General features: G+C 64.5%; 56 protein-coding genes, 2 tRNA genes and 1 pseudogene (2 of these 59 only partly in view). 22 read left to right on the plus strand and 37 right to left on the minus strand.

From position 1 onward, the window contains the following. A protein-coding gene (locus RM190_RS06855; RefSeq protein ID WP_311758666.1) for a CoA-acylating methylmalonate-semialdehyde dehydrogenase crosses the window boundary here: on the minus strand, positions 1-679 show its 5' portion. The gene continues 821 nt to the left of window position 1, outside the view; only the first 679 of its 1,500 coding nucleotides appear in the window; the start codon lies at positions 677-679; its stop codon lies beyond the left edge, outside the window. A 109-nt stretch (positions 680-788) separates the two neighbouring features. On the opposite strand from RM190_RS06855, the gene RM190_RS06860 reads away from it, so the two are divergent. The 3 genes from RM190_RS06860 (at position 789) to coaD (ending at position 2,802) form a co-directional block, all read left to right on the plus strand. Next, on the plus strand, positions 789-1,694 hold the full coding sequence (locus tag RM190_RS06860; protein ID WP_311758667.1) for a LysR family transcriptional regulator: 906 nt from the start codon (positions 789-791) through the stop codon (positions 1,692-1,694). Positions 1,695-1,768: 74 nt separating this feature from the next. Next, entirely contained in the window at positions 1,769-2,206 is a 438-nt protein-coding gene (locus RM190_RS06865; protein WP_311758668.1) for a CBS domain-containing protein, read from the plus strand. 101 nt (positions 2,207-2,307) lie between these two features. Next, a complete protein-coding gene (coaD, locus tag RM190_RS06870) occupies positions 2,308-2,802 on the plus strand; it encodes a pantetheine-phosphate adenylyltransferase (protein ID WP_311758669.1) in 495 nt (164 codons plus the stop codon). 219 nt (positions 2,803-3,021) lie between these two features. Here the strand turns inward: coaD and RM190_RS06875 are convergent, their stop codons facing one another. The 8 genes and pseudogenes from RM190_RS06875 to pyrC all read right to left on the minus strand — a co-directional run bounded on the left by RM190_RS06875 (position 3,022) and on the right by pyrC (position 11,697). Then, complete coding sequence (locus RM190_RS06875; RefSeq protein ID WP_311758670.1) at positions 3,022-3,528, minus strand: bactofilin family protein; 507 nt, start codon at positions 3,526-3,528, stop codon at positions 3,022-3,024. Beyond that, on the minus strand, positions 3,518-4,801 hold the full coding sequence (locus RM190_RS06880; protein WP_311758671.1) for a DUF5930 domain-containing protein: 1,284 nt from the start codon (positions 4,799-4,801) through the stop codon (positions 3,518-3,520). Before RM190_RS06880 ends, RM190_RS06875 begins: the two co-directional genes overlap by 11 nt. Positions 4,802-5,227: 426 nt before the next feature. Beyond that, positions 5,228-6,622: a helix-turn-helix domain-containing protein gene (locus RM190_RS06885; RefSeq protein ID WP_311758672.1), complete on the minus strand. Its 1,395-nt coding sequence runs from the start codon at positions 6,620-6,622 to the stop codon at positions 5,228-5,230. 58 nt (positions 6,623-6,680) lie between these two features. Further along, positions 6,681-7,889, minus strand: coding sequence for a multidrug effflux MFS transporter (locus RM190_RS06890; RefSeq protein ID WP_311758673.1), 1,209 nt, complete (start codon positions 7,887-7,889; stop codon positions 6,681-6,683). Between the two features lie 81 nt (positions 7,890-7,970). Beyond that, positions 7,971-8,315, minus strand: a pseudogene (locus tag RM190_RS06895) (DMT family protein); the annotation flags it as partial. Continuing rightward, complete coding sequence (locus RM190_RS06900) at positions 8,312-9,811, minus strand: replicative DNA helicase (RefSeq protein ID WP_311758674.1); 1,500 nt, start codon at positions 9,809-9,811, stop codon at positions 8,312-8,314. The gene RM190_RS06900 and the pseudogene RM190_RS06895, both read right to left, overlap by 4 nt. A 174-nt stretch (positions 9,812-9,985) precedes the next feature. Next, on the minus strand, positions 9,986-10,657 hold the full coding sequence (locus RM190_RS06905; protein WP_311758675.1) for an orotate phosphoribosyltransferase: 672 nt from the start codon (positions 10,655-10,657) through the stop codon (positions 9,986-9,988). After that, complete coding sequence (pyrC, locus tag RM190_RS06910) at positions 10,654-11,697, minus strand: dihydroorotase (protein WP_311758676.1); 1,044 nt, start codon at positions 11,695-11,697, stop codon at positions 10,654-10,656. Before pyrC ends, RM190_RS06905 begins: the two co-directional genes overlap by 4 nt. 126 nt (positions 11,698-11,823) lie before the next feature. Here pyrC and RM190_RS06915 point away from each other — a divergent pair, with 126 nt between their 5' ends. Continuing rightward, positions 11,824-12,138 (plus strand): antibiotic ABC transporter, encoded by a 315-nt coding sequence (locus tag RM190_RS06915; protein ID WP_311758677.1) that lies wholly within the window; start codon positions 11,824-11,826, stop codon positions 12,136-12,138. Positions 12,139-12,218: 80 nt separating this feature from the next. On the opposite strand, the gene gap is transcribed toward RM190_RS06915, so the two are convergent. From gap to purB, 4 genes are all read right to left on the minus strand, one after another. Beyond that, on the minus strand, positions 12,219-13,220 hold the full coding sequence (gene gap / locus RM190_RS06920; RefSeq protein ID WP_311758678.1) for a type I glyceraldehyde-3-phosphate dehydrogenase: 1,002 nt from the start codon (positions 13,218-13,220) through the stop codon (positions 12,219-12,221). 153 nt (positions 13,221-13,373) lie between these two features. Further along, a complete protein-coding gene (locus RM190_RS06925) occupies positions 13,374-13,517 on the minus strand; it encodes a hypothetical protein (RefSeq protein ID WP_311758679.1) in 144 nt (47 codons plus the stop codon). Between the two features lie 95 nt (positions 13,518-13,612). Further along, positions 13,613-14,644: a FliG C-terminal domain-containing protein gene (locus RM190_RS06930; protein ID WP_311758680.1), complete on the minus strand. Its 1,032-nt coding sequence runs from the start codon at positions 14,642-14,644 to the stop codon at positions 13,613-13,615. A gap of 56 nt (positions 14,645-14,700) precedes the next feature. Then, positions 14,701-16,017, minus strand: coding sequence for an adenylosuccinate lyase (purB, locus tag RM190_RS06935; protein ID WP_311758681.1), 1,317 nt, complete (start codon positions 16,015-16,017; stop codon positions 14,701-14,703). Positions 16,018-16,299: 282 nt separating this feature from the next. Here purB and RM190_RS06940 point away from each other — a divergent pair, with 282 nt between their 5' ends. After that, positions 16,300-17,361 (plus strand): alkene reductase, encoded by a 1,062-nt coding sequence (locus RM190_RS06940; protein WP_311758682.1) that lies wholly within the window; start codon positions 16,300-16,302, stop codon positions 17,359-17,361. Positions 17,362-17,459: 98 nt separating this feature from the next. Here the strand turns inward: RM190_RS06940 and glnA are convergent, their stop codons facing one another. After that, positions 17,460-18,866 carry a type I glutamate--ammonia ligase gene (gene glnA / locus RM190_RS06945; protein WP_311758683.1) on the minus strand — a complete coding sequence of 469 codons (1,407 nt, stop codon included), beginning with the start codon at positions 18,864-18,866 and terminating at the stop codon, positions 17,460-17,462. An 83-nt stretch (positions 18,867-18,949) separates the two neighbouring features. Continuing rightward, positions 18,950-19,288, minus strand: a complete 339-nt coding sequence (locus RM190_RS06950; protein ID WP_311758684.1) for a P-II family nitrogen regulator — start codon at positions 19,286-19,288, stop codon at positions 18,950-18,952. A 171-nt stretch (positions 19,289-19,459) separates the two neighbouring features. Here RM190_RS06950 and RM190_RS06955 point away from each other — a divergent pair, with 171 nt between their 5' ends. The 3 genes from RM190_RS06955 (at position 19,460) to RM190_RS06965 (ending at position 21,899) form a co-directional block, all read left to right on the plus strand. After that, complete coding sequence (locus RM190_RS06955) at positions 19,460-20,962, plus strand: NAD(P)H-hydrate dehydratase (RefSeq protein WP_311758685.1); 1,503 nt, start codon at positions 19,460-19,462, stop codon at positions 20,960-20,962. Between the two features lie 86 nt (positions 20,963-21,048). Further along, positions 21,049-21,133: transfer RNA gene (locus RM190_RS06960), tRNA-Leu, on the plus strand. Between the two features lie 193 nt (positions 21,134-21,326). Continuing rightward, a complete protein-coding gene (locus RM190_RS06965) occupies positions 21,327-21,899 on the plus strand; it encodes an outer membrane protein (protein ID WP_311758686.1) in 573 nt (190 codons plus the stop codon). Between the two features lie 175 nt (positions 21,900-22,074). On the opposite strand, the gene tig is transcribed toward RM190_RS06965, so the two are convergent. Continuing rightward, a complete protein-coding gene (tig, locus tag RM190_RS06970; RefSeq protein WP_311758687.1) occupies positions 22,075-23,409 on the minus strand; it encodes a trigger factor in 1,335 nt (444 codons plus the stop codon). 375 nt (positions 23,410-23,784) lie between these two features. Between tig and RM190_RS06975 the strand changes: the two genes are divergently transcribed. Further along, positions 23,785-23,860: transfer RNA gene (locus RM190_RS06975), tRNA-Ala, on the plus strand. A 96-nt stretch (positions 23,861-23,956) separates the two neighbouring features. Here the strand turns inward: RM190_RS06975 and RM190_RS06980 are convergent. From RM190_RS06980 to rpsF, 4 genes are all read right to left on the minus strand, one after another. Beyond that, on the minus strand, positions 23,957-24,655 hold the full coding sequence (locus RM190_RS06980) for a hypothetical protein (RefSeq protein ID WP_311758688.1): 699 nt from the start codon (positions 24,653-24,655) through the stop codon (positions 23,957-23,959). Positions 24,656-24,807: 152 nt separating this feature from the next. Then, positions 24,808-25,392 carry a 50S ribosomal protein L9 gene (rplI, locus tag RM190_RS06985; protein WP_311758689.1) on the minus strand — a complete coding sequence of 195 codons (585 nt, stop codon included), beginning with the start codon at positions 25,390-25,392 and terminating at the stop codon, positions 24,808-24,810. Between the two features lie 12 nt (positions 25,393-25,404). Then, complete coding sequence (rpsR, locus tag RM190_RS06990; RefSeq protein ID WP_022704737.1) at positions 25,405-25,632, minus strand: 30S ribosomal protein S18; 228 nt, start codon at positions 25,630-25,632, stop codon at positions 25,405-25,407. Positions 25,633-25,650: 18 nt separating this feature from the next. Next, complete coding sequence (gene rpsF, locus RM190_RS06995) at positions 25,651-26,076, minus strand: 30S ribosomal protein S6 (RefSeq protein ID WP_311758690.1); 426 nt, start codon at positions 26,074-26,076, stop codon at positions 25,651-25,653. Positions 26,077-26,370: 294 nt separating this feature from the next. Here rpsF and RM190_RS07000 point away from each other — a divergent pair, with 294 nt between their 5' ends. Next, complete coding sequence (locus RM190_RS07000; RefSeq protein ID WP_311758691.1) at positions 26,371-26,952, plus strand: YceI family protein; 582 nt, start codon at positions 26,371-26,373, stop codon at positions 26,950-26,952. A 75-nt stretch (positions 26,953-27,027) separates the two neighbouring features. Here the strand turns inward: RM190_RS07000 and RM190_RS07005 are convergent, their stop codons facing one another. After that, complete coding sequence (locus tag RM190_RS07005; protein ID WP_311758692.1) at positions 27,028-27,366, minus strand: hypothetical protein; 339 nt, start codon at positions 27,364-27,366, stop codon at positions 27,028-27,030. Positions 27,367-27,377: 11 nt separating this feature from the next. Continuing rightward, complete coding sequence (locus RM190_RS07010; RefSeq protein ID WP_311758693.1) at positions 27,378-27,605, minus strand: glycine zipper 2TM domain-containing protein; 228 nt, start codon at positions 27,603-27,605, stop codon at positions 27,378-27,380. A gap of 248 nt (positions 27,606-27,853) precedes the next feature. Between RM190_RS07010 and prfA the strand changes: the two genes are divergently transcribed. The 3 genes from prfA (at position 27,854) to RM190_RS07025 (ending at position 30,960) form a co-directional block, all read left to right on the plus strand. Beyond that, the gene (prfA, locus tag RM190_RS07015) at positions 27,854-28,909 is read left to right on the plus strand and encodes a peptide chain release factor 1 (RefSeq protein ID WP_311758694.1); all 1,056 of its coding nucleotides are present in this window, start codon (positions 27,854-27,856) and stop codon (positions 28,907-28,909) included. Further along, complete coding sequence (prmC, locus tag RM190_RS07020; protein ID WP_311758695.1) at positions 28,906-29,793, plus strand: peptide chain release factor N(5)-glutamine methyltransferase; 888 nt, start codon at positions 28,906-28,908, stop codon at positions 29,791-29,793. The genes prfA and prmC overlap by 4 nt, the downstream gene beginning before the upstream one ends. 228 nt (positions 29,794-30,021) lie before the next feature. Continuing rightward, positions 30,022-30,960 carry a DUF4167 domain-containing protein gene (locus RM190_RS07025; RefSeq protein ID WP_311758696.1) on the plus strand — a complete coding sequence of 313 codons (939 nt, stop codon included), beginning with the start codon at positions 30,022-30,024 and terminating at the stop codon, positions 30,958-30,960. A 12-nt stretch (positions 30,961-30,972) separates the two neighbouring features. Here RM190_RS07025 and rsmA read toward each other — a convergent pair whose 3' ends face one another. The 6 genes from rsmA to lptF are packed head-to-tail and all read right to left on the minus strand — an operon-like array spanning position 30,973 to position 38,831. Continuing rightward, positions 30,973-31,821: a 16S rRNA (adenine(1518)-N(6)/adenine(1519)-N(6))-dimethyltransferase RsmA gene (rsmA, locus tag RM190_RS07030; RefSeq protein WP_311758697.1), complete on the minus strand. Its 849-nt coding sequence runs from the start codon at positions 31,819-31,821 to the stop codon at positions 30,973-30,975. Beyond that, positions 31,818-32,786: a 4-hydroxythreonine-4-phosphate dehydrogenase PdxA gene (gene pdxA, locus RM190_RS07035; RefSeq protein ID WP_311758698.1), complete on the minus strand. Its 969-nt coding sequence runs from the start codon at positions 32,784-32,786 to the stop codon at positions 31,818-31,820. Before pdxA ends, rsmA begins: the two co-directional genes overlap by 4 nt. 58 nt (positions 32,787-32,844) lie before the next feature. After that, complete coding sequence (locus RM190_RS07040; protein WP_311758699.1) at positions 32,845-34,131, minus strand: peptidylprolyl isomerase; 1,287 nt, start codon at positions 34,129-34,131, stop codon at positions 32,845-32,847. A 31-nt stretch (positions 34,132-34,162) separates the two neighbouring features. Beyond that, on the minus strand, positions 34,163-36,577 hold the full coding sequence (locus tag RM190_RS07045; protein ID WP_311758700.1) for an LPS-assembly protein LptD: 2,415 nt from the start codon (positions 36,575-36,577) through the stop codon (positions 34,163-34,165). Beyond that, positions 36,577-37,698: an LPS export ABC transporter permease LptG gene (gene lptG, locus RM190_RS07050; protein ID WP_311758762.1), complete on the minus strand. Its 1,122-nt coding sequence runs from the start codon at positions 37,696-37,698 to the stop codon at positions 36,577-36,579. Before lptG ends, RM190_RS07045 begins: the two co-directional genes overlap by 1 nt. Further along, positions 37,695-38,831, minus strand: a complete 1,137-nt coding sequence (gene lptF, locus RM190_RS07055) for an LPS export ABC transporter permease LptF (RefSeq protein ID WP_311758701.1) — start codon at positions 38,829-38,831, stop codon at positions 37,695-37,697. Before lptF ends, lptG begins: the two co-directional genes overlap by 4 nt. A gap of 129 nt (positions 38,832-38,960) precedes the next feature. On the opposite strand from lptF, the gene RM190_RS07060 reads away from it, so the two are divergent. After that, positions 38,961-40,487: a leucyl aminopeptidase gene (locus tag RM190_RS07060; protein WP_311758702.1), complete on the plus strand. Its 1,527-nt coding sequence runs from the start codon at positions 38,961-38,963 to the stop codon at positions 40,485-40,487. Continuing rightward, a complete protein-coding gene (locus RM190_RS07065; RefSeq protein WP_311758703.1) occupies positions 40,487-40,936 on the plus strand; it encodes a DNA polymerase III subunit chi in 450 nt (149 codons plus the stop codon). Before RM190_RS07060 ends, RM190_RS07065 begins: the two co-directional genes overlap by 1 nt. A gap of 15 nt (positions 40,937-40,951) precedes the next feature. Here RM190_RS07065 and RM190_RS07070 read toward each other — a convergent pair whose 3' ends face one another. Both RM190_RS07070 and RM190_RS07075 read right to left on the minus strand, forming a co-directional pair. After that, positions 40,952-41,527, minus strand: a complete 576-nt coding sequence (locus tag RM190_RS07070; RefSeq protein ID WP_311758704.1) for a retropepsin-like aspartic protease family protein — start codon at positions 41,525-41,527, stop codon at positions 40,952-40,954. Next, positions 41,527-42,153, minus strand: a complete 627-nt coding sequence (locus RM190_RS07075; RefSeq protein WP_311758705.1) for a MarC family protein — start codon at positions 42,151-42,153, stop codon at positions 41,527-41,529. Before RM190_RS07075 ends, RM190_RS07070 begins: the two co-directional genes overlap by 1 nt. Positions 42,154-42,313: 160 nt before the next feature. Between RM190_RS07075 and RM190_RS07080 the strand changes: the two genes are divergently transcribed. From RM190_RS07080 to RM190_RS07100, 5 genes are all read left to right on the plus strand, one after another. Continuing rightward, complete coding sequence (locus RM190_RS07080; protein ID WP_311758706.1) at positions 42,314-42,625, plus strand: twin-arginine translocase TatA/TatE family subunit; 312 nt, start codon at positions 42,314-42,316, stop codon at positions 42,623-42,625. Between the two features lie 21 nt (positions 42,626-42,646). Then, positions 42,647-43,165: a Sec-independent protein translocase protein TatB gene (gene tatB / locus RM190_RS07085; protein ID WP_311758707.1), complete on the plus strand. Its 519-nt coding sequence runs from the start codon at positions 42,647-42,649 to the stop codon at positions 43,163-43,165. Positions 43,166-43,181: 16 nt separating this feature from the next. Continuing rightward, positions 43,182-44,057 (plus strand): twin-arginine translocase subunit TatC, encoded by an 876-nt coding sequence (gene tatC, locus RM190_RS07090; RefSeq protein WP_311758708.1) that lies wholly within the window; start codon positions 43,182-43,184, stop codon positions 44,055-44,057. Then, on the plus strand, positions 44,047-44,889 hold the full coding sequence (locus RM190_RS07095; protein WP_311758709.1) for an ATP-binding protein: 843 nt from the start codon (positions 44,047-44,049) through the stop codon (positions 44,887-44,889). Before tatC ends, RM190_RS07095 begins: the two co-directional genes overlap by 11 nt. 557 nt (positions 44,890-45,446) lie before the next feature. Then, positions 45,447-46,772: a hypothetical protein gene (locus tag RM190_RS07100; RefSeq protein ID WP_311758710.1), complete on the plus strand. Its 1,326-nt coding sequence runs from the start codon at positions 45,447-45,449 to the stop codon at positions 46,770-46,772. A gap of 46 nt (positions 46,773-46,818) precedes the next feature. Here the strand turns inward: RM190_RS07100 and ileS are convergent, their stop codons facing one another. After that, positions 46,819-49,719 (minus strand): isoleucine--tRNA ligase, encoded by a 2,901-nt coding sequence (gene ileS, locus RM190_RS07105; protein WP_311758711.1) that lies wholly within the window; start codon positions 49,717-49,719, stop codon positions 46,819-46,821. Positions 49,720-49,929: 210 nt separating this feature from the next. Between ileS and RM190_RS07110 the strand changes: the two genes are divergently transcribed. Beyond that, positions 49,930-50,331 (plus strand): group III truncated hemoglobin, encoded by a 402-nt coding sequence (locus RM190_RS07110; protein WP_311758712.1) that lies wholly within the window; start codon positions 49,930-49,932, stop codon positions 50,329-50,331. Positions 50,332-50,378: 47 nt separating this feature from the next. Next, entirely contained in the window at positions 50,379-50,702 is a 324-nt protein-coding gene (locus RM190_RS07115) for a VOC family protein (RefSeq protein WP_311758713.1), read from the plus strand. Here RM190_RS07115 and RM190_RS07120 read toward each other — a convergent pair. The 6 genes from RM190_RS07120 to RM190_RS07145 all read right to left on the minus strand — a co-directional run. Next, complete coding sequence (locus tag RM190_RS07120; protein ID WP_311758714.1) at positions 50,699-51,331, minus strand: trimeric intracellular cation channel family protein; 633 nt, start codon at positions 51,329-51,331, stop codon at positions 50,699-50,701. The genes RM190_RS07115 and RM190_RS07120 overlap by 4 nt on opposite strands. Beyond that, positions 51,328-51,795 carry a ribonuclease HI gene (rnhA, locus tag RM190_RS07125; protein WP_311758715.1) on the minus strand — a complete coding sequence of 156 codons (468 nt, stop codon included), beginning with the start codon at positions 51,793-51,795 and terminating at the stop codon, positions 51,328-51,330. Before rnhA ends, RM190_RS07120 begins: the two co-directional genes overlap by 4 nt. Next, on the minus strand, positions 51,792-52,394 hold the full coding sequence (locus RM190_RS07130; protein WP_311758716.1) for a LysE family translocator: 603 nt from the start codon (positions 52,392-52,394) through the stop codon (positions 51,792-51,794). The genes rnhA and RM190_RS07130 overlap by 4 nt, the downstream gene beginning before the upstream one ends. Beyond that, complete coding sequence (locus tag RM190_RS07135; protein WP_311758717.1) at positions 52,391-52,996, minus strand: glutathione S-transferase family protein; 606 nt, start codon at positions 52,994-52,996, stop codon at positions 52,391-52,393. The genes RM190_RS07130 and RM190_RS07135 overlap by 4 nt, the downstream gene beginning before the upstream one ends. Before the next feature lie 127 nt (positions 52,997-53,123). Then, a complete protein-coding gene (locus RM190_RS07140; RefSeq protein WP_311758718.1) occupies positions 53,124-53,453 on the minus strand; it encodes a DUF1330 domain-containing protein in 330 nt (109 codons plus the stop codon). Positions 53,454-53,563: 110 nt separating this feature from the next. After that, positions 53,564-53,595: the final stretch of a DUF1330 domain-containing protein gene (locus RM190_RS07145; RefSeq protein WP_311758719.1), read on the minus strand. Its footprint extends 304 nt past the window's final position; 32 of the gene's 336 nt are visible here — the last part of the coding sequence; its start codon lies off the right edge, out of view; its stop codon occupies positions 53,564-53,566.

Genomic DNA, 53,595 nt, shown 5'->3' on the forward strand with positions numbered 1-53,595 from the left:
TCGAGCCGACAAAGCCCACCGCCTGAATGGTCGGATGGTCAAGGATCGCGTCGACGATTTCCTTGTCGCCGTTCACAACCTGCAGCACGCCGTCGGGCAACCCGGCCTCTTGCGCGAGCTTGGCCAGCGCGATCGAGGTCGAGGGCACGCGCTCGGACGGCTTCAGGATCATCGCGTTGCCGGAAGCAAGGGCAGGGCCCATCTTCCACAGCGGAATCATCGCGGGGAAGTTGAAGGGCGTGATACCCGCAACAACGCCCAGCGGCTGGCGCATCGAATAAAGGTCGATACCGGGGCCGCCATTGTCGGTGAATTCACCCTTGAGAAGCGCGGGCGCACCCATGCAGACCTCGATCACCTCAAGCCCGCGCTGCACATCACCGCGCGCGTCGGGCAGGGTCTTGCCATGCTCTCGGCTGACAAGCTCGGCCAGCTTGTCCATGTTGTCGTTGATGAGTTGGCCGAACTTCATCATCACGCGGGCGCGACGCTGCGGGTTGGTGGCAGCCCAGACCAGCTGGGCGCGCGCGGCGCTGGCAACGGCTGCGTCAAGTTCGGATGGCGTGGCCAGCGGCACGCGCGCCTGCACTTCGCCGGTCGCCGGATTATAGACATCGCTGAAGCGGCCCGAGGTTCCCCTGACCTCTTTGCCGTCGATCCAGTGGCACAGTTCTTCCATCTTGGCCTCCCTTGGGATTCGCGTTTCCCGGATCATAGGGTTGCAGCATTGCTGTCAAAAGCGAAAGTATGGCAAAAGGGTTTTGCATATTTGCAAAGGTGGCGATGCGATGGAATGGGATGACCTGCGCATCTTCCTGGCAGTGGCGCGATCGGAAAGCCTGTCCGGCGCGGGGCGTCGGCTTGCGATCGACGCCTCGACCGTGGGGCGCAGGATCGCCCGGCTTGAGGCCGCGCTGGGTGCCAAGCTGTTCGTGAAGACGCCGCAAGGCTATGCCCTTGCCCCCGAGGGAGAGCGGCTTTTGCCCCATGCCGAGGCGGCCGAGGCCGCGCTTGCCGGCGCGCGCGAAGCGCTGTCCGGCCCCGGCGACCTGACGGGACAATTGCGCATCGGCGCGCCCGATGGCTGCGCGAACTATCTGCTGCCGCAGATCTGCGCCCGGCTTTGCCAGGACCATCCGGGGCTGGAGATTCAGATCGTCGCCTTGCCCCGCGTCTTCAACCTGTCGCGGCGCGAGGCGGACATGGCCATCGCCGTGTCGCAACCTCAGGCGGGGCGGCTGATCGTGCAGCGGCTGACCGATTACCAACTGCATCTGGCTGGCCATGACGATTATCTGGACGCGCATCCCCCCATTCGCTCGCGCGAGGAACTGCGCGGTCACCGGATGATCGGATATATTCCCGACATGATCTTCGACCGCGAGCTGGACTATCTGACCGAGACGGGGGCGGAATGGGCGCAGCTTGCCTCGAACTCGGTCTCGGTCCAGATGCAGGCGATCCGCGCGGGGGCGGGGCTGGGCATCGTCCATGACTTCGCGATTCCCTTTTGCCCGGGCGTTCGCAGGCTGCTGAGCGACCAGATCTCGTTGGTGCGAAGCTTCTGGTTGATCCGCCATGCCGACGACCGCCGGTCCGAGCGGATGAACCGGCTGGCCGATGCGCTGGGGCAGGGCATTCGTGCCGAGGTTGCAAGACTGCAAGCCCTTTTGCCCGAAGATGCATCCACATAACAGCGTACTTGACGGAACCCAGGCTTGGGGCAACGCTTGAGTTACGAGGCCTTTCGCAAGCAGGAGGAACCGCAATGCTCGTGAACCAGATCCTGTCGATGAAATCTGTTGGCGATGTGATCACCATCGCCCCCAGCGCCACCGTGGCCGATGCCGCGAAGCTGCTGTCGGAAAAACGCATCGGGGCGATCGTGGTGTCCGAGGACGGAATGACGCCGCTCGGCATCCTGTCAGAGCGTGACATCGTGCGTGAATTGGGCAGGCGGGGCGCGTCGGTGCTGGACCTGACCATCAGCGAACTGATGACGCGCAAGCTGATGACCTGCCGCACCGGTGACGACGCGCTGGACATCCTGAACCGCATGACGCAGGGGCGGTTTCGTCACCTGCCGGTCGTGGACGAAAGCGGCGTGATGATCGGCCTTGTGTCGATCGGGGACGCCGTCTCTGCCCGGCTGAAGGAGTTGAACGCCGAGAAGGAAGCCCTGACCGGCATGATCATGGGAAACTGAGCGTTTCCCTTGGTCCCGGATTCCGCAACGACGCGGAACCCCTTGCAATCGGCGGGCAAAAACTGTTCGTTGTGCCCGTCCGTTGAAGAGTAGGGCAAGCCATGCGCATCGGGTTGTACCCCGGAACTTTCGACCCGATCACGCTGGGTCATCTTGATATCATCCAGCGCGCCCTTGCCCTGGTGGATCGTCTTGTCATCGGTGTCGCGATCAACCGCGACAAGGGGCCGCTATTCTCGCTGGACGACCGCGTCAGCATGGTCCGCCAGGAATGCGCCGAGATCACCTCGCGCATCGGGGGCGAGATCCTGGTCCATCCGTTCGAGAACCTGCTGATCGACTGTGCCCGTGACGTCGGCGCGACCGTGATCGTGCGGGGCCTGCGCGCGGTGGCGGATTTCGAATATGAATTCCAGATGGTCGGCATGAACCGTGCACTGGATTCCAGCATCGAGACGGTGTTCCTGATGGCGGATGCCCGGCGGCAGGCGATTGCCTCGAAGCTGGTCAAGGAAATTGCCCGGCTGGGGGGCGATGTGACCAAGTTCGTGCCCCCCGCCGTGAACGAGGCGCTGCTGGCCCGCTATCCGCGCTGAGGCCGCGTTCCGCAGCCAAGGGCGGGGGCGCTGCCGGATCTGACCGAAAGGAGCATCCGCATGACCCTGCCTGCCCGCGAACCGCAGCCCATCCCCGATCCCGATCGTCCACCGTTGCCCGATCCCGAGCCTGATCCGGCCCCCGGTGAAAACGACATCCCCGGAAACTGAAAAGCGGCCCCAAAAGGGCCGCTTTCCATTCCGGCATGATCAGTCCGGTTATTCTGCCTCGGGGCTTTTCGTTGCCACGGGGGGCGCAAGCTTCGGGGTCGGGCCGTTCGCCAGCGGGTCTTCCTGACGCTGCACCGAGCCCTCAAAATGCGCGCCGGATTCAATGGCGATGGTCTTGTGGATGATGTCGCCTTCGACACGCGCGGTCGCGGTCAGGCGGACTTTCAGGCCACGGACGCGGCCGATGACGCGGCCATTCACGACCACTTCCTCGGCAACGATCTCGCCGCGGATGGTGGCGCTTTCGCCGACGATCAGTTGATGCGCGCGGATATCACCTTCGACCGTGCCCTCGATCTGGATATCGCCCTGCGTCTTGATATTGCCGGTGACGGTCAGATCCGAGGACATGACCGACGGCGCGGTGCGGGTCCGCGGCGCGGCCGGAGAGGCGGGCACGTCATAGGTCGTGTCAAAGCTGCGCGGGGCTTCGGTGGGCTCGGGCGTCGGTTGGGTCCGGGGGCCAGGTTCGGTCACACGCGTCTTAGAAAACATTTTGGGCTGCCTTGATGAAGGTCATGGGGTTCACAGCATTGCCGTTCACGCGGACTTCATAGTGAAGGTGCGGACCGGTCGACCTGCCGGTATTGCCCATAGCACCGATCAGGCTGCCGCGCGACACTTTTTGCCCGACCTTGACCTTAATCTTGGACAGGTGGCCATAGCGGGTTTCGGTGCCCAGCTCGTGCTGGATCTTGATCAGGTTGCCGTAACCGCGCTGCCAGCCGGCATAGGTGATGGTGCCGTCGCCCGTCGCAAAGACCGAAGTTCCGATCGGCGCGGCCATGTCGATGCCTTCGTGACCGCGACCCCAGCGGCGACCAAAGGGCGAGGTATAGCGGAAGGCCGCCTTGACCGGCATCGCCAGCGGCATCTTTTCCGCCGCGATGCGATAGCTGTTCACCTTGTCCAGCGTGATCATGATCTCTTGCGCCTTGGCTTCGCCCTGGCCGATCTGCGCATTACCGCTGGAGGAATAGCTGACCGGGTTCAGCGGCCCGCCCTCGCCGGAATAGCCCTCGCGGATGGTGCTGAGAACCTTGTCCGGATTCATGCCGACACTGCGGAACATGTCGTCGAAGGGCTTGACCGAGATGGTGACCGCATCCTCGATCTGCGTCAGGATCTCGTCGTTGCGGGCGATGACCTGGTCGCGTTCAAGCGTCGCGGCATCAGCAGTGCGGCGGGCGTCGGCCGCCACCTTGACCGCGTCGGCGCGATCGTCGGCGGATTTCTTCAATTCGTCCGAGAGGATATCGAAAGCGACCTGCAAGTCTGCGCCCTGCGCGTCCGGGGTGCCCGCGCTTGCGCTGCGGGTGTCGTCGGCGCGGTCCTTGATCTCGGTCTGCAGGCGGGCCTGGACGGCGCCGATGCCGGTTTCCAGCTCGCGCCGGCGGGCCTCGGACTCCAGCAGTTGCGATTGCATCTGCGAGACCTGGTCCAGCGCGACGGAATAGCGGTTCTGGGCAGCCAACGCTTCGGTCGCGCGGTTGTCGCGCTCGGTGGACAGATCGGCCAGACGCTCTTCGAAGGCGTCCTGCGAACGGCGGGCCTGATCGCGCGAACCGTGGGCGCTGATGGCATCGATGGCAAGGATCGAGCTTGCAATGATTGCCCATCCGAAGACAAAGGCCGTGCCGCTGAGCGCGACAAGCTGCGTCGACGGACTGAGCCGGACAAAGCGGGTCGAACAGTCGGATTTCAGAAAGAGACGCTGCTCTGGCAGCCAGCGCTCAAGCACCGAATTCAGACCCTGTGTGATGCCCAATGTCCCTGTTCCATTCTGTTGCTGTTGCGGCCCCGCCGAGCAGAGGTGGGCCGTTGCTTGGCACTCATAAATCCGACATGTGCCCAAAGCGCAACATTCGCGGAATTTGTGCATCCATTATGGGCGGATTGACGCCGACAGGTTTGACCGGAACTGGTGGATATTCGCTGTCGACATGATGCGGCGTCGCATCGTCGATTGCAGGGCCGAACTTCAAGTCCCGGTCGGAAATTCCTGAGGAGAAACGCTAATCCGACGCCCTGTTACGAAAGAGCCGCGATTTTCGGGGGCGTTCGGCTGCTTGCGGCGGCTGCTGCCAAAATTGCCTGTCAGACAGGCAGATGAGCCAGAACTGGCGGTTCCACGTTGTGTATCCGCAACTCCTGGTATGGAACCGAAGTCGCGCGAGTGCGTTCTTCGCACCTTTCACGCGATTTCATAGGGCAGAGGGCCCGGCCGGTCGCGCGGGATGCGGATATGGCCATCCATTGGCGGGACCGAACGCTGGTGACAGGACGGGCGCGGACAGATCCGGCAGGAGACGCCGATCGGCTCGAACAGCTGCGGATTGCCAAGATCCAGCCCGTCCGAATAGACCAGATCGCGCGCATGGCTGATCTCGCATCCAAGGCCGATGGCAAAGCGGCGGACCGGCGCACCGAACGCGCCCGCTGCCTTGCTTACGTCGCGGGCCAGCAGCAGATAGCGCTTGCCGTCCGGCGTCTCGGCCAATTGGCGCAGGAAGCGGCCCGGCGCCTCGAACGCCTGGTGCACGTTCCACAGCGGACAGGCGCCGCCAAAGCGCGCGAATTGCATGCGCGTGGCCGAATGCCGCTTGGTGATTGTCCCGGCCTGATCGACGCGCACGAAGAAGAACGGCACGCCCCGGTCGCCGCCGCGCTGAAGCGTGGACAGCCGATGCGCGACCTGTTCCAGCGAGGCATGAAACAGATGCGCCAGCCGCTCAAGGTCGTGACGCTCGGTCCGGGCGGCGGCAAGGAAGGGGCCATAGGGCATCATCGCCGCGCCCGCGAAATAGTTCGCAAGCCCCAGCCTTGCGATGTCGCGCGCGGTCTGGCTGCGAAACCGCGCAAGCTCCAGCGTTGCATCCAGCAATTCGCCCCGGCTTTCCAGCGCCAGCAGATGCAGCAGCTGAAAGGCCTGGGTTGCCGGCTCGGCGGCGGCGTTCACCGTCACGCGGTTGCCATCTCGCAGATAGACCGAGCCGCTGCCCAGCTCAGCCAGTTCGACCGTGATCCCGCGCTCCTTCAGCGCAAAGATGGCGCGGGCCAGTGGATCCGGCTGGGGATGGGTGCGGGCAAAATGTTCGGCGGCACGATCGACCGCATCAATGTAATTGTCGCAATAGTGGAAGAAGTCGCGGACCTCCTCCCACGGAGAGGGGGTGGCATTCTGGGCGCCGGCGCCGATCGCCTCGTCCAGCGCGCCCAGCCGTTCCTGGCCTTCGCGATGCGCGCGATAGAGGTCCAGAAAGGCGCGCACCAGCGCCGGGGCATTGGTGGCCGCCAGCCGCAGATCTGCCTGGGGCGGCGTCGCGTCGAAAAGCGGGTCGGCAAAGGCCTCGACCATGTCGATGACCATGCGTTCGGCATCGCCCACCGTCATCGTGCCCAGATCGACCGAGAATTCCGAGGCCAGCCGCAGCAGGACCCCTGCCGAAACCGGGCGATGGTTGTTCTCCATCTGCGACAGATAGGGCAGCGAGACGCCCAACCGGTCGGCAAAGGCGCGCTGTGTCAGCCCGGCCCGGCTGCGGGTTTCACGCAGGGCAACCCCGGCATAGATCTTCTGCAATCCCATCCGGACCCCCTTTTGCAAAGACACAGTATGCTTTGCAAAAGTTCCGGCGCAAGCGGGATCAGCCCTGCGCGAGAAGCCGCCTTTCGCGGGCCATGACCCACAGCGCCGACAGGATCGAACCGGCCGAGACGATGACCATGATGACAAGCAGCGGCGCGGCCCCCGTGTCCTCGTGCAGGAAGGCCCCGGCAAGCGCGGCAAGGCCGGCGCCGCCGGCGACGGCCATCGCGCCACCAAGTCCGCTCGCGGTGCCCGCCAATTCAGGGCGCACGCTCATCATCCCGGCATTGGCGTTGGGCAGTAGCATCCCGTTTCCCAAGCCCATGAAGGCGACCGAGCCGAAGAAGATCAGCGGTGTCTGGCCGTCCAGCATGTCGATCACCAGCGCCACACCCAGCGGCAAGGTGCAGATGATTGCGCCGGTCAGGATCATGCGGTTCATCCCGAAGCGCGTCGAATAGCGGGCCGAGATGAAATTTCCCATCGCATAGCCGATCGAGGGCGCGGCGAACCAGTATCCGACCTCGGCCGGGCGCAGGTGCAGGATCGTCTGCCCGACAAAGGGGGCACCCCCGAGATAGGCGTAAAAGGCCCCCGCGCTTAGCGTCGCGGCCAGCGCATAGCCCCAGAACCGTTGCGACCGTGCCAGCAGAGGATAGGTCGCGATCTGTTGCCTCAGCGGGACGCCCCCGCCGCGCGAGGTTTCGCGAAGGTCGAACCAGCACAGCACGAAGACGACACTGGCAAGCACGCCCATTGTCACGAAGCTGGCGCGCCAGCCGAAATTCTCGTCCAGGATGCCGCCGATGGTGGGGGCGATCATCGGCACCAGCGACATGCCCATGGTCACATAGCCGATCATGCTGGCGGCACGCTCGGCCGGGACCATGTCGCGCACGACCGCGCGGCTCAGCACGAAGCCCGAGGTGACGATGGCCTGGATCATGCGGAAGAACAGGAACCAGCCCGCGGTCGGGGCCAGCAGCGTTCCCACCGTCGCCAGCAGGAAGACGGCGAATGAAACCAGGATGACCGGCCTGCGCCCGAAGCTGTCGCTGATCGGCCCGCAAAGCAGTTGCACACAGGCGCTGACCGCCAGAAACGCCGACACGGACAATTGCATCAGCGCGTAATCGACGCCGAAATCCCTGGCCATGCCGGGCAGCGACGGCAGGAAGATGTTCATTGACAGCGCGCCGGCGCCGGTGATCGACACCAGCGTGAACAGCTTGGGACGTCTGGTGGCCGGAACCGGGTTTGCAGTCATCCCTGCCTATTCGCGCGTGTCGGCGGGAATGGCAACGGGCTGATTGTATGGAAGTGTTTCCTGTGGCTTTGAGGCATGGCCGAAATTCGAAAAGATCATGAACGCGCCAAGGCAGATCAGGCCAAAGCCCAGCATGACGTTCCAGGTGATCTTCTCGCCCAGATAGGCCCAGGAAAAGATGACGAAGACCGAAAGGCTGATGACCTCCTGAATGGTCTTCAGCTGGGCCGCGTTGAAATGGCCATAGCCGATGCGGTTCGCGGGAACCTGCAGCAGGTATTCAAAAAAGGCGATGCCCCAGCTGACCAGGACCACGATCATCAGTGGCGCGGCCTTGAACTTTAGGTGCCCATACCAGGCGAAGGTCATGAAGACGTTCGAGGCCAGGAGCAGCCCGATCGTCATTACGGGAACAGGCAGGTTCATTCGGTACGATCCCAGCTGCGGTGCTTCTCAAGGTTGCCGAAGCGCGTGAAGCGGCCTTCGAAGCTTAGCTCGACGGTGCCGATGGGGCCGTGACGCTGCTTGCCGATGATGACCTCGGCCTTGCCGTGACAGGCCTCCATGATCTGCTGCCAGTTGGCCATCTTGTCGAGTTCGTGGTCGGCGGGCTTTTCGCGTTCGCGGTAATATTCCTCGCGGAAGACGAACATCACGATATCTGCGTCCTGCTCGATCGAGCCGGATTCGCGCAGGTCGGACAGTTGCGGGCGCTTGTCCTCGCGGCTTTCGACGGCGCGGGACAGCTGCGACAGCGCAATGACCGGGATGTCGAGTTCCTTGGCGACTGCCTTCAGCCCTTGGGTGATCTCGGAAACTTCGTTCACCCGGCTGTCCTTGGCAGATGCGGCGCGCAGAAGCTGAAGATAGTCGACGATCAGCACGTCGAGGCCCATCGTCCGCTTCAGCTTGCGCGCGCGCGCTGCCAGCTGGTTGATCGGCAAAGCCGGGGTGTCGTCGATGTAAAGCGGGCAGTTCTGCAGGTCATGGGCCGCCTTGACGAAACGGCGGAACTCATCCTCGGTCATATCGCCGCGACGGATGGATTCGCTGGGCACCTCGGCCGCTTCGGACAGGATCCGCGCGGCAAGCTGCTCGGCCGACATTTCCAAACTGAAGAAGCCGACGACGCCGCCGGCGACGGTGCCGTGGGTGCCGTCGGGCATCTCGCCCATGCGGTGCACCTTGGCCACGTTGAAGGCGATGTTGGTCGCCAGCGAGGTTTTGCCCATCGAGGGGCGACCCGCGAGGATGATCAGGTCCGAGCGGTTCAGGCCGCCCATCTTGCCATCAAGGTCGATCAGGCCCGTCGATACGCCCGACAGCCCGCCGCCCCGGCTGAATGCCGCGTTCGCGGCAGTCAGCGCGCCACTGACGGCGGACAGGAAGCTTTGAAACCCCCGTTCGGCCACGCCCTGTTCGCCCAGCTTGTAAAGCGTCTGTTCGGCTTCCTTGATCTGGTCCTCGGCCGAGTCGCTGACGGACACGGTCGTGGCGCGCGCGGCGATATCCTGCCCCAGCGAGATCAGGTCGCGCCGCAGCGCGAATTCGCGGATCATCTGGGCATAGTCGCGCGCAGCATGGGACGAGATTGCCGCCCCCGCCAGCCGCGCAAGATAGGCCGGGCCGCCAAGTTCCTTCAGTCCCGCGTCGTTTTCCATGAAAGCCTTGATCGTCACCGGGCTGGCCAGCGCGTTCTTGGCGATGCGCTCGATGCAGATCTCATAGATGCGGCGATGGACCGGATCATAGAAATGGCGCGGCTGGATGATGCGCGAAACGTGGTCATAGACCTCGTTATTGGTCAGGAGCGCGCCCAGAAGCTGCTGCTCGGCCTCGATCGAGAAGGGCACGGCCTGACTGGCTGCGGCCTCGGCGATTTCGCTGGGGTTCCTGATTTCGACGGCGCGTAGCTCGCTCATCCCTGATGACTCCGGATGTTCGACTGGGGGTGTGGGTTCTTATCCACCTTATGACGGCGGGGGTCCATCTGGATATGCTGTGGATAAGCTGGGGACAAAATGCTGCCCTCGCAGGTGGCGGGGGCAGCATGCGTATTTGCAAAACGATGAAGCAGGGCGCTTGCGCCCCGCCGTTCAGGGATGGGCGGCCTGCCAGGCGCGCGGATCGGTCAGGAAGCTTTCGACTTCGGCCAGCGTTTCCTGGTCATAGAAGCCCTGCTGGCGTGCCTCGGCCAGCACGTCCCACCAGGTGCACAGGTGGTGAAGCTGGACACCGTGATCGGCCAGGCGCTGGGTCGTTTCCGGGAAGATGCCGTAATAGAAGATCACCGCAGTGTGGCCGCAGCTGGCGCCCGTTTCGCGGATCGCGTCGACGAAGCTCAGCTTCGAGCCGCCATCGGTGGTCAGATCCTCGACCAGCAGGACGCGCTGTCCTTCGGTCATGGCGCCTTCGATGCGGGCGTTGCGGCCGTAACCCTTGGGCTTCTTGCGCACATAGGTCATGGGCAGTTGCAGGCGCTCAGCGATGAAGGCGGCAAAGGGAATGCCCGCCGTCTCGCCGCCCGCGATATTGTCGAAAGCGTCGAAGCCCGCGTCGCGCAGCACCGTCGCAGCCAGGAAATCCATCAGGGTCGAGCGGATGCGCGGATACGAGATCAGCTTGCGGCAGTCGATATAGGTCGGCCCCTTCAGGCCCGATGCATAGGTGAAGGGCTCGGCCGCGTTGAAGTGAACGGCCTTGATTTCCAGAAGCATCCGGGCGGTCAGCCGGGCGATTTCCTCGCGCGGGGGGAAGGGCAGGGTCATGCGGGATCCTCGACATGCCAATACAGCGGGAAGCCGGGGTCGAACACGGTCACGGTCTCGTCTCCGGCAGAGATATGGGTCGGGTATGAGGCCGGCTGGTCGCGCTTGACAAGACGGATCCGGTCCTCGTTCGGGGGCAACCCATAGAAAGCTGGTCCGTGAAGCGAGGCAAACCCCTCAAGCCGGTCCAGCGCGCCATCCTGTTCGAAGACCTGCGCAAGGATCGACATGGTGTTCGGCGCCGTGAAGCAGCCAGCGCAGCCACAGGCCGATTCCTTGGCGCGGTCGGGATGGGGCGCCGAGTCGGTCCCAAGGAAGAACCGCGCATCCCCCGAGGTTGCCGCCTTGCGCAGTGCCAGCCGGTGGCTTTCGCGTTTGGCGACCGGCAGGCAATAGTAATGCGGCCGGATTCCGCCCACCAGGATGTGGTTGCGGTTGATGACCAGATGATGGGTCGTGATGGTCGCGCCGATATTGTCGTTCGCGCTGACGTAATCCACCCCGTCCGAGGTGGTGATATGTTCCATCACCACGCGCAGGCCGGGGGTCGCGCGGCGGATGGGATCCAGCACCCGGTCGATGAACACGGCCTCGCGGTCGAAGATGTCGATGGCGGGATCGGTGACTTCGCCATGCGTGCAAAGCGGGATGCCCGCTTCGGCCATCGCCTCCAGCACGGGACGCACCTTGTCAAAGTCGCGCACGCCCGAGGCCGAGTTCGTGGTCGCGCCGGCCGGGTAAAGCTTAACCGCCGTAATGATTCCCTGCGCGTGCGCCGCGACCAGATCAGCCGGATCTGTGGCTTCGGTCAGGTACAGCGTCATCAGCGGACGCAGCGTCACATTTTGCGGCAATGCAGCAAGAATGCGATCGCGATAGGCGGCGGCCTGCGCCCCGGTCACGACGGGGGGCACAAGATTCGGCATGATGATGGCCCGGCCGAAATGGCTGGAATATGCTGCAACTGCAGCAAGCATCTCGCCATCACGCAGGTGCAGATGCCAGTCGTCGGGGCGTCGGAGCGTCACGGAATTTGTCATGGGGTTCCTGTATACCGGGCGGGTTGCCATGAAAATAGCCTGCAGACCCTGTCGGAAAGAATGACTTGGCAAGCGGGGATCAAGGGCGCAAATTTCTTGGCCTGTGACTAAAGATCGGAGATCGAGATGGCGAATGGCAAGCCGGATCCGTTCGCGATGGGCAATCCTTTTCTGCTGTGGCAGCAGATGACGCGGATCGCCTGGGAATCGCAGATGGTGATCGCGATGCGCACGGCGGGGATGATGGGGCTGGTGCCCCAGGACGTGGGTGAGCCCGCGCGCATGGTCGTGGAAAAGGCTGATGCGGCGTCCGAGGCGATGCTGGCGGCGCTGCGTGCCGCAGGGCGTGGCGAGCGAGCGGACAAGGTCATGGCGGCGGCGTTGCGCCCCTATCGCCGGCGGACCAAGGCCAATGTGAAACGACTGTCGCGCAAGTCCTGACCTGCGCTTCTGTCCCCTGAATGCGAAACGCGCCCCATATCGGGGCGCGTTCGTTTTTCATTGCAATCCTGCGGACCGGATCAGATCAGCTTGCCCATCGCGACAGCGGTATCCGACATGCGGTTCGAGAAGCCCCATTCGTTGTCGTACCAGGTCAGGATACGGCAAAGCTTGCCTTCCATTACCTTGGTCTGGTCCATGTGGAAGACCGAGCTGTGCGGGTCGTGGTTGAAGTCCGACGAAACCAGCGGCTCATCGGTATAGCCCAGGATGCCCTTCAACTGGCCATCCGCTGCGGCGCGGATCGCGTCATTGATCTCGGCGACCGAGGTTTCGCGGGCGGCTTCGAAGACCAGGTCGACGACCGACACGTTCGGCGTCGGCACGCGGATCGACACGCCGTCCAGGCGGCCTTTCAGCTCGGGCAGCACCAGGCCCACGGCTTTGGCTGCACCGGTCGAGGTCGGGATCATCGACAGCGCGGCGGCGCGGGCGCGGTACAGATCCTTGTGCATCGTGTCCAGCGTCGGCTGGTCGCCGGTATAGCTGTGGATGGTCGTCATGAAGCCGCGTGCGATGCCGATCGAGTCGTTCAGCACCTTGGCGACGGGCGACAGGCAGTTGGTGGTGCAGCTGGCGTTCGACACGACCAAGTCATCCTTGGTCAGCGTGTTGTCGTTCACGCCGAAGACGATGGTCTTGTCCGCATTGTCGCCGGGGGCCGAGATCAGCACGCGCTTCGCGCCGGTGGACAGGTGCGGCTGCACCTTTTCCTTGGACGTGAAGATGCCGGTGCATTCCATGATGACGTCGATGTCGCCCCAGGGCAGATCGGCAGGATTGCGGACCGCGGTGACCTTGATCGGCCCACGGCCGACATCGATCGAGTCGCCCGACACGGTGACCTTGGCCGGGAAGCGGCCATGCACCGAATCGTAGCGCAGCAGGTGCGCGTTCGTCTCGACCGGGCCAAGATCGTTGATCGCCACGACCTCGATATCGGTGCGTCCCGATTCGATGATTGCGCGCAGCACGTTCCGGCCGATCCGGCCGAAGCCGTTGATTGCCACCTTAACAGCCATGGGCTTTCCTCCGCCGCTGATGATGTTCGGCTGGCAGATAGCCCGCATTTATCTGGAAATGCAAATGGCTGGGGCGCGATCGGGGACGAAAACTCCCCGAAATTTCCATGTTAGCGCCTTGAGTTCGCGCGGCAATCCGCCAAGGCCGTGCCGTTAGCGCCAGAAGCTGAGATACTCGATCAGCGCCGCGAACTCCTTGCCAAGGAAAAGCGGCAGGTTTCCCTGAAGGAAGATCGCATCCCCAAGGAAGACTGCGAGAATCACGAGCCCCAGTCCAAGGGCGATGGCGTTGGTCATCGGGGTCTCCGTCACCGGGCCCGCGCGGGCCGTCGGGGGATAGAGCTAGGCCAGTCGGCGGGGCTGGGCAAGGGGCGGGCCAAGGCGCGCGCAGCTCAGGAAAGTTCGCCGTCCTGATCTTCGCTGGCCAATGGGGCGATCAGGAAAAGATCGCCCGCCGCCTCCATCCTGCGGATCGTGGCCACCACCGCGTCCATCGCCTCTTCCGCGTCGCGCGCGGCGACATTGCCAAGAACCTCGACCTCGTCGCGCATGGATTCCGCAAGCCGTGTCGACAGACCGCGCAGGAAGAAGTCCATGGTCGCCCGATACTCTGCCTTCGCACCGGCAAAGGCCCTGACCAGCACGGCGGGATCCATCTCGCGGATGATGCGGGGCAGGTCGCGACTGTCCACGCGGTTGGGGATATTGAGCCAGGTGAAGATGGTCTTTCGCACTTCGCCCGCGAATTCCGGCTCTTCGTTCTCAAGCCGGGACAGGACGTCGTCGCGGGTCTGGGCTGAGGACACGTTCAGGATCGCGCCGATCTTTTCGGCGGCCTTGCCCTCGATCGCGGGACGGGGGATGGCATCGGCCGCGCGGATCAGCGCCAGCCCGATCCGGTTCAGCGCCGGGGATTCGATGGTCCCGGTCAGGGACATCGCATAGGCAATCTGGCGCGAGCGGTCGGGCTCGATCAGGCCAAAGACCTCGGCCGCGCGCGGCACCGGCAGTTTGGAGAACATTACGGCGGCGATTTCGACCGCCTCGGTCCGGGCAAGTTCGGCGAGAAGAACGGGAGAGAGCATCGCGATCCGGTCCCAGGGATCGCCGGTGCCGTTCAGGGCCGCCAGTCGGCGCAGCCGGTCGCTGGTCTCGGCCGACAGATGGCCGTCCAACAGATTCAGCGTGCCGTCGATATCGCCGGGAAAGCTAAGCCCGATCGCCTCAAGCCGGTCGCAGAATTCGGCAACCACCGCATTGCGGGTCTCGCGGTCCACCAGACCCATCAGGGCCATTTCCTGCGCCAGGTCGGTCTGGGCCGCGGCAGGCAGGCCGGACAGGTCCAGGTCATCGCCTTCGGCCAGAGCAAGGCGCACGATGATCGCCGCCTTCTGCCTTGCGCTCAGCGCCGGATTTGCCGTCATGGACTGCCCCCGTTTTCCGTTCGGGGGCAGTCTTGCATCAAATGCCGAACGGGCGGTTAATGCGCGCCGTTTTCGCCGAAGACACGAGCGAAGATCGTGTCGACATGCTTGGTGTGATAGCCAAGATCGAACTTCTCTTCGATTTCGGCAGGTGACAGCGCGGCCGTTACTTCGGCATCACCCAGCAGCTCGGTCTTGAAGTCGGCGCCCTGTTCCCAGACCTTCATCGCGTTGCGCTGGACCAGGCGGTAAGCATCTTCGCGGCTGACACCGGCTTGCGTCAGCGCCAGAAGAACCCGCTGCGACATGACCAGGCCTTTGAACTTGTTCATGTTCTTCAACATGTTCTCGGGATAGATGACCAGCTTTTCAATGACGCCGGCCAGACGGTTCAGCGCGAAATCCAGCGTGATCGTCGCATCCGGGCCAATGGCGCGCTCGACCGAGGAATGGCTGATGTCCCGCTCGTGCCACAGCGCGACGTTTTCCATCGCGGGAACTACGGCCATGCGGACCAGACGGGCAAGACCGGTCAGGTTTTCGGTCAGCACCGGGTTGCGCTTGTGCGGCATGGCCGAGCTGCCCTTCTGGCCGGGGCTGAAGAACTCCTCGGCCTCAAGCACTTCGGTGCGCTGCATGTGACGGATCTCGATCGCCACGTTTTCCATCGACGAGGCGATGACGCCCAGCGTGGCAAAGAACATCGCGTGCCGGTCGCGGGGAATGACCTGCGTGCTGATCGGCTCGGGCTTCAGACCCAGTTTCGCGCAGACGTGCTCTTCGACGCGCGGGTCGATATTGGCGAAGGTGCCGACAGCGCCCGAGATCGCGCCGGTCGCAATTTCCTCGCGCGCGGCGACAAGACGTGCGCGGCCGCGGTCCATCTCGGCATAGAAGCGGGCGAAGGTCAGGCCCATCGTCGTGGGTTCCGCATGGATGCCGTGGCTGCGGCCGATGCGAACGGTATCCTTGTGCTCGAACGCGCGTTTTTTCAGCGCGGCCAGAACGCGGTCCATGTCGGCCAGCAGGATGTCCGCGGCGCGGACCAGCTGGACATTCAGAGTGGTGTCCAGCACATCGGACGAGGTCATGCCCTGATGGACGAAGCGGGCCTCGTCGCTGCCGATATGTTCGGCCAGATGGGTCAGGAAGGCGATGACATCATGCTTGGTGACGGCTTCGATCTCGTCGATGCGGGCGACGTCGAATTCGACATCCTTCGCTTTCCAGACCGCTTCGGCGTTTTCGCGCGGGATCACGCCCAGATCCGCCTGGGCGTCGCAGGCATGTGCCTCGATCTCGTACCAGATGCGGAACTTGGTTTCGGGCGACCAGATGGAGACCATTTCGGGGCGGGAATAGCGCGGGATCATCGGATTCTCCTGTATTTGCGGGGGTTCTAGCGGCTTGCCCCCTTGCCCGCAACAGCGCCGCGACAGGGGCGGGCGATCATGGAGATCGCAAGGTCGAGAATTTGGCGGCAAACAACTGGAAAGGCAGCGAAAGACCGGGGCTTCGGCACCGGCTTACCGCATCCTTGCTGTCGCGCATTCAGCCATGCGCCGGGCGGGATACTGGATTGCATCTGGTGCGATTGCGGCAGGTCGGGGGCGCGCACAACTAGAAACGACATGCAATTAGCAAGAGGGCACATGATGCCGACGCTTTTCGACCCCCTGAAGCTGGGCGCGCTGACGCTGAAGAACCGTATCGTCATGGCACCGCTGACGCGCAGCCGCGCTGTCGACAACCGCGTCCCGAATGCCCTGATGGCCAAGTATTATGGGCAGCGTGCGCAAGCCGGCATGATCCTGTCCGAGGCGACCAGCGTTACCCCGATGGGGGTTGGCTATGCGGATACCCCCGGCATCTGGAGCGACGAACAGGTCGAAGGCTGGAAACAGACCATCAAAGCCGTGCATGACAAGGGCGGCGTGATCTTCCTGCAGCTTTGGCATGTCGGGCGCATCTCGGATCCGGAGTTCCTGGATGGCGAAACCCCGGTTGCCCCCAGCGCGATCCAGCCCGAGGGCACCGTCAGCCTGGTGCGGCCGAAGCGTCCCTATGTCACACCCCGTGCGCTGGAAACGGACGAGATCCCGGCGATTGTCGAAGCCTATCGCCTGGGTGCCGAGAACGCGAAGCGCGCGGGTTTTGACGGCGTGCAGATCCATGCCGCGAACGGCTATCTGATCGACCAGTTCCTGCAGGATGGCACCAATCACCGCACCGACCAGTATGGCGGCTCGATCGAGAACCGCACCCGCCTGCTGGAAGAGATCGCCGATGCCGTGATCGGCGTCTGGGGCGCGGACCGTGTGGGCGTTCACCTGGCCCCGCGCGGCGACAGCCATGACATGAGCGACAGCGATCCGAAAGCCCTGTTCACCCATGTCGCGCGCCAGTTGGGCCAGCGCAAGATCGCCTTCCTGGGCGTGCGCGAGCACTTGGCCGAAGACAGCCTTCTGCCCGACATCAAGGCGGCTTTCGGCGGCGTCGTCATCGCGAACGAGGGGCTGACCCAAGAATCCGCCGAGAAGCTGGTCGAGGCGGGCCGCGCCGATGCGGTGGCCTTTGGCAAGGACTTCATCGCGACGCCCGACCTGCCGCACCGCTTCCGCGAACGGCTTGCGCTGAACGAGATCGACTTTGCGACCTTCTACGGAGGCGGAGCCAAGGGCTATACCGACTATCCGCTGGCCGAAGAACTGGCCTGATCAGGTTGGCGCCCGGTTCAGGGCGCCCGACCGCAATGGCAACGAAAAAGGGCGCCGTTCGGCGCCCTTTCCCAATTCTCCCTGTCGAACCTTGCCGATCAGCAGCTGTAATACATCGCGTATTCGATCGGGTGGGGGGTATGCTCGTAGGCGTACACTTCTTCCCACTTCAGCTTGATATAGGCCTCAAGCTGGTCGCGGGTGAACACGTCACCGGCCAGCAGGAAGTCCATGTCCTTCTCAAGCTCTTCCAGCGCTTCGCGCAGCGAACCGCAGACGGTCGGGATCTCGGCCAGTTCTTCCGGCGGCAGATCATACAGATCCTTGTCCGAAGCCGGGCCCGGATCGATCTTGTTCTTGATCCCGTCAAGGCCGGCCATCAGCAGCGCGGCAAAGGCGAGATAGGGGTTCGCGGCCGGATCGGGGAAACGGGCCTCGACGCGTTTGGCTTTCGGCGATTCCGTCCACGGAATACGGACGCAGCCCGAGCGGTTGCGGGCCGAATAGGCGCGAAGGACCGGGGCTTCGAAGCCGGGGATCAGGCGCTTGTAGCTGTTGGTCGACGGGTTGGTCAGCGCATTCAGCGCCTTCGCATGCTTCAGGATGCCGCCGATGAAATACAGCGCTTCCTGCGACAGGTCGGCATATTTGTCGCCGGCGAACAGCGGCTTGCCGTCCTTCCAGATCGACATGTTGACGTGCATCCCCGAGCCGTTGTCGCCCTTCATCGGCTTCGGCATGAAGGTCGCGGACTTGCCATAGGCGGCAGCGACGTTGTGGATGACGTATTTGTACTTCTGGATGTTGTCGGCCTGCTGGACCAACCCGCCGAAGATCATGCCAAGCTCGTGCTGGCCCGAGGCGACCTCGTGGTGGTGCTTGTCGACCTTGATGCCCATGCGCTTCATCGTGCTGAGCATCTCGCCGCGCAGATCCTGGGCCGCGTCGATCGGGTTCACCGGGAAATAGCCGCCCTTGTGAGGCGCGCGGTGGCCAAGGTTGCCGTCCTCATAATGGGTGTCGGTGTTCCAGGCAGCGTCGACCGAGTCGATCTCGAACGAGACCTTTTGGGGGCTGATCTGGTATTTCACGTCGTCGAACAGGAAGAATTCGGCTTCCGGCCCGAAATAGGCCGTATCGCCGACCCCCGAGGATTTCAGATAGGCCTCGGCCTTGACGGCAGTGCCGCGTGGGTCGCGGGAATAGGCTTCGCCGGTGTCGGGCTCGGCCACGTTGCAATGCACGCAAAGCGTCTTTTCGGCATAGAACGGGTCGATATAGACCGAGGAGGGGTCCGGGAACAGTTTCATGTCGGACTGGTCGATGGATTTCCAGCCGGCGATCGAAGAACCGTCGAACATGAAGCCTTCTTCGAAGAAGTCCTCGTCAACCAGGTCCGCAACCAGCGTCACGTGCTGCAGCTTGCCCTTGGGATCGGTGAAGCGGATGTCGACATATTCGACCTCCTCGTCCTTCATCAGATCCAGAACGTCTTTGACTTGCATTGGATTCCTTCCTCCATTCAGTCGGACCGGCCGCCGCGGCCGGTTGGAAAAACTTGGTAAGGCCGCTGGGCCGGTCAGGCAGGTCAGACGGCGTCGTCGCCGGTTTCACCCGTGCGGATGCGGATCGCCTGCTCGACAGGGATGATGAAGATCTTGCCGTCGCCGATCTTTTCGGTGCGAGCGGCCGAGATGATCGCGTCCACCGCGACTTCGACCAGATCGTCGGGCAGCACCATCTCGATCTTCACCTTGGGCAGGAAGTCGACGACGTATTCGGCACCACGATAAAGTTCGGTATGGCCTTTCTGACGGCCGAAGCCCTTGACTTCGGTGACCGAGAGACCCTGGACGCCCACTTCCTGAAGCGCTTCTTTCACATCATCCAGTTTGAAGGGCTTGATGATGGCTTCGACTTTCTTCATCGCCTGATCCTTCCTCGCGACTTGCCTGCGACCTGATTGGCGGGTTTGATGCAGATCGTCCATGCGGCATGATGGGGAAAGCGGCATGGAAACGCTTAATCAGAATGAACTGCGCTTTTATTGTGCAGCAAGCCTAAGAGGTATGCAACGATCATGGGCGCGACATCGCCGATGCTGACGACTCGCCAGATGCGCGCGGTCGAAATGGCCGCGATTGCGTCCGGCGTCGAGACGGGCGGCAGCCTGATGGAGCGTGCGGGTGCTGCCGCGGCGCAGGTTCTGGCAGTACGCTGGCCGGGATTCGCGGCCTCGGGGCAGGTGGCGCTGATCCTGTGCGGTCCGGGCAATAATGGCGGCGACGGCTATGTCATTGCGCGGCACCTGGCGGGGCGTGGTTGGTCGGTCCGGGTCGCAGCACTGGCGCCGCCCACCACGTCCGAGGCACAGGGCGCTGCCCAGTTGTGGCGTGGCGACGTGTCCGAGATCGGGGCAGTTTCGGCCATGCCCGAACAGCGGATCGGGCTGTGCATCGATGCGCTGTTCGGGACAGGAATCTCGCGCCCACTGGATGCTGAGCTGGCCGGCCTTTTGCGGGGCATCGCAGCCTCGGGCTGCCCGATCGTGGCGGTCGATATCCTCAGCGGCATCTGTGCGGACAGCGGCCGGGTCCTGGGCGATCGCGTCTTGCCCGCGGCGGAACTGACCGTGACCTTTCACCGGCGCAAACTGGGCCATGTGCTGGCCGAGGGGGGTGAACTTGGCGGCAGCGTAACCTGCTGCGACATCGGGCTGGAGCCCTGGCGCGACGCCGCGGGGCAGGCCATCCTTTCCGCGGGGCCGGACCCAAGGCTGGCCAAGCGCGCGGGGCATAAATACAGCCACGGCCACGCCCTGATCCTTGGCGGCGGTCCGGGACGGGGCGGGGCCGCGCGCCTTGCCGCGCGTGCCGCGCTGCGGATCGGGGCGGGGCTGGTCAGCCTGGCCGTCCCGGCCGAGGCTGTGCCCGAGTACGCGGCCCGGCTTGACGCGATCATGCTTGAACCCCTGGCGGAAGAGGAAGACCTTGCCCGCCGCCTGCGTGATCCGCGCATCACCGCGCTTTGCCTTGGCCCGGGGCTGGGGCTTGACCGTGCCGCCCGGCTTGTTCCCACCGCACTGGCGGCAAAGCGGGCCACCGTACTTGATGCCGACGTGCTCACCGCTTTTACCGAGGCGCCCGAGCGCCTGTTCGGCCAGCTACACGACCGGGTGTTGCTGACGCCGCATGATGGAGAGTTTGCGCGGCTGTTTCCCGATCTTGCGCGGCGACTGCAGGATGCCCCGGCTCGCGGCCCGGCCTATTCACGCCTGGATGCGGCGCGGCAAGCTGCGGCGCGGACGGGCGCGACGGTGCTGCTGAAGGGGCCGGATACGATCATCGCCGCGCCGGATGGGCAGGCGGCGATCGCGGCGGCGACGGGTGATGAAGCCGCGCCCTGGCTGGCGACCGCAGGATCGGGGGATGTGCTGGCCGGTCTGGTCGCGGGGCTGATGGCACGGGGCTTTCCCGTGCCCGACGCCGCCCGGACCGGAGCCTGGCTTCACGCCGAGGCCGCGCGCCGTTTCGGACCCGGCCTGATCGCCGAGGATCTGCCCGAAACCCTGCCCGCAGTACTGCGCGACCTTGGGGCATAGGGACTGCATTTTCCCTCTCGCCTCTGCCAGACTGCTTTGCTAATAGACCCGAGCCCTGCGCGCCGAAGCGGCGCGGTGGGACGGATGCGGGTGTGGCGAAATTGGCAGACGCACCAGATTTAGGTTCTGGCGCCGCAAGGCGTGGGGGTTCAAGTCCCTCCACCCGCACCATCTGAAATCAGTCGTTTCGTGATCGCTGCCCGACCCCAGCAGGGGCCGGGTATTTGTCGTATATGCATGCGATGGAAATCTGCGTGCGGTTGTAGTTCCACACTATTCATACAACTTTCCATCACAATTAATTGGCTTTTGTCTCAATCCCATAGTTGATAGCCGGTGTCTCCTTTACTACAGGAGATACAACATGAAATTGGCATGTTACGCGATCCTCGCCGGTCTGACTGCGACCGCGGCGTCCGCGGGCGGCTATGTTGCACCGGTCGTCGAGACGCCGGTTGTTGCACCGGTCGAGCCTGTCGCTCCGGGTGTTGACTGGACCGGCTGGTACGCCGGTGTTCAGTACGGCCAAGGTAGCGCCGACAGCAACTATGCCGGCGACAGCGACATGGACGGCTACGGCCTTCATGGTGGCTACATGCACGACTTCGGGAACTTCGTTCTCGGTGGCGAACTGGACTACAACCGCATCAGCCTCGACGAAACCGACGAGGACGGCGATCTGTGGCGTCTGCGTGGCCGCGCTGGCTACGACATGGGCAAGTTCCTGCCCTACGCCACGCTGGGCGTCGCTCAGCTGGAAGCCGGTGATCTGTCGGAAACCGGGATCACCTACGGCCTCGGCGCTGACTACATGATCAACGACAAGTTCACCGTGGGTGCGGAATACACCCGCAACGACTTCAAAGACGTTGCTGATGTCGACAACGCGGACCTCGACACGGATCTGTTCCAGATCCGCGCGTCCTACCGCTTCTGATAGAACCTCTGGTTCAGTCGAAAACGCCCCCTTCCGAGGGGGCGTTTTTTTATGCGCTGATGCCCGATTGGGAAGGCGGCAGGGAAGGGGCGGTTGCCACCTCAACGCCCGTCCACTGCAAAGAAAAAGGCCGCCCCGAAGGGCGGCCCTGATGCCGGTCGCGGCGGGTGCCGGATCAGAACTGATCCAGCGCCTCGATGGCTTTTTCCAGCTCTTCCTTGGTCACGGATTTGTCTGCAACCTTGGCGCCTTCGACGATGTGGTCGACGACCTTGTCTTCGAAGATCGGGGCGCGCAGCTGCTGCTGGGCCTGCTGGTTCTGCTGGATGAATTCCAGGAAAGCACGCTCCTGGCCCGGATATTGGCGGGCCTGGCGCAGCACGGCCTGGGTCATTTCCTGATCCGAGACGGTGATCTCGGCTTTCTGACCGATTTCGGCCAGCAGCAGGCCCAGACGGACACGGCGCTCGGCCAGAGCCTTGTGCTCGTCCGTCAGCTCGATCTCGCCATGGTTATGGCCGTGCTCTTCCGGATGCTCTTCGTGCCACAGCTGGTGTGCGATCTGCTGTGCTTCGGCTTCGACCAGCGATTCCGGCAGCTCGAACTTGACCAGTGCGTCCAGCTTGTCCAGCAGCGCGCGCTTGAGGATCTGGCGCGACGCACCCTTGTATTCCGACTCAAGACGCTCGCGGATCTGACCCTTCAGGGCTTCCAGGTCTTCGGCACCGAATTTCTTCGCCAGCTCGTCGTCAAGCTCGGCCGCCTTGGGAGCCTTGACGGCCTTGACGGTGGTTTCGAAGATCGCGTCTTTGCCAGCCAGGGTCGGGTGGCCGTAATCCTCGGGGAACTTGACCTCGACCTTGACTTCTTCACCGGCCTTGGCGCCGACAAGCTGCGCTTCGAAGCCGGGGATGAAGCTGTTCGAGCCCAGCACCAGCGGATAATCCTCGGCAGTGCCGCCTTCGAAGGCTTCGCCGTCGACCATGCCCTTGAAGTCGATCACGACCTGGTCGCCGTCCTTGGCCTTGGTGCCTTTCTTGCGGTCCTCGAAGGACTGCGCATTCTTGGCAAGGTTCTCCAGCGCTTCGGTCACTTGCTCGTCACCGGCTTCGACAACCAGACGCTCAAGCTCGACGCCCGAAAGATCGGCTTCCGGGATCGCGGGCAGGGCTTCATAGGAAACGGTGACGACCACGTCGTCGCCTTCCTTCCAGCTTTCACCGTTGACCATCTCGACCTTCGGCTGCAGCGCCGGGCGGTCGCCCGAGGTCTCCAGATGGCCGCGCAGCGCGGTGTCGATCGCTTCCTGCATGGCGTCGCCCATGACGCGCTGGCCGAACTGCTTTTTCAGCAGCGCCATCGGCACCTTGCCCTTGCGGAAGCCCTTCATTTCGACCTCGGGCTGGGCCTCTTTCAGCTTCGCTTCGACCTGTGCCGCAAGATCCGATGCGGGCAGGGTGAATTGATAGCCGCGCTTCAGCCCTTCGTTCTGGGTTTCCTTGACCTGCATTTGACTTCCTTCATCCAACCTGAGCGCGGGAGAGGCAATCATAGCCCTTGTGGCGCAGTGGCCCAAAAGGCCGCGCCCCCGCCGTGTTTCAGCGCGCTAGCTAGGGGATTTTGCGTCCCATAGCAAGAACCAAGGCGGTTTTGAGAGGGCTTGTCGGGCCATCCGCGACGTCCCCCGCGCCGCATTGTGCCACGGCTGCCAAGCCAGCCGCACCTGGAGTGCTGTGGGACAGGTGAGGTTCTCGATGTTTAGTGATTAAATTCAAGGTGTTGGAAAAAACTTTCGCGAAAGATGTTTTTTCCGCTTGCGCCTATCCGGCACCCCCCATATACGACGCCCCACGCAGACGGCGGAAACGTCATCTGGACCTCCGGTGGGGCCATAGCTCAGTTGGTAGAGCGCTTGAATGGCATTCAAGAGGTCAGGGGTTCGACTCCCCTTGGCTCCACCAAATATCTTTCCAATTCAGTGAATTGACGGACGCTTGACAGAAAGCGTCGACGCGCCGCGGCCGCCTTGAGCGGCCTTGCGGCGTTTGGGTATGGCGCTAAAGCCTGTGGGTGCGCGGGTCGTGATCGGCAGGGCCGGTTTCGGCATTGGCTTCGCGTGTGGCGTCGCCTTCAGGTTCGCGCCGGTCCAGAATGTCGCGCACCAGATCGGCGGCATCCCCGAACTCACGCATGATCGCGCTGGCTTGTGAAGCGACGCCGTGGAAACCCGCGACGGCGGCGGTCACGCTTTTGACCACATTGTCGACGCTGCTGGTCAGCGTGGCGGTATTCGCTTCGATTTCCTCCATCAGGTTCCGCCGTGCGGGCTGGGGCTGCGCAGGGCGGGGCCGGGGGGCCTGCGGCTCCTGCGCAGGGGGCGCGGCAAAGCGCGGCGCAGGCGGCTGGAGGTCGCGCCGGTGGCGCGTGGGACGCGGCGGGCGCGGGCGGTCATCGCCCTTGCCCGAGATCAGGTCGGTCAGGTGGCGCGCGGCGATCACGGTGCCGGCAGTCAGAGCGGCCGCTGCGATCCCCGTGCCCCCCCAGACCACCCATTTCGCCAAGCGCGACGGCCGGGGATAGGCGCGCAACCCGTCGGGTGAGACATCTCCATGCGGGGGGATGCGCCGGGGCTCGGGGCGCTCCGAAGGGTGGTGGTGACCCTCGGGAACCGGGCGCGGGCCAAAGCGTGTCTGGCTGGTCACGTCCGCTTCGGTGCGGGGGGTGTCCAGTTCGTCAAAGGGCGGCTCTTGGCTCATCTTCGGATCCTTGTGCGAAACGCGCGTCGCAGCCTCAACCCCGCAATGCGGCGAATGTTCCGTGACCGAGTTCCCTGCTTGCCAGCCAGCAGGCATGAAAAAACGCGCCGGTTCGCGGCGCGTTTTTCCTTGTCTTCGTGGTGAAGCGGCGATCAGTTCGCGGCTTCGTCCTCGTCGCGGCCGGCCGAGCCGATCTCGTCGAAGAGTTCCGCGATTTCGAAATCGGCGGCGGCATCTTCTTCCGCGGCCAGTTCCTGGATCGACTTGCCCGAAGCTTGCAGTTCGGCTTCTTCGGCCGAACGGGCGACGTTCAGGTGGATCGTCGCGTCGACTTCCGGGTGCAGGTGCACGCGAACGTCGTGCAGGCCCAGCTCCTTGATCGGGGCGGTCAGGACAACCTGACGGCGCTCGATCGAGAAGCCTTCGGCATTGGCGACTTCGGCGGCGTCACGCGGGGTGACCGAGCCGTAAAGCGCGCCGGCGTCCGAGGCCGAGCGGATGATGACGAAGGTCTGGCCGTCGATTTTCTCGGCGACTTTCTGAGCTTCGGCGCGGGTCTCGTCGTTGCGAACGGCCAGGTCGGCCTTGCGCTCTTCGAATGCCTTGACGTTGGCGTCCGAGGCACGCATCGCCTTGCCTTGCGGCAGAAGGAAGTTACGCGCGAAGCCGTCTTTGACTTTCACGACTTCGCCCATTTGGCCAAGCCGGGCCACACGTTCCAGCAGGATGACTTGCATGATCGTCTCTCCTTACTTCACGGCATAGGGGAGCAGGGCGAGGAAGCGGGCGCGCTTGATGGCGCGGGCCAGCTCACGCTGCTTCTTTGCCGAGACGGCGGTGATGCGCGAGGGCACGATCTTGCCGCGTTCCGAAACGTAACGCTGCAGAAGGCGCGTGTCCTTGTAGTCGATCGCGGGAGCGTTGTCGCCCGAGAACGGGCAGACTTTGCGGCGGCGGAAGAAGGGTTTGTTAGCCATTTCTCTGGTTCCTATCCCTTAGTTCCGGTCGTCGCGGTCACGACGCTCGCGGCGTTCGCCACCACGGTCGCCACGATCACCGCGGTCGCCACGATCGCCGCGATCACCACGCTCGCGCTCGTCGCGCTTCTGCATCTGGATCGAGGGGCCTTCCTTGTGCTCGTCGACGCGGACGGTCAGCACGCGCATGACGTCGTCATGCAGGCGGGCAAGGCGCTCCATTTCCTGCACGGCGGCCGAGGGCGCGTCCGAACGCAGGAAGGCATAGTGGCCCTTGCGGTTCTTGTTGATCTTGTAGGCGAGGGTGCGGACACCCCAGTATTCGTTTTCGACGACCTTGCCACCGTTATCGGCAAGCACGGTCGAGAAATGTTCGATCAGCCCTTCGGCCTGCGTGTTCGACAGGTCCTGGCGGGCGATCAGCACATGCTCGTAAAGCGGCATGACTGCTACCTTTATATCAGGGCGCATTTCAACGGCGGGACAATCCCTCCGCGCCCCGCCACGAGAGGCTGCGCCGGTTTCGCATTTGCGGAAGGATGCGGCTTTATAGCGGCGAAATCCGGGGGAGCAAGGGAAAACCGCCGGTTTGCTGGGAAAATCGCCGTGGCGGCGACACTGTTTCCACGCTGCGCGGCAACACGAAATTGTCAGGAAGATGTGGTCAAACCCTTGTTGCGATTGACGCATTTCATCAGCACATAGCCAAACATGACGAATTCAATCAGGAGTCTCCGCATGAAGTCCCTTGTCGCCCCCGTCGCCGTTCTCACTGTTCTTGGTGCTTCGGCTGCCCTGGCCGAGCCTGTTGCCTATGACTTCGATCCCTCGCACAGCCAGGTCGTGTTCGAATATGGCCACATGGGCTTTTCGACCAGCACCGGCATCGTCAATGGCGTGACCGGCAAGCTGCTTCTGGACAGCGAGAATCCCGCGAATTCCAGTGTCGAGGCGACGATCCCGCTGGCCGGGCTGCGGACAGTCTCGCCCGAACTGGACAAGCACCTGTTCGGCGCCGATTTCTTCAACACCGACCAGGGCGAAGCGGTCGCGACCTTCAAGTCGACCAAGGTCGAGCAGGACGGCGATGACGAAGCGAAGGTCACCGGCGATTTCACGCTGAACGGCGTGACGAAACCCGTCGTGCTTGAAGTTGACCTGAACAAGATCGGCGCGCACCCGATGACCGGCAAGGACGCCGCCGGCTTCGACGCCGAAACCCGGATTGCGCGTTCGGAATTCAACCTCGGGAAATTTGCCCCGGCGGTCGATGACGAGGTTGCGGTCATGATCACTGTCGAGGCCGTGAAGACCGAGTAAGCTCAGCCTGCGGATCGACACAAAAAAGGGCCCCGTCGGGCCCTTTTTCCTGTTTCTGTCCGGCGGCGCGCAAGATCAGTTCAGCGCGCCGTTCTTGTCCAGATCCGAGGCGGCGAAGTCGGCCTTGGCCGCGGCAGCGAACTCGGACTTGCTGAGGCTGCCATTCCGGTTCGTGTCGACCGCGGTGAACTGCTCCGCAGAAACGGTGGTGCCGGCTTCCGCCTGCGACAGCGCGCCGTTCTTGTCCGCGTCCAGCGTCGTGAAGACCTTGTCGGTGAACGCCGCGAATTCGTTGGCGTCGACCGACATGTCCCCGTTGGTGTCCATGGCCGCAAGATAATTGCCCGAAACCTGGGCGAAGGTCGGGGTGCCGGCAAGCAGGAAGACGGCGACGGCAGAAAATGTTCTGTTCATGGCTTTCCTCCTCAGCCGCAAGAATAACGCTGACCAGCGTAGCCGCCAGCGACCGAGCCTGCCGCGATGGCGACATCGCGACCGACACCGCCGCCGATCAGGCTGCCCGCTGCGCCGCCCAGCACCGCGCCCATGAAGCTGCCCGATATGCAGGCGACCTCGTGCTGTTGCTCGGGGGTCTGGTTGGCGCAGGCACTTGCAACAAGTACCATTGCGCCGAGGATAAGAGGTGATTTCACGATCGTGCTCCTGTGCTGTTCCAGTGGTCGGCTCTGCAGTCAGTTGCATTCGGGCGGTTAAGTCATCCCGCATCAGAACGTCGACGGGCTGTGTTCGTTCCCGTAACCCTCTGTCTTCGTAAGATTAGGTGTAGACCGGCAAACGCCGTCTGCCAATCACGGATTTTCTGCGGCCGCTTGCCGTGTTCGCTTTGGCGGCCAAGCGATCGGCCTTGCGGCAAGGCAGCGCAGCGGATAATCCCGCTGACATGCTGCCCCAGGACAGACTTTCCCAGATCGTTCAGCGTTTCGAGTTTCTCGAGGCGAAGCTGAACGCCGGACCCGCCCCTGACGAAATCGCGCGCATCAGCCGCGAATATGCCGAGCTGAAGCCGGTCGTCACCCAGATCGCCGAATGGCGCGCAGCCCAGGACGGCATCCGAGAGGCGCAGGCCATGCTTGCCGATCCCGAGATGCGCGAGCTGGCCGAGGATGAGCTGTCGCGCCTGCGCGCGCAGTTGCCCGACCTGGAGCACCGTCTGCGCATCGCGCTTTTGCCCAAGGATGCCGCGGACGCGCGGCCCGCGATCCTGGAAATCCGGCCCGGCACCGGTGGCGACGAGGCCGCGCTGTTCGCGGGCGACCTGCTGAACATGTATCGCCGGTTCTCGGAATCGCAGGGCTGGAACTTCCAGCTGCTCGAGCTTTCCGAATCCGAGCTGGGCGGCGTGCGCGAGGCCGTGGCGAGAATCGAGGGCGAGGGGGTCTTTGCCCGGTTGAAATATGAATCCGGCGTCCATCGCGTCCAGCGCGTGCCCGAAACCGAGTCCGGCGGGCGGATCCACACCAGCGCTGCCACCGTCGCCGTTCTTCCCGAGGCGGAAGAGGTGGATATCGATATTCCGGCCGGCGACATCCGCATCGACACGATGCGTGCCAGCGGCGCAGGCGGGCAGCACGTCAACACCACCGACTCGGCCGTGCGGATCACGCACCTGCCCACCGGGATCATCGTCACCAGTTCTGAAAAGTCGCAGCACCAGAACCGCGCCAATGCGATGGCGGTCCTGCGCGCGCGGCTTTACGATCTGGAGCGCAGCCGGGCCGATGCAGAGCGGGCCGCAGATCGCAGGTCGCAGGTCGGATCGGGCGATCGGTCCGAGCGTATCCGCACCTATAACTTCCCGCAGGGTCGGATGACGGACCACCGCATCGGGCTGACGCTTTACGCGCTGGATCGAATCATTGCGGGTGATCTGGGCGAGACCACCGATGCGTTGATCGCCCATGACCAGGCGGCGCGGCTGGCGGCGGAACTGGAATGACCGCCCCCGAGGGTCGGCCGGACCATCCGACGGGCAGCGTGCTTTGTTCGGCTGCCGAAAAGCGCCTGCAATCCGTTGGCATCGAGGGGGCGGCCGGCGATGTCCGCGCGCTGTTTCTGCATGCGCTGACAACCGCGCTGGGTCGGCCGGTGCCGCGCCACGCCCTGCGTGATCACTTGGCTGCGCCTGTTCCCCAGGCGGTTGTGGACGCCTTTGCCCGGATGGTCGCCGCGCGTGAGGCGCGCCAGCCCGTCAGCCAGATCACCGGGCGGCGCGCCTTCTGGAAGCATGACTTCCGCGTCACGCCCGACACATTGGATCCGCGCCCGGAAACCGAACTGCTGGTCGAACTTGCACTGACCGAGGGATTCCGCTCGGTCCTCGACTTGGGGACGGGGACGGGGGCAATCCTGATCTCGGTTCTGGCCGAACGTCCGGGGGTTGCCGGGCTCGGAGTGGATCTTTCGCCCGCCGCCCTTGATGTGGCGCGCCAGAACGCCCAGATGATCGGAGTACAAGCGGATTTCGTTCTTTCCGACTGGTTCGCGGTGATTTCGGGCGATTTCGACCTGATCCTGTCCAACCCGCCCTATATCGCCGAAAGCGAGATGCCGGAACTGGCCCCCGAAGTTCGGGAGTGGGAACCGCGCATGGCGCTGACGGATGAGGGCGACGGGCTGGCCGCCTATCGCGCCATCTGTGCCGCCGCGCCCGCCCATCTTCGGCCCCAAGGCCGGCTGATGGTCGAGATCGGGCCCAGCCAAGGCAACGCGGTGGCAGAGCTGATGCGCCGGGCGGGGTTGGCGGATGTTACCGTCTGTCGCGACCTTGACGGGCGCGATCGCGTCGTCTGGGGCCGGAAAGCCGGATTGCAGAGCACTTAATCGCCAAAAACCCTGCATCCTGTGAAATTTTTGCTTGTCAGCACCGTTGCGGGATGCTTAGTGGCGTTTGTGACGGGGGCGTAGCGCCCACGCACGGGTCAGTTGCACTCCCAGCCTCAAACTGGTCACACAGGAAAAGCCTCAGGGCCAATCCTGAACTGGCAACCGCTGCAAGAGATGACCCTAACCTGAGCCGGCCATTGCCGGTCCACGAATGACAGCAAGCTGATGAGATCATCCAAATCCCGTTCGCGTAACAAGTCGAACCGCCAGCGCACGACGCTGGGAAACATCGTCAACCGCGTTTTTGACAGCTCGGGCCCCGAGGGCAAGGTGCGCGGCACGCCGCAGCAGATCATCGAGAAATATCTGACGCTTGCGCGCGACGCTCAGCTTTCGAACGATCGCGTGGCCGAGCAGAGCTTCCTGCAGCACGCCGAGCATTATACCCGCATGCTGGGCGAGGCGCAGCGCGAGCAGGCCGAACGTCAGCAGCATCAGAACGGTGGTCGCGACGACGACCGCGACGATGCGTCGGGCGATTACGGCCAGTCTCAGAATGGCAATGGCCAGGGCGGCAACAACCGCGGCGACGACAATCGTCGGGACGATAACCGCCGGGAAGACAACCGTCGTGACGACAACCGTCGCGACGATAGCCGACGGGACGAACAGCGCGGTGAAAGCCGCCAGGAGAACCGCCGCGACAACCGCCGTGATGATCGCCGCGACGAAAACCGTCGGGATGATCGCAAGGACGACCGCAAGGATGACCGTCGCGAGGAGCGTCCGGCCCCTGCCGCCGAAGCCTCCGAGGAACGCGGCCTGCCGCTTGCGATTTCCGCCGAGGAAGAGCGCGGCCCGGTCGATACGCCCGAAACCAACCGTGCCAAGCCCGCGACCGAAGCTGCCGTGGAAACCGCGCCCGTGGCCGAAGCCCCGGCCGCTGTTGAGCCTGCGGTCCCCGCTGCGGCCGCCCCGGCGGAAGAGGCGCCCGTCGCAGCTCCGCGTCGTCGCCGCAGCACCACGGCCGCGTCCGGCGCAGCCGCCGCGCCGGCTGCAGCCGGCACGACGCCGACGCGTTCGCGCCGCCGCACGACCAGCGAGCCCAAGGCAGAAAACGGGGCCGATACCCCGGCAGTTGCAGAAAAGGCCTCGGGCGAGTAATCGCCCGGCCATTCAGCGCGGCGCGGCGGCCAGACCCCGCGCCAGCGCGCAGAATTGCTCCAGCCCGATTTCCTCGGCCCGCGCGGTGGGCGCGATACCTGCCTCAAGCAGGATGTCCTCAATGGCCGGATGCAGCCCTTTCAGCGAAGCCCGCAGCATCTTGCGCCGTTGGTTGAAGCCAGCGGCGACCACGCGGTTCAACACCTTGGGATCGGCGGGATAACGGGGGCCGGGCAGAGCGGTCAGATGCACGACCGCCGAGTGGATCTTGGGCGCCGGCACGAAAGCCTCGGGCGGCAGCGTCATCACGATCTTCGCGTCCGAACGCCATTGCGCCAACACTGCAAGACGGCCATAGGCCTTGCCGCCGGGCTTCGCGACGATCCGCTCGGCCACTTCTTTCTGAAACATCAGGGTCAGGGACTGCCAGAAGGGCGGCCATTCGGCAGGCGTCAGCCAGCGGATCAGAAGCTCGGTCCCGACATTATAGGGAAGGTTCGCGACGATGCGGACCGGCGGCGTCAGATATTGCAGCGGGTCTATTTCCAGCGCGTCGCCATTGATGACCTCAAGCCGGCCCGGATAAGCCTCGGCGATCTCGGCCAAAGCGGGCATGGCGCGGGCGTCCTTTTCGATCGCCAGCACGCGGCGCGCGCCTTCGGCCAGCAGGCCGCGGGTCAGGCCGCCGGGGCCGGGACCAACCTCGATCACGTCGCAGCCGGCAAGGTCGCCCGCCGCGCGCGCGATCTTGGCCGTCAGGTTCAGATCCAGAAGGAAGTTCTGGCCCAGCTGCTTCTTGGCCTTCAACTCGTGCCGCGCGATCACTTCGCGCAGCGGGGGCAAACCGTCAATCGCGCTCATCTTTTTCCTGCCATGTCATGGGCCATGCGCAAGGCGGCGATCACGCTGCCTGCGTCGGCGATGCCGCGGCCTGCAATATCGAATGCCGTGCCGTGATCGGGCGAGGTCCGCACGAAGGGCAATCCCAGCGTGAAGTTGACGCCGCCCGCGAAATCCAGCGTCTTGATCGGGATCAACGCCTGATCGTGATAAGCGCAGATCGCCGCATCATAGCGCGCCCGCGCCGGGGCATGGAACATGGTATCGGCGGGCAGCGGCCCGGAAAGATCCAGCCCCTCGGCGCGCAGATGTTCCAGCAGAGGGGCGATCCAGGCGGTCTCCTCGGTTCCCATCACGCCATTCTCACCCGCATGGGGATTCAGCCCGGCCACGGCGATGCGCGGCGCGGCGATAGCGAAGTCGCGGCGCAGGGCGGCATCGGTGATGCGGATCGCCTGCTCCATCGCGACCGGGTTCAGGGCGCGGGGAACCTCGCTCAGCGCGATATGGATGGTGACGGGCACCACGCGGCAGGGCGGCGAAACCGTGGTTGAGGCCAGCATCATCACAACCGGCACGTCGCCCGCCAGATGCGCGAGAAACTCGGTATGACCGGGGAAGGGGAAACCGGCGCCGGTCTTCAGCGCCTCCTTGTTGATCGGCAGGGTGCAGATGCCACCTGCCGCGCCGCTTTGCGCCAGGTGGACGGCACGGGCAATGACTTCGATCACCGCGGCGGCATTGGCAGGGTCGGGACGACCCGGCACGGCGGGGGCGGGAAAGTCATGACGCAGGACCGCCAGCACGCCATCCTCGACCCTGTCGGCAGGCGTCGCCACCTCGGCCCAACGGGTGCCGGGCGGCAGGTGACGCGGATCGCCCAGAAAGACGAAGGGGACGCCGGCGGCCAGCGCTTTCGGCGCAAGCTCTGGACCGACGCCAGCGGGCTCGCCGCAGGTCAGGATGATGGGGCGAGTTCCGGTCATGTTCGTATCCTTGGCAGACGGTGGCGCGACGGGCGGCCGAACCGCCCGTCAGGCCCGTTCAGGGCCGGCGAATGATCGCGTTCGCGCGCAGATCGGCCAGATAGGTTTCCGCCGCCTCGCCGACCTTGCGGTTGAAGATCTGGTTGCGCACCTCATCACGACCGGGCAGCGCGTCAGGGGCGCGCGTCTGGTCACCCTCGTTGCTGGTCGCGACCGGGGCTTCGCCTGCATTTGCGGCCAGCGCCGGGCTGCGCTTGCACAGCATCAGCAGGTCGATCCCGCCGCCATAGTTCACGATCGTCGACTCGTTGTCGTCCAGGACTGCAAGGCGAACCCCCTCTCCGGTCGGGATCTGGCCTTCGGGGACCGTCTGACGCATCCACTGGCTGGCGGGATAGCGGCCCGACTGGACCTCAAGATCGTTGCAGGTTCGGGACACGGCGGCGATGCGCGCGGCTTCCTCGGCCGTGGCAAGGCGCAGGCGGGCATATTCGATGACCTGCTGGGTCGCACCGGGCCGCAGGGTGCCCCGCGTTTCGCGCAGGAAGAACAGGACGACCGCGCCCTTGACCTGCAGAGGCTGCGTGGTCTGGCCCGGTTGCAGCTGCATCAGGATCGGGCGCAGCGTCGGCGGCAGATTCGCCAGCGGCGTCAACGGCAGCCGTCCGCCGTTTTCGGCCGAGGGCGTCGCCGAATACTGGCGCGCGAACGAGGCGAAATCGGCTTCGGAATGGGTCTGCGAGACGATGCGTTCGGCCAGCGCCATCGCCTCGTCCTCCCGCCCCTCGGGGGCGGGGATGATCAGTTCGGACAGCCCGACATGCGAGGTCTGGGGCGTCTCGATGATCTTCTTCATTTCCTCGTCGATCTCGGCATCGGTGACGCGGACCTGTCCGACCAGGCGTTGGCGCACGTAATCGCGCCAGACAATGCCCGCGACCACGAAGTCCTCGAAGGTTTGCCGGTCGACGCCGTTCTGGCGCAGCAGCTGCACGAACTGGTCGACGCTGAGGTTGCCGCGGCTGGCAAATTCCTCAAGCCCCTTGTTGACGTCTTCTTCCTTGGGACGGATATCAGCCTGCTTGGCGGCGAACGAACGCAGGCGTTCATCGATCAGCGCCTTTTCGGCCGCGGCGGGCTCAGCGTCCGGCGCACGCAGAAGCTGCATGAATCTCACGCGCTGGTCGATCTCGTAGCGGGTGACGGCCGAGTCGTTGACATAGACAACCGGCTTGAACAGACCGCTGCCCGACTGGGCCGAAGCCGGATGCGTGCCGAAGCCGGGCACGAAGACCGTTCCCGCCAGCATTGCGGCCACGGAGGCCCCCAGAAGAATTCGCCGCATCAGCTCCCTCGCCGTTTGGTTTCGCCGGACCTTATCGCAGGCAGGCGCGACGCGCCACCGTTCCCGGACCGGACTGTTGTTTGCCGAAGCCACCCAGCCGGACGCCAAGGTCAAGGCTGGTATCCTCGCGCAGCGTTTCGGACGAGCTGAAGCGGCGCTTCACCGACATTTCGACCGTGACGCATTCGTTGCGGTATTCCAGCCCCAGCTCGGCCTTCTGGGCGCGGTTCTCGGCAAAATCATATCGCGTTTCCGCGCTGGCCCACCAGCCATCCCGAATCTGCCAGCCCGCGACGGCCGTCAGTTCCGAGACATCTTCCATCCGGTCCTCGCGCGGGTCGGAATCCATCCACAGATACCCGGCTGAAACCTGCAGCCCCGGTTTCAGCCAACCCAGCCGCAATTCGTTCCTGCTCATCGTGAAGCTGTCGTCGAACAGCGCGCGGTTCACCAGCGCCAGCCCGTTCGTGCCGGAATAGTTGGCCGAAAGCAGCCAGTCCGAGCGTTTCCCGCCCAGCGGCCCCGTGCCGTCGAAGGCGCTGTCGGGTTGCGAACGCAGGACGCGTCCCGCCGTCACCCCAAGCTGCCAGCCCGTCGGATCGATCCGCGTCCAGCTGACGCCAAGGTTCGCGCGAAGGCCGGATTCGCGGGCGTCCCAGCCGGGGAAACGGTCCAGCGAATAAAGGTTGCCTTCATCGAACTCGATCAGGCGGCTGTCTTCGTTCGGAACCTCGTCCTCGGCATCGCGCTCGGGCGACCAGATAAGCTGGGCGACCGGCTCGATTATCTGCGTCACGCCACCCGAGTGGCGGGCCAGGGGCCAGCGCAGCTCGGCCGCCAGCGTCGGGTCGGCGCGCGCGACGAAGTCCTCGTAGCGGCTGTCCTGGTTGATGGTATAGAAATCCGTGTTCAGCTGCGTCTCGACCGTGCCGACCACTCCGCCCGGCAGGATCTCGTTGCGCTGCCAGTCCAGCATCACCGAGGCGCGCGCCATGTCGCGACCGATGATATCCTCGTTCGATTGGCGGCGATGGGCGTGCATCGACCATTCAAGACTGGCGATTCCGCCGATGCGATCGGGCTGCCAGCGCCGTTCCCACAAGGCATCGGCCACGACCGAGGGGGTGATGTCGTCGGGTTCGTCGTCGCGCAGGGATTCGTAATTGCCGATCCGCGCAATGACCATGCGGTCGCGCTTGACCCGGTCCAGCGTCAGCCCGCTCCACAACCGGTCGGCATCGGTGATATCGTAATCCAGAAGATAGGCGCGGTTCGTCGCCATCTGCAGTTGCACACCCAGCTGATAGCCGCGCGGCAGTTCGAACCGGGCAGCGCCGAACAGATAGCCGCGGGTTTCGCCGGGTTCGATATCGTCGCGGCTGAGCGCGCCATTCCACTCCATCTCGCCATTCGAATAGGCCTGACGATAGCGCAGCTCCAGCGTCGTGGTGCGGCTGGCGGCGACATAGGGCGTGACCGTCAGGTCGGCATGGTCGCCCAGCGTGATGAAATAGGGCAGCTTGATCCCGACGCCCAGGCTGGAGGTCGTGCGGAACTGCGGGCGCAGGAAGCCGGTCATCCGCTCGACCGTGGGATCGGGTGCGGTCAGCGACGGCAGGCTTGCCAAGGGCACGCCAAAGGCGCGGAACTGCGGCTGGTCGAAATGCAGCATCTTGGTCTGCGCATCATGGGTGATGCGGCGCGCGCGGATTTCCCACAGCGGCACCGGGTCCGAGGCGCAGACATTGCAGCTTGAGGCCACGACATTGTCCATCGTGGTGATGCGGCCTTCCTGTTCGCGTCGCATCTCGCGCGAGGCAAGCTGCAACTCTCGAGCCAGGACCAGACGCGCGCCGCGCAGGATCCCGTCCTGAAGATTCGGGTCAAGCTGCGCGCTGTCGGCGATGACGATGGTTTCGTCACGCGTGCCGCGCCGGTCGGGCTGGGTCAGATGGATCGGCCCTTCGATGATGGCCCCGCCGTTCTGGCCGTCATAGATCACGCGCGAAGCGATCAGCCTGGTGCCTTGATACCAGATCACGACCCCACCCGATGCGGTCAGCTGCTTGTTCCCGTCCAGCGTCACGTTATCCGCCAGCACCGTCGCCGCCGTCCCGCGTTGGGGCGCATTGACGCTGGGCGCGATCCGCACCTGTTGGCTGGGGCTCGCGACCGAGGAAACCTGCGTCGCCTCGGTCCCGTCGGCCATGCGGGTATTGCCATCGGGCGACTCGGTCGGGGCCAGCGCGGGGCCCTGGTCCTTGTCGGTCCAGAACCCCTCGTTGCCGTCATAGGCGGGCAGGGTCTGGCCATCGGCCATCAGGCTTTGCGCCAGCGCCGGGGCGGTGGTCAGCGTGGGGCCGATGCCCGCGCACACGGCGACGATCAGGGCCGCGCGCCGGGCGGGATGCGCGCCGCACCCCTTGGAAACCTTACGCGCAGCCATCAGCCATCCTCCAGACGCAGAAGTGCCCCCAGCGCGAAAAGCAGGGCCACTATGGGGGGCGCCCAACCGGCCAAGGCCGCCGGGATTTCGCCGTTCTCGCCCAGCACTTGCGCCAGATTGCGCAGGAAGAACAGCCCGATCCCGCAGCCAAAGGCGCCCAGCACAAGCATCCCCATCTTGCGCCCGCGCATGTGGCGCATGGTGAAGACCGCGGCGATCGCCACCATGGCCGCCATCAGCAGGGGACGGGCCAGTTCCATCTGGAACCAGACCCTGTGCCGCTGGGCAGAAAAGCCCGCGCGTTCGAGCCCGTTGATGAAGGCGGGCAATTGCCAGACCGGCACGGCCTCGGGGCGGCCGAAGCTGTCGCGGATGCGCGCGGCGGTCAGGTCGGTCGGCAGGTTCATGGTCTGGATCGTGCGCGCCGTCGCCTCGGGGTTGGGATCGGTCAGGGGCCATTCCTTGACGTCGTTCAGCAACCAGGCACCGCGCTGCAGATGCGCCTCGGCGGCGTCGATGCGGCGGATCGGGCCTTGATCGGGGGCAAAGACCATGAAGGTCGCGTCGTAAAGCGTCGTCGCCTCGGGGTTGGCGCGGGTGGCGCGGATCACGACCTGGCCCAGCGTCTCGGTCCCGTCGGCGGCACGGCTGCGCAGGGCCTGGCGCAGCCAGACTCCGCTGTCGCCCAGGCTGACCGTCTGGCCGCCGTCGCTGCGGATGCGCGTGACCGCATCGTCATAGCGTTTGGTCGTGGCTGCGACGACCGGGTTCATGATCGCGACCGCAAGGATTCCGGCCAGCGCCGCCGCGACTGCCGGGGCGGCCAGAACGCGGATGCCCGACCGGCCCGACGCGCGGATCGCGACCAGTTCCGAACTGCGCGACAGGTTCAGGAACAGCGCGATCCCCGCCAGCACCGTGATGAGCGGCAGGATCGAATAGAAGCTGGAGGCGATGTTCAGCGCCGACAGCCCCGCGGCGCCGCTCAGCCCGATTCCCTCGCCCGAGAAGCGGCGGATCTGCTCGACGATGTCGATCAGGAACAGGATCGCGGCAAAGATCGCCGCGATCATCAGCAACGTGCGCAGGAAACGGCGGGCGACATAGGCGGACAGGATCACGTCGCGGTCTCCGGCCTTGGGGTTCGGCGCAGGCGGCGCGGCCGGGCCGCGATCCACAGGATGCCCGCGCAGATCAGCCCCCCGATCAGCGGCGGCAGATAGATCAGCGGCCAGCGCGAGGCGTCCTGCGCAACCTGGTTTTCGGCCGCGGTGCTGAGGAACTGGACCACGATCAGCGCGACCACCGCCCAGATCACCTGACGCCAGACGCCAAAGCGGCTGAAGCCGCCCAGAAGCAGCATGGCAAAGCCCAGCATCGCTGCGATCGGCGATTGCAGGGGCTTTGCCAGGCGTTCATGCGCCTCGGCCAATGCCTTGTCGGCTGTCGATTGCGTATCGGCCAGAAGCTGGGGGTCGGGGTTCAGCAGACGCATCGTGGAATAGGCCCGCAGGTCGCGCTTGCGCGCCTCGTCGCTTTGGACAAGCGATGCGAGGTCATAGGCCAGTTCGCCGAAGCGGGTGATGGAAAGCTGTTGGCGATCCGCCTGCACGCGCAGCGTCTGGGCCATGCCGTGCATCAGGACCAGTCGCGGGCCGGCTTCGGTCTTCACGACCAGCGCCTCGGTCGCGGTATAGGTGGTCTGGTTCTGGGGATCGCGCGCATCCTCAAGAAAGAAATCCTCAAGCCTGCCATCCGAGGCGATGTCGCGAATATACAGCGTGACACCCTTGACCGGATACTGAAATGCCCCGGCGCGCAGGAACTGCGCGGTGACGTTCTGGGCAATCTCGGCCTGGCGGTCGGCCATCCGTCCCCGCGCCATGGGCACGACGGCGTGGACCAGCAGCGCCACCATCAGCGCGACCAGCACGCCGAAGACCAGGACAGGGCGCGCCAGCCGCCAGGGCGACATGCCCGCGGCCTGCATCGCCACCAGTTCGGATTCCGAAGAAAGGCGGTTCGTGCCATAGGCCGATGCAGTGAAGGCCGCAATCGGCAGCACCACCGAAATCACCAGAGGAAGAGTCAGCGCCGTGAACTCCAGCACCACCAGTGCGGTCTGCCCGTCCGAGATCAGCTGCTCGAAAAGCGAGACGGCGCGGTTGATCCAGTAGACCGACACGAGCACCAGCGCAAAGAACCCGAAAAGGGTCATGAATTGCGACAGGATATAGCGGTCTATCCGGGCCATGGAACTTTCACTGTAGTGCTGCGGATTTGCTTAACCCTTGGATCGCGTTTGTGAAAGCCCCGGCTCTGGTCAAGGTGCCCCTTGCCGACTAGTTTCCGCTCAGACGGATCAATGCGAGGGAGCAGCCTGATGGCCCAACCGGTCGAAATCTCTTTCACTTCAATGGAGAGCGCGGATCTGGCCGCACATGGGGGGCGCATCGCCATTCTCGTGCCGCCAACCGGAAGATTGCCTGCGGGCCTGCCGCGGATCCTGCGCACGGCCCTGATCCGGGCCATCCAGTCCGAAACGTGGAAAGAGGTGAAACCCGGCGGTTCGCTGGAAATCGCCTTTCCCGCGGGGATCCAGGCCGATGCGATCCAGCTGGTCGCGCTGCCCTGGCGCACCGATGCGCTGACCGCGCGCAAGGCGGGCGCCGCCATCGGCGCGAAGCTGGGCAAGAAGGATGCGCTGGTCGTGGCCAGCAACCATCCGCAGGGTGCCGAGATCGCCCTGGGTCTCGCGCTGCGCGCATATGACTTCGACGCCTACAAGACGAAGAAGTCCTCCGCGGAGGGCAGCGAGGGCACGGATGTCGATTCGGTGCCGGCGGATGATTCAGTGGCAAAGGGCAAGCGCGGCCGTGTCGCCTTCCTGCATGCCGATCCCGAGACCATTGCGCGCAAGGCGACCGAAGGCGCGGCCCTGGCCGAGGGCGTCCATTTCACCCGCGATCTGGTCAGCGAACCCGCGAACGTCCTGACGACCAGCGATTTCGCGGATCGTCTGCTGGCGATGGGCGAGCTTGGGCTGGACGTGGAGGTTCTGGACGAGCCGGAACTTGAAAGCCTTGGAATGCGCGCGCTTCTGGGCGTCGGACAGGGGTCGGAAAGCCCCTCGAAGGTGGTGGTGATGCGCTGGAACGGCGGTGGCGACGAAGCGCCGCTGGCGCTGGTCGGCAAGGGCGTCGTCTTCGATACCGGCGGCATCTCGATCAAGCCCGCTGCGGGAATGGAAGAGATGACGATGGACATGGGCGGGGCGGGCGTCGTGGCGGGTGTCATGCGCACGCTGGCCCTGCGCCGTGCCAAGGCGAACGTGGTCGGGCTGGTCGGGCTGGTCGAGAACATGCCCGACGGCAAGGCACAGCGACCGGGCGACATCGTGAAGTCCATGAAGGGCGACACGATCGAGGTCATCAACACCGACGCCGAGGGGCGTCTCGTGCTGGCCGATGTCCTCTGGTACGCGCAGGAGCGCTTCAAGCCCAAGGCGATGGTCAACCTTGCGACGCTGACCGGGGCCGTCATCGTGGCGCTGGGCCATGAGAACGCCGGAGTCTTCTCGAACAACGACGGTTTCGCCGACCAGCTTCTGGGCGCGGCCAAGGCCGAGGGCGAGGGCGCATGGCGCCTGCCGCTGTCCCCGGCCTATGACGAGCTGATGAACTCGCGTCTGGCCGACATGAAGAACTCGGGCGGACGGGCCGCAGGTTCGATCACGGCGGCGCAGTTCCTGCAGCGCTTCGTGAAAAAGGACGTGCCGTGGATCCATCTGGATATCGCGGGGGTGGCCTTGCCGCCGGCTGCGACGGCGATGGCGCCCAAAGGGGCAAGCGGTTGGGGTGTCGCCACGCTGAACCGTCTGGTCCGCGACCGGTTCGAGGCCAAGGCCTGATGGGCTCGGCCCTGTTCTATCACCTGACCCGTTCGGGGCCCGCGCAACTTTTGCCGATGCTGATCGGCAAGAGTCTGCAGGCCGGGTGGCGGGTCGAGGTGCGGGGCAGGGACCGGGCCCGCCAGGCCGGGCTGGACGAGACCCTGTGGCAGGGCGATGGCTTCCTGCCGCACGGCCTTGCCGGCGGGGTGCATGATCCACGCCAGCCGGTGCTGCTGACGGTCGCGGGGCAACCTGCGACCAACGCGCCCCGCTGCCTGATCGCGCTGGACGGCGCGCCAGTCGGCGGGCAGGAATGCAACGACCTGGACCGGGTGTGCATCGTCTTCGACGGGAACGACCCCGAGGCGCTGGACACCGCGCGCGCCCAGTGGCGCGAATTCAAGGCCGCAGGCGTCGCCGCCGAATATTGGTCCGAGGCCGATGGCCGATGGGAGCGCAAGCAATAGCGCCGCCCTTGGTCCTTATCGTTCAAGGATCAGCAGGTTTCCCTCGATGCTGACCCTTGCGAAGCGCGACAGGTAGGACATTCCCATCAGCGACTGGTCAAGGTCCGAGCGCAGGACCAGCGCGGGCACGCGCGCGTCGTGGATGCTGCCGATTTCGACCGAATCCAGCATGACGGTCGCTGTCTCGATCACGCCATTCGCGGTCCGCGCCTGACCGGCATAGCCAAGCCGCGCGGGATCTATGCCGACCTTGCGGGCGTCATTCTGTCCCAGCGCCAGGGTCGTCGCGCCGGTATCGACGATAAACCGCAGCGGCGTTCCGTTCACCTGGGCGGTCAGATGGAAATGGCCATCCTCGCTCAGCGGAACCTCGATTCGCTCGTCCCCGACGAAGCGGGCCTCGGACAGAACGCTGCGTCGAATGTCACCCCACAGGCCCGCGACCGCGATCACGCCCAGAAAGATCATGCCCCAGGCCGCCGCCAGCCGCAGCGTGCGCCCCGGCCGTGTCCGCAGCTCGACCAGCAGGAAGCCCCCGACCGCGACAAGCAGCAGCATGAGATAGGCAAAGCGCATGAACCCGTCATTCATCAGACCAGACCCGATCCCTTGAGGCCGTCGATCACGAACTGGATCGACAGCGCCGCCAGAAGCATTCCGAACAGCCGCGTCACCACCATCGTGCCCGTCCGCCCCAGCAGCCGGGCGATCGGCGCGGCCAGCGCGAACAGCACCGCGACGATCGCCAGCACCGCCACCATTACCAGAAGGATCGTCAGGGTGTGGGCCGCGCTGGGGTTCTGGTTCACCAGCAGGATCATGCTGGCCAGCGCACCGGGACCGGCCAACAGCGGCGTCGCCAGCGGAAAGACGGAAGGATCATTATGATCCTCGCGGGCCGGATCTTCGCGCGTCTGCCCTTCGCGCCGTTCGGTCCGGCGCTCGAACAGCATGTCAAGCGCGGTCAGGAACAGCAGCGCGCCACCCGCGATGCGAAACGCGGGCAGCGAGATGCCGATGCCCAACAGGATTGCATCGCCCGCAAGTCCGAAAAGCGTCAGCAGCGACGCGGCGATGGCCAGCGCGCGCCACCCGATTCGCCGCTGTCTTGCGGGGGTCATGCCCTGCGTCAAAGCAATGAAAAGCGGCACCAGACCGATCGGGTCGATGACGACGAAAAGGGTCACGAAGGCGCTGATGGTCTGTGTCATGTCCATGGGTTAGCCCAGTATGTCGCGGAAGCACGCGACTGTGAAGCCGGACCCCCGAGGTCCGTGATCACGCGTTTGGGGCTTTCGCGGCGGTTCGGTGCGCCCTATATCAGTGGCAGTCTATGCTATGCACGGCAGCGATATGTCGTGCCACGGAGGTAAACACATGCACGCACCTTCCCCCATGGCGCTGTTGCTCATCGCGATCGTCGTTCTTGTCCTTTTCGGACGTGGCAAAGTCTCGTCCCTGATGGGCGAGGTCGGCAAGGGAATCACGGCCTTCAAGAAAGGCGTCAAGGATGGCGCTGAAGAGGAAAAGGCCGAAGCCAAGGAGCTGGAGCTGAATTCGGTCGACGAGATCGCCCAAGCCCGTGCCGAGCTGGCCGCCGAGCGCGCCAAGCTTGAGGCCGAGCGTGCCCGCATGACCGCTGATGCGGGTCTGCGCGACGTCACGCCCGCCGATCAGACCAAACTCTGATCCGGCGCGATACGAACGGCCATGCTTGATGTCGGCTGGAGCGAGCTTCTGCTGATCGGCGTTGTGGCGCTGATCGTCATTGGTCCCGAGGATCTGCCAAAGCTGTTCCACACGCTGGGACGGCTGACTGCGCGTGCCAGGGGCATGGCGCGGGAATTCACCAGTGCGATGGAGGACGCTGCCAAGTCCTCTGGTCTTGAAGAGGCCAGCAAGGCGCTGAAAGACGTGAATTCGCTGACCTCGAAGCGGGCGCTGGGTCTGGACGCGCTGGAGCGCGCGACCGAGCGTTTCGAAAAATGGGATCCGCTGAACCCGCGGGAGCAGTCGGGCAAGGCCTCGGCCGTTCCCGATCCGTCGGCACCGTCGGCGCCGAAGAACTTCCCCGAAGTTTCGGATCCGGCCAAGGCGGCCACCGCCGAAGCCGCATTGCCCGAGCCGCCCGGTGTGAAGGCCCCCCTGCCTGCCGATGATGCGGGCAGCGATACGGCGGGCGGCAAACGGCGCCTGCACGCGGTCCGACGCTCGGATCTCGATCAATAGAACGAAAGGCTGCCGCGTGGCGACGAAATCTGCCAAGCAGGATGACATCGAAGATTCCTCTGCCCCCCTGATCGAACATCTGGCCGAGCTGCGCACGCGGCTGATCTGGTCGGTCCTGGCCTTCGTCGTGGCCATGATCGTCTGCTATTTCGTCTGGAACCCGATCTTCGACTTCCTGACCCAGCCGATCTGCTATGCGCTGGAAAAGCGCGGCCAGACCTGCGGCCTGATCCTGCTGAAACTGCAGGAGGGCTTCTTCGTCGCCATGCGCATCGCCTTTTTCGGCGGCTTCGTGCTGGCTTTCCCGGTGGTGGGCTACCAGCTTTGGCGCTTTGTCGCGCCGGGGCTGTATCGCAAGGAAAAGAATGCGCTGCTGCCTTTCCTGATCGCATCGCCGGTGATGTTCATCATCGGCGCGGCTTTCGCCTATTACGTCATCCTGCCCTGGGCCTTCGACTTCTTCCTGGGCTTCCAGCAGGGGCCTCTGGCATTGCCGGATGACCCGACAGGAGCTGCGGCGACGGCCGCAGGAGCGGCGACACAGGCAAAAGCGGGCGAGCCTTGGGCCGGGATCGTGTTCCAGGGTTCGGTCGAGGAATACCTGACACTGACGACCAAGTTCATCCTGGCCTTCGGTCTGTCCTTCCAGTTGCCGGTCGCCCTGACCCTGATGGGCAAGGCGGGGCTGGTCTCGTCCGAGGGGCTGGCCAGCGTCCGCCGCTATGCGGTGATCGTGATCCTGATCCTCGCGGCGATGGTCACACCCCCCGATGTCATCAGTCAGGTCGTGCTGTTCACCGTGATCTATGGCCTGTACGAAATCTCGATCTACCTAGTCCGTCGCATCGAGAAGAAGCGCGAGCTGGAAGAACAGGAAGCCGATGTCGAGTAATCTACTGGTTCGCATCGCCGAGGCCTTGGAACGCATGGCCCCGGCGCCTGCACCCGCGCCCAGCTTTTCCGAAGCCACCGCCTATATCTGGCAGCCCGACCCCGACCGGCTGGTCCCGGTGGACGAGGTCAGCCGCGTGGATCTGGTCCAGCTGATCGGCATTGATCGGTCCCGCGACACATTGCTGGCCAACACGCTGCAATTCGCGCGGGGTCACGCGGCAAACAACGCGCTGCTTTGGGGCTCGCGCGGGATGGGGAAGTCGTCGCTCGTCAAGGCCGTCCATGCCGAGGCAGTGCGTCAGGGGCTGCCGCTGATCCTGGTCGAGATCGCGCGCGAGGATCTGGGATCTGTCGGGCGGCTGCTCGCGATCCTGGGGCAAGCGCAGGACAAGCGCTTTGTGCTGTTCTCGGATGACCTGTCCTTCAGTCATGACGATACGCAGTACAAATCGCTCAAAGCGGTGCTGGATGGCGGCATTTCCGGGCGGCCGGCCAACGTCATCCTGTATGCGACCTCGAACCGGCGGCACCTGATGCCGCGCGACATGATCGACAACGAACGCTCGACCGCGATCCATCCAGGCGAGGCGGTCGAGGAGAAGGTCTCGCTGTCGGACCGTTTCGGGCTGTGGCTGGGCTTCCATCCCTGCTCGCAGGACGAATATCTGGCGATGGTGCGCGGCTATTGCGACGCCTATGGCGTTTCTGTCGCCGAGGACCAGTTGCGGGCCGAAGCGATCGAGTGGCAGGCCACGCGGGGCTCGCGCTCGGGGCGGGTGGCCTGGCAATTCTTCACCGATCTGGCAGGTCGGCAAGGCATCGCGGTCTGATGGAATCCGTCACGGCGATTCGAAATTGCCTTGGCGAAAGACGCGCTTTTCCTGCTCAATCCGAAAAACAAGCAGAGCTAGCGGCTCTGCCCAATTTTCATGCACTGTGCCATAAACCTAATTGTGTCCGACAAATTCAGGATTGGAACAAGCGTTCGATTGAATTGAATTGGTGAAGTTCCGAAGCCAGTCGGCGAATTGACGCCGGCACGCTGCGTAATTATCGACAGCTTGGCAAAGGTCTGGAATATACTTCGAAAATCACGACCGGGTGAGAACCGCTCCCAGCCTCACCCGGTCTGGCCATACAAACAAACATGGCAATCGTTACTTGGCGGGATAAAACTGCCCCGAAAGTCGTAATGTTGAAACCTGACTTTTTGGTGAAGTTTTTCAGCGTTTCCTGCATTCGTGGCGCGAGTCCGCCTTGCTTAATGCAAGCTATTGGATGGTGCTCAACTTTGAATTGCAGCCCATTAATAAACTCCATCTATGGGCTTGCAACTCCGGCCTCGATTCGGTGAACTTGCCCTTGCGTCGGATTTGTCCGGGCAAGAATGACCGAGGTGAATGAATTGGCTGAGTCGGGCAAAAAGAAAACATCCGGGGACGATAAGGTTCTGCCCCGCGCCAGTAATGCCGAAGACAAGATTGCCAAGCGTCTAGCCCGACAAGCCGAAAAGCGTAGCGAGCGCGCGGCTGAGCGCGCCCAACGTCAGGCGCAACGCCAGGCGGAACGAGAGGCGCGCCGTGCTGCCCGCGAAAAGCCGGAGGCGGCAAGAACCGTTGCCGACGCGCCGGCCAAGCCTGGCAAGGCGATCCGTGTCGACGCCGCGACGCGGGATCGGGGCAAGAAGCCCGCGCAGTCAGAGAAGGCTCCGAAAACGGAACCGCTCGCGCCCCAACGCTTCAACATCCTTATTGTCGCGCAGCACGGACGCCTTGCCCGTGAAGCGTCCCTGTTTGCCGCCAGCCTGCGGCGGAACGCGCCGGACTGGAAGGGGCGTCTGATCGTGGCCGAGCCCCGCCCGGAGGGCGCCTGGGCGGGCATGGCGACACTTCTGGATCCGAACGAGCGCAAGGCGCTGGAAGGCTTCGGCGCCGAGATTTTGCCCTTTACCGCCCGGCATTTCGGCGCGGCCTATCCTCATGGCAACAAGATCGAGGCGCTGGAGCTGCTTCCCGCGGGCGAGCCGTTTGTCTTCTTCGACAGTGACACCATCGTCACCGGGCGGCTGGATCGTGTCGGCTTTGACTTCTCGCGCCCGTCCGCGTCGATGCGTCGCACGGGGACATGGCCCGAGCCGCCGCTTTACGGCCCCGATTTCAACGCGATCTGGAAGTCTCTCTATGATCGTTTCGGGCTTGAATTCGCGGGTTCGCTGGATCTTGACCACCACGACAACCACTGGGAGCGGTATCTGTATTTCAACGCGGGCTGGTTCTTCGGGCCTGATCCGCAGGAATTCGGTCGGCGTTTCCTGGAATGGTCTCAGCAGGTGCGTGACGCCCCGGGCGAGGCGCTGGCGTGCCAAAGCCTGGACCCCTGGCTGGATCAGGTGGTGCTGCCGCTGGTTATCCATTCGCTTGGGGGCGGCAGGCCGGGTCCCGCACTGGCGGGACTGGATGGCGATGTGACCTGCCATTACCGCAACCTGTCGCTGCTTTACGCGCGCGAGGCCGAGGATACGGTGGCATTGGTCGAGGAGCTGATCGCCGATCCGATGATCGCCCCGCTTTTTGCGCAGGACGACGCCGCGAACCGGCTTGTGCGGGACGGCGAAGGGCGTGGCGTGATCCGGCCGATGTTCCCGCAGGCCGCAGACCAGCCTGAACAGCCGATCCGCCATCAGTTGAAGCGCGCGGGCCTGTGGTTTCGCTGATAGGGGATGGGTCCCGGCGTAGGCCGGGACCGCTTCACATCTTGGCCTAGCGGCTCAGGGCTTCGTCGCAGCGGGCGCAGGTGCCCGCGTGCTTGTGGGTTCCGACATCCGGCAGGATCTTCCAGCAACGCTGGCATTTCTCGCCATCTGCGGCCTCGAAGACCACGCCCACACCCGCCACGTCGGGCAGGCGGAAGGCTTCGCCCGGCGCGGGGTCCGCGGTCAGGCTCAGGTCCGAGGTGATGCAGATATCGGTGAAGGCGACCGATTTCAGCGCCTTCAGTACCTCGGCATCCTCGACATGGACGACCGGCGCGGCTTCAAGGCTGGCCCCGATGGTCTTGTCGCTGCGCTTGATCTCCAGCGCGGCGGTGACGACGCGACGGGTGCGGCGGATCGCCTCCCACTTGCGGGCCAGGGGTTCGTTCAGCCAGTCCGCAGGCGTCACCGGGAAGTCGTGCATATGCACGCTGTCATCCTCGGACGGGAAGCGGCTCAGCCATACATCTTCCATGGTGAAGGGCAGGATCGGCGCAAGCCAGGTCACGAGGCGCTGGAACAGGATATCCAGCACGGTGCGGGCCGAACGGCGGCGCAGGCTGTCCGGCGCGTCGCAGTAAAGCGCATCCTTGCGAATGTCGAAATAGAAGCTCGACAGATCCACGGTTGCGAACTGGAACACGGTCTGGAAGACGCCCTGGAAGTCATAGGCGTCATAGCCCTTGCGCAGCTGGTGGTCGATCTGCGCCAGGCGGTGCAGCACCCATTGCTCCAGCTCGGGCATGTCCTTGACCTCGACCCGCTCGGCATCCGAGAAGCCATCAAGGTTGCCCAGAACAAAGCGCAGGGTGTTGCGCAGGCGACGATAGCTGTCTGCCGTGCCCTTCAGGATCTCTTTCCCGATGCGCAGGTCGGTGGTGTAGTCGGACTGCGCAACCCACAGGCGCAGGATGTCTGCGCCATATTCCTTGATGACATCGGCGGGCGCGACGGTATTCCCCAGCGATTTGGACATTTTCATGCCCTTTTCGTCCAGCGTGAAGCCGTGGGTCAGCACACCCTTATAGGGGGCGCGGCCCTTGGTCGCGCAGGCCTGCAGCAGCGAGGAATGGAACCAGCCGCGATGCTGGTCGGTGCCTTCCAGATACAGGTCTGCGATTCCGTCGGGCGAGCCATCGGCCCGGTCGCGGATCACGAAAGCATGGGTCGAGCCGGAATCGAACCACACATCCAGCACGTCCATGACCTGATCATAGGCCTCGGGATCGGCCACGCCGTCCAGCATCTTTGCCTTGAAATCGGCGTGATACCAGACGTCTGCGCCGTCCTTCTCGAAAGCTTCGATGACACGGTCATTGACGCGCTGGTCGCGCAGCAGGAAATCGGCATCGTCCGGGCGCGCACCTTTTTTCACGAAGCAGGTCAGCGGCACGCCCCAGGCGCGTTGACGCGACAGCACCCAGTCTGGCCGGTTTTCGACCATGGAATACAGTCGGTTGCGCCCGGTCTGCGGCGTCCAGCGCACCAGCTTGTCGATCGAGGTCAGCGCACGTGAGCGGATCGTATCGCCGTACTCGCCCATGCCGTCTTCCAGCTTGCGGTCGATGGCGGCGAACCATTGCGGCGTGTTGCGATAGATCAGCGGCGCCTTGGAGCGCCAGCTATGCGGATAGCTGTGCTTGATCTTGCCCTTGGCGAGCAGCGCGCCGGAATAGGCCAGTTGCTTGATGATGCTGACATTGGCGGGGCCTTCGGCGCCTTCCGGGGTCAGGATCGCCTGACCGCCGAACAGGGGCAGGTCGGGGCGGAAGCTGCCGTCCGGCTCGACGTTGTAGGTCATCTTCAGGCCGAATTTCAGGCCAAGCTGATAGTCGTCCTCGCCGTGGCTGGGGGCGGAATGGACAAAGCCCGTGCCTGCGTCGTCGGTGACGTGATCGCCGGGCAGCAGGCGGACGTCATAGTCCCATTCGCCATCGCCATTTTCCACAGCGCGGAAGGGGTGGGCCAGCAGCACACCGTCGAGTTCATCGGCGGTCACGCCGCGCAGGCGGGTGAAGCCCTCGACCTTGGCGGATTTCATCACCGCCTCGGCCAGCGCATCGGCAAGGACCAGTTTCTCGCCCGGTTTCGCTGTGGCATTCTCGGCCGCGGTATCGACCGAATAGATGCCATAGGCGATCTCGGGGTTGTAGGCGACGGCCTGGTTCTGCGGGATGGTCCAGGGCGTCGTCGTCCAGATCACCACCGAGGCCCCGTCCAGCGCGCCGCCCAGCACGGGGAAGCGTACCCAGATCGTGTGGCTGGTATGGTCGTGATATTCGACCTCGGCCTCGGCCAGAGCGGTCTTTTCGACCGGCGACCACATCACGGGCTTGGAACCCTGATAGAGCGCGCCGTTCATCAGCAGCTTCATGAACTCGGCCGCGATCACCGCCTCGGCGTGGTAGTTCATGGTCAGGTAGGGGTCTTCCCATTTGCCGATGATGCCAAGGCGCTTGAATTCATCGCGCTGGGTCTCGACCCAGCCCTCGGCGAACTTGCGGCATTCCTGACGGAACTCGACGACGTCGACATCGTCCTTGTTCTGCTGTTTCTGGCGATACTGCTCCTCGATTTTCCACTCGATCGGCAGGCCGTGGCAGTCCCAGCCGGGAACATAGCGGGCATCGCGGCCCATCATCTGTTGGCTGCGGGTGATGAAGTCCTTCAGCACCTTGTTCAGCGCGTGGCCGATATGCAGGTGGCCGTTCGCATAGGGGGGGCCATCGTGCAGGATGAAGGGGCTGCGCCCCTCTTTCCGGCGCAGGCGGTCATAGATGCCCATGCGCGCCCAGCGGTCCAGCCATTCCGGCTCGCGCTGGGGCAAGCCCGCGCGCATGGGAAAATCGGTCTGGGGCAGGAAAACGGTGTCGCGGTAGTCGGGCGCGGTCGAGGTCGTGTCGCTCATCTGGCGGGGATCCTTCGGGGTAGCAGGGCAGACATGTGTAACCCGGCGGCGAGGAACCCCTACGCCGCCGGGCGGATAATTCGAAAGTCCCGGCCTGCCCAGACCGATCGAAAACTGAACATGGGCGGGTTATAGGAAACGGGTGCGGGTGCTGCAAGCGCGACAAGCTGCCGCCTTGCGCGCGCGCGCAGGCGGACCCATATCGGCGGCATGATCCCCGCTCGATTTCCCGTGACCCCCGAACAGATCGACCGCGTCGTCGCGGTTTTCTATGCCGCCATCCGCCGTCATGAGCTGCTGGGGCCGATCTTCAGCGGCCATGTCACCGACTGGCCCGCGCATGAGGCCAAGATCGCCGCGTTCTGGCGCAACGCGATTCTTTACGAACGCAGCTATGACGGCAGCCCGATGCATGCCCATATGCGCGCGGGCGATGTCGAGCCCGAGCATTTCCCGGTCTGGCTGATGCTTTTTGACGAAACCCTGCGCCGCACGCTGCCCGAGGAAGCCGCCGCCGGCTGGTCGGCGCTGGCCCATCGGATCGGCGCGGGCCTGCGGATGGGGGTTGAGAACATGCAGCCCGTCCGCCGCAACCCTCCGGTCTTGCGTTAAAGGCCGTTTCGCCGTAAACAAAACGGGAACATTGCCCGGAGGTTGCCATGCAGATCGACTATCTGGAATTCAGTTCCCCCGATATTGCCGCGACGAAGGACTTCTTTGGCCGCGCTTTCGGCTGGAGCTTCAATGACTATGGCCCCGAGTATCAGGAACTTGCCGATGCAGGCATATCCGGGGGTATCGCCGCCGCGCCACTGGCACCGCCGTTGGTGATCCTGAAAGCCGACGACCTGGAATCCGCGCTGGCCCGCGTGACCGCGGCCGGCGCCACGATTACCAAGCCGATCTTTGCCTTTCCCGGCGGTCGCCGCTTTCACTTCCGCGAACCCGGCGGGACCGAGATGGCGGTCTGGTCCGAAGCCTAGTTCCGGGGAGGGCGCGCGCGATAGGTGGGCAGCTTCCAGCCAAAAACCATGCTTCCCGCGCGCAGGCCAAAGACGCTGACCGCACAGGCCGCTAAAGCCCAGATACGCGGGCAGCCGATCTCCATCAGCACCACGGCGACGACGGCCCCGCCGAAGGTCGCGGTGACGTAAAGCTCTCCCTGTTTCAGGACCAGCGGCAGCTCGTTTCCGACCACGTCCCGCAGCAGCCCGCCGAAGGTGCCGGTGACGACGCCCATTGCGACCACGACGATCGGGCTTGCGCCGGTATCCATCGCGACGCCCACCCCCGCTGGGACCGCAATCGCCAGCGCCAGCGCGTCCAGCCACAGCAACACGCTGTACCGGCTTTCCAGCAGGTGGGCGGTGAAAAACACCAGGATCGAGGCCAGCGAAGTCAGGATCAGCAGCCCCGGCCGCTGGACCCAGAAGACCGGATCCTGTCCCAGCAACAAGTCGCGCAGCGTGCCGCCGCCGATCCCCGTCAGCGTGGCAAAGAAGAAGAAGCCGACGATGTCGAGCTGCGCCCGGCTGGCAACCAGCGCGCCGGTCAGGGCAAAGACAAGCACGCTGGCATAGTCGAGGACCGGAACTGTGACTTCCGGCGTCACCCCGCTGCCCGTGCGGGTTTGAAGGGCGCCATGCCTGCACGGGCCAGTTCATCGGCGCGCTCGTTTTCGGGGTGGCCGGCATGGCCCTTGATCCATTCCCAGCTGACCTTGTGGCGGGCCTGTGCTTCGTCCAGGCGCTGCCACAGCTCTGCATTCTTGACCGGCTTGCGGTCGGCGGTGCGCCAGCCGTTGCGTTTCCAGCCGTGGATCCACTGGGTCACGCCGTTCTTCACATAGGCGCTGTCGGTGGTCACGGTGATGGTGCTGGGGCGGCTCAGAATCTCCAATGCCGAGATCGCGGCCATCAGCTCCATGCGGTTGTTGGTCGTCGCGGCCTCGCCACCCGACAACTCGCGTTCTTTCAGGATGCTGTCGCCCTCCATCGCGCGCATCAGGACGCCCCAGCCTCCCGGGCCGGGATTGCCGCTGCACGCGCCGTCGGTCCATGCGAAAAGGCGGGTCATGCGCGAGCCAACGCCAGCTTCAGGCCAAGCGCCGCGAACGAGGCCGCAAAGGCCCGCCGCAGCCAGGCCATCGCTCGGTCCGAGGCCAGAAGCGCATCGCGTCCGCTGGCCGCCAGCGCGGCATAGCCAAGAAACACCACAAGCGTGACCAACGAGAAGATACCACCCAGTCGGGCCAGTGCGCCAAGGCCCGACCCGGCGGGCATGAACTGGGGCAGGAAGGCCATGAAGAACAGCGGCAGCTTGGGGTTCAGCAGGTTCAGCAGGACGCCGCGCCACAGGATTCGCATGGCAGAGACCGGCGCAGCGGGCCTGACCGCCATGTTGCCGCGATCCTGCAGGACCGCCCAGGCCGTCCACAGCAGATAGGCGACGCCCAGCAGCTTGACCGCCTGGAACAGCACCGCGCTGGTGTGCAGCACCGCCGCCAGCCCGGCCATCGCGACCAGCATATGCAGGATGGTGGCGATCGTGCATCCGACCGAAGCCCATGCCCCGGCGCGCATCCCCCCGCCCAGCGTCGCGGACAGGGTATAGACGACCCCGAGACCCGGCGCGACGCAGACGATCAGGACGGTCAGCAGATAGTCCCAGCTCATCCGTCGAGCCCCTTGTGGCCGGGCAAAGCGGCAACGCGGTCCAGCCAGGCGTTGATTGCCGGGAAGCGGGTCATGTCAAAGCCGCCGCGCGTGCCGGCACTGTGGGTATAGCCGTAAAGGCAGATATCGGCCAGGCTGGCGGCGTCGCCGACCAGCCAGTCGCGCTTCGTCAGTCGGTCTTCCATGATCTGCAGCAGCGCGTGGCCGCGCTCCAGCAGTTCGGCCAGGCGCTCGGGCGTGGCCAGGTGGCGGCGCTGCGGATAGAACAGCAGCGCGGCGCGCACGGCGATGACGCCTTCATGCTGGTTCTGCTCCCAGAACATCCAGCCAAGCATCTCGGCGCGGGTGAACCCGTCGGCGGGGACAAAGGCGCTGCCTTCCGCCAGCCATGTTAGGATCGCGTTCGATTCCGGCAGCAGGCGGCCATCGTCCAGTTCCAGCACGGGGGCCTTGCCAAAGGGCAGGCGACCTTCGGCCTTGGCCTTGGCCAGCGCATCGGAACTGTCCTCGACATCGATGATCTCGCAGTCGCGGCCCAGAAGCGACAGCAGCAGCCGCACCTTGTAGCTGTTGCCCGAGGAGGGCATGGAATAAAGACGCATTTGCAGATCTCTCGCAAGGTTTGGCCGGGCGCGCTGGGGCCGGGCGGTATGTCGCGGGCACTATAGGCGGGAAGGGCGGAAGCGGCCAGCGCAAGCTGGCCACCTTGCATCACGCGGGATCAAGCGATCAGGCGGGTTTCGGCAGATACTCGATCGCGCCCGCGATGTCGCTGTCATCGATCAGGCGGAAATGGCTGACCGAGCCTTCCTGCCGCGCCTTGCCATAGGGGGCATATTCGGGATCGTTGGCAAAGCCCAAGGCATCTTCGCGCGACGGGAACTGGATCAGGGCGATCAGCGTCTCGTCGGTCTTTTCGCCCTCCAGCGTTTCGATATTGCCGCTCCGCGACAGATAGCGGCCATTATGCTTGGCGGCGATGTCATGGACCTTGGCCGCATAGTCGGGAATCCAGGCGTCGTCGGTGACTTTGACTTCAGCGATCAGAAAGACAGTCATTCTCGGTTCATCCTCCCTCGGGCATGTGCCGCGGCCGGATCGGCGACGGCCAGCGTGCGCAGGATAAGTGCGGAAGCTCTGCCCCGGCAACATGGCATTGGGGCAACGCGTCAGATGCCAGTGGGCTTGCCGAGATAGGGGA

The sequence above is a fragment of the Paracoccus broussonetiae genome, assembly GCF_031854425.1.
In the GTDB taxonomy this organism is placed as follows: domain Bacteria; phylum Pseudomonadota; class Alphaproteobacteria; order Rhodobacterales; family Rhodobacteraceae; genus Paracoccus; species Paracoccus broussonetiae.

Bases quoted from the DNA above. Each gene is read 5' to 3' on its own strand.
- RM190_RS06900 (WP_311758674.1), bottom strand. From the start codon at position 9,811: ATGAGCGAGCTACGCGCCGTCGAAATCAGGAACCCCAGCGAAATCGCC.
- ileS (WP_311758711.1), bottom strand. From the start codon at position 49,719: ATGAGCGACACGACCTCGACCGCGCCCGACTACCGCGACACCGTTTTC.
- RM190_RS06905 (WP_311758675.1), bottom strand. From the start codon at position 10,657: ATGACCCTGCCCTTCCCCCCGCGCGAGGAAATCGCCCGGCTGACCGCC.
- pdxA (WP_311758698.1), bottom strand. From the start codon at position 32,786: ATGACCGGAACTCGCCCCATCATCCTGACCTGCGGCGAGCCCGCTGGC.
- rsmA (WP_311758697.1), bottom strand. From the start codon at position 31,821: ATGAGCGCGATTGACGGTTTGCCCCCGCTGCGCGAAGTGATCGCGCGG.
- RM190_RS07065 (WP_311758703.1), top strand. From the start codon at position 40,487: ATGGGCTCGGCCCTGTTCTATCACCTGACCCGTTCGGGGCCCGCGCAA.
- RM190_RS06930 (WP_311758680.1), bottom strand. From the start codon at position 14,644: ATGACGGCAAATCCGGCGCTGAGCGCAAGGCAGAAGGCGGCGATCATC.
- RM190_RS07115 (WP_311758713.1), top strand. From the start codon at position 50,379: ATGCAGATCGACTATCTGGAATTCAGTTCCCCCGATATTGCCGCGACG.
- RM190_RS06955 (WP_311758685.1), top strand. From the start codon at position 19,460: ATGCTGACGACTCGCCAGATGCGCGCGGTCGAAATGGCCGCGATTGCG.
- RM190_RS07040 (WP_311758699.1), bottom strand. From the start codon at position 34,131: ATGCGGCGAATTCTTCTGGGGGCCTCCGTGGCCGCAATGCTGGCGGGA.
- purB (WP_311758681.1), bottom strand. From the start codon at position 16,017: ATGATCCCGCGCTATTCCCGCCCCGAAATGGTCTCCATCTGGTCGCCC.
- RM190_RS07060 (WP_311758702.1), top strand. From the start codon at position 38,961: ATGGCCCAACCGGTCGAAATCTCTTTCACTTCAATGGAGAGCGCGGAT.
- rnhA (WP_311758715.1), bottom strand. From the start codon at position 51,795: ATGACCCGCCTTTTCGCATGGACCGACGGCGCGTGCAGCGGCAATCCC.
- rpsF (WP_311758690.1), bottom strand. From the start codon at position 26,076: ATGCCGCTTTACGAGCATGTGCTGATCGCCCGCCAGGACCTGTCGAAC.
- RM190_RS06980 (WP_311758688.1), bottom strand. From the start codon at position 24,655: ATGAGCCAAGAGCCGCCCTTTGACGAACTGGACACCCCCCGCACCGAA.
- prfA (WP_311758694.1), top strand. From the start codon at position 27,854: ATGCTGCCCCAGGACAGACTTTCCCAGATCGTTCAGCGTTTCGAGTTT.
- RM190_RS06965 (WP_311758686.1), top strand. From the start codon at position 21,327: ATGAAATTGGCATGTTACGCGATCCTCGCCGGTCTGACTGCGACCGCG.
- RM190_RS07140 (WP_311758718.1), bottom strand. From the start codon at position 53,453: ATGACTGTCTTTCTGATCGCTGAAGTCAAAGTCACCGACGACGCCTGG.
- RM190_RS07075 (WP_311758705.1), bottom strand. From the start codon at position 42,153: ATGGACATGACACAGACCATCAGCGCCTTCGTGACCCTTTTCGTCGTC.
- RM190_RS06865 (WP_311758668.1), top strand. From the start codon at position 1,769: ATGCTCGTGAACCAGATCCTGTCGATGAAATCTGTTGGCGATGTGATC.
- RM190_RS07130 (WP_311758716.1), bottom strand. From the start codon at position 52,394: ATGAGCTGGGACTATCTGCTGACCGTCCTGATCGTCTGCGTCGCGCCG.
- tig (WP_311758687.1), bottom strand. From the start codon at position 23,409: ATGCAGGTCAAGGAAACCCAGAACGAAGGGCTGAAGCGCGGCTATCAA.
- prmC (WP_311758695.1), top strand. From the start codon at position 28,906: ATGACCGCCCCCGAGGGTCGGCCGGACCATCCGACGGGCAGCGTGCTT.
- RM190_RS06940 (WP_311758682.1), top strand. From the start codon at position 16,300: ATGCCGACGCTTTTCGACCCCCTGAAGCTGGGCGCGCTGACGCTGAAG.
- RM190_RS06875 (WP_311758670.1), bottom strand. From the start codon at position 3,528: ATGTTTTCTAAGACGCGTGTGACCGAACCTGGCCCCCGGACCCAACCG.
- gap (WP_311758678.1), bottom strand. From the start codon at position 13,220: ATGGCTGTTAAGGTGGCAATCAACGGCTTCGGCCGGATCGGCCGGAAC.
- RM190_RS07100 (WP_311758710.1), top strand. From the start codon at position 45,447: ATGACCGAGGTGAATGAATTGGCTGAGTCGGGCAAAAAGAAAACATCC.
- rpsR (WP_022704737.1), bottom strand. From the start codon at position 25,632: ATGGCTAACAAACCCTTCTTCCGCCGCCGCAAAGTCTGCCCGTTCTCG.
- tatB (WP_311758707.1), top strand. From the start codon at position 42,647: ATGCTTGATGTCGGCTGGAGCGAGCTTCTGCTGATCGGCGTTGTGGCG.
- glnA (WP_311758683.1), bottom strand. From the start codon at position 18,866: ATGCAAGTCAAAGACGTTCTGGATCTGATGAAGGACGAGGAGGTCGAA.
- RM190_RS06860 (WP_311758667.1), top strand. From the start codon at position 789: ATGGAATGGGATGACCTGCGCATCTTCCTGGCAGTGGCGCGATCGGAA.
- RM190_RS07045 (WP_311758700.1), bottom strand. From the start codon at position 36,577: ATGGCTGCGCGTAAGGTTTCCAAGGGGTGCGGCGCGCATCCCGCCCGG.
- RM190_RS06890 (WP_311758673.1), bottom strand. From the start codon at position 7,889: ATGACTGCAAACCCGGTTCCGGCCACCAGACGTCCCAAGCTGTTCACG.
- lptF (WP_311758701.1), bottom strand. From the start codon at position 38,831: ATGGCCCGGATAGACCGCTATATCCTGTCGCAATTCATGACCCTTTTC.
- coaD (WP_311758669.1), top strand. From the start codon at position 2,308: ATGCGCATCGGGTTGTACCCCGGAACTTTCGACCCGATCACGCTGGGT.
- RM190_RS06950 (WP_311758684.1), bottom strand. From the start codon at position 19,288: ATGAAGAAAGTCGAAGCCATCATCAAGCCCTTCAAACTGGATGATGTG.
- RM190_RS07070 (WP_311758704.1), bottom strand. From the start codon at position 41,527: ATGAATGACGGGTTCATGCGCTTTGCCTATCTCATGCTGCTGCTTGTC.
- RM190_RS07080 (WP_311758706.1), top strand. From the start codon at position 42,314: ATGCACGCACCTTCCCCCATGGCGCTGTTGCTCATCGCGATCGTCGTT.
- RM190_RS07000 (WP_311758691.1), top strand. From the start codon at position 26,371: ATGAAGTCCCTTGTCGCCCCCGTCGCCGTTCTCACTGTTCTTGGTGCT.
- RM190_RS07005 (WP_311758692.1), bottom strand. From the start codon at position 27,366: ATGAACAGAACATTTTCTGCCGTCGCCGTCTTCCTGCTTGCCGGCACC.
- RM190_RS06925 (WP_311758679.1), bottom strand. From the start codon at position 13,517: ATGACCAACGCCATCGCCCTTGGACTGGGGCTCGTGATTCTCGCAGTC.
- RM190_RS07095 (WP_311758709.1), top strand. From the start codon at position 44,047: ATGTCGAGTAATCTACTGGTTCGCATCGCCGAGGCCTTGGAACGCATG.
- RM190_RS06885 (WP_311758672.1), bottom strand. From the start codon at position 6,622: ATGGGATTGCAGAAGATCTATGCCGGGGTTGCCCTGCGTGAAACCCGC.
- rplI (WP_311758689.1), bottom strand. From the start codon at position 25,392: ATGCAAGTCATCCTGCTGGAACGTGTGGCCCGGCTTGGCCAAATGGGC.
- RM190_RS07135 (WP_311758717.1), bottom strand. From the start codon at position 52,996: ATGCGTCTTTATTCCATGCCCTCCTCGGGCAACAGCTACAAGGTGCGG.
- RM190_RS06915 (WP_311758677.1), top strand. From the start codon at position 11,824: ATGGCGAATGGCAAGCCGGATCCGTTCGCGATGGGCAATCCTTTTCTG.
- RM190_RS07025 (WP_311758696.1), top strand. From the start codon at position 30,022: ATGAGATCATCCAAATCCCGTTCGCGTAACAAGTCGAACCGCCAGCGC.
- pyrC (WP_311758676.1), bottom strand. From the start codon at position 11,697: ATGACAAATTCCGTGACGCTCCGACGCCCCGACGACTGGCATCTGCAC.
- RM190_RS07110 (WP_311758712.1), top strand. From the start codon at position 49,930: ATGATCCCCGCTCGATTTCCCGTGACCCCCGAACAGATCGACCGCGTC.